Source organism: Nostocoides jenkinsii Ben 74 (genome assembly GCF_001046875.1).
Taxonomy (GTDB): domain Bacteria; phylum Actinomycetota; class Actinomycetes; order Actinomycetales; family Dermatophilaceae; genus Nostocoides_A; species Nostocoides_A jenkinsii.
The window spans coordinates 346893-397310 of the sequence record NZ_HF571038.1 but is presented as its reverse complement, the minus strand read 5'-3'; the positions used below and the strand labels follow the sequence as shown (position 1 = coordinate 397310).

Below are 50418 nucleotides of genomic sequence, written 5' to 3'. Positions count from 1 at the left end.
GTAGCGACGGGCGGCGGCGCGGGTGTCGGAGAAGCCGAACCCGTCGGCGCCGAGCGAGTGGAAATCGCCGGGGACCCACTGAGCGATCTGGTCCTGCACCGCCCGCATGTAGTCGGACACCGCGATGACCGGGCCAGGGGTGTCGGCGAGGCGCCGCGTCACATACGGGTCCTCAACCTCGACCTCAGGGTGCAGGAAGCGCTTCTTGTCGACCTCCAGCGCCTCCCGGCGCAGCTCGTTCCACGACGTCACCGACCACACGTCGGCGTTGACGCCCCAGTCGTCGCGCAGCAACTGCTGCGCCTCGAGGACCCACGGCACCCCGACACCCGAACCGAGAAGCTGCACCGACGGGTTGCCCTCGCGCCCGCCTCGGTCCGCCTCGGACAGGCGGTACATGCCCCGCACGATCCCGTCGGCGTCGACGCTCGCCGGCTCGGTCGGCTGCACCATCGGCTCGTTGTAGAGGGTGATGTAGTAGATGACGTTCTTGGCGTCGCCGTCGCCGGCCTCGCCATACATCTCCTCCAAGCCGCGCTGCATGATGTGCGCGATCTCGTAGCCGAACGCCGGGTCATAGGAGCGGATCGCCGGGTTCGTGGCCGCCAGCAAGTGCGAGTGCCCGTCGGCGTGCTGCAGGCCCTCACCAGTTAGCGTCGTGCGACCCGCCGTCGCCCCCAACAGGAAGCCCCTGCTCATCTGGTCCGCTGCCGCCCAGATCGAGTCGGCCGTCCGCTGGAAGCCGAACATCGAATAGAAGATGTACATCGGGACCATGACCTGGCCGTGCGTCGCATACGACGTCCCAGCCGCGGTGAACGCGCTCATCGAGCCCGCCTCGTTGATGCCCGTATGAATGATCTGGCCCGCCTCGGACTCCTTGTAGGCGAGCATCAGGTCGGCATCGACCGAGGTGTAGTGCTGCCCGTGCGGGTTGTAGATCTTGATCGTCGGGAAGAAGCTGTCCATCCCGAAGGTCCGCGCCTCGTCCGGAATGATCGGCACCACGCGCTTGCCGAACTCCTTGTCGCGCATCAGATCCTTGAGCAGCCGCACCCACGCCATCGTGGTCGCCACTTGCTGCTTGCCGGAGCCCTTCTTCACCGCCGCATAGGCCTCCGGCTTCGGCAACGGCAAGGGCTCGTATGCCGTGCGCCGCGCCGGGAGCCCGCCGCCGAGCTTGCCGCGCCGCTCCAGGGCGTACTTCACGGCCTCGTCCTGCGGCCCCGGGTTGTAGTAGGGCGGCTCGTAGGGGTTGGCCTCGAGCACCTCATCGGAGATCGGGATGCGCAGGCTGTCGCGCAAGCCCTTGAGGTCATCGAGGGTGAGCTTCTTCATCTGGTGGGTTGCATTGCGGCCCGCGAAGTGGCTGCCCAGCCCATAACCCTTGATGGTCTTGGCGAGGATGACCGTCGGCTGACCGGTGTGCTCGACGGCAGACTTGTACGCGGCATACACCTTGTGGAAGTCGTGGCCACCGCGCTTGAGCTTCCACCAGATGTCGTCATCGGACCAGCCTTCGACGAGCTTGGCCGTGCGCGGGTCACGCTCGAAGAAGAACTCGCGGACGTATTTGCCGTCATTGGCCCGGAAGGTTTGGTAGTCGCCGTCCGGTGTCTTGTTCATCAGGTTGACCAGCGCGCTGTCGCGGTCGGCCGCGAGCAGCGGATCCCAGCCGCGGCCCCACACGATCTTGATGACATTCCAGCCGGCGCCGCGGAAGAACGCCTCCAACTCCTGGATGATCTTGCCGTTGCCGCGCACCGGGCCGTCGAGACGCTGCAGGTTGCAGTTGATGACGAAGGTCAGGTTGTCGAGCTCATCATTGGCCGCCGTCTGGAGCAGACCACGCGACTCCACCTCGTCCATCTCGCCGTCACCGAGGAACGCCCACACCCGCTGCTGGCTGGTGTCCTTGATGCCGCGGTTGTGGAGGTACTTGTTGAACTGCGCCTGATAGATCGCGTTCATCGGGCCCAGGCCCATCGACACCGTCGGGAACTGCCAGAAATTCGGCATCAACCGCGGGTGTGGATAGGACGGCAAGGCCTCGACCTTGCCGTCGACGACATGGCTGTGTTCCTGGCGGAAGCCGTCGAGTTCGGTCTCGGTGAGGCGGCCCTCGAGGAAGGCCCGTGCATACATGCCAGGGGAGGCGTGGCCCTGGAAGAAGATCTGGTCGCCGCCGCCGGGATGATCCGGGCCGCGCCAGAAGTGGTTGAAGCCCACCTCATACAGGGTCGCGGCCGAGGCATAGGTCGAGATGTGGCCGCCGACGCCGACGCCCGGCCGCTGCGCGCGGTGCACCAACACGGCCGCATTCCAACGCAAATACGCGCGGAACCGGCGCTCGATGTCTTCATCGCCGGGGAACCAGGGTTCCTTCTCGGCCGGGATGGTGTTGATGTAGTCGGTCGTCGTCAAAGACGGGACGCCGATGTTCATCGCCCGCGCGCTCTCCAGCAGCCGCAACATCACATAGCGAGCCCGGTCGCGCCCGGCGGCATCGACGAGTCCGGCGAGAGACTCAACCCATTCCTGGGTCTCCTCGGGGTCGATGTCCGGCAACTGCGTGGGGATGCCGTTGAGGATCGGTCCGGCCTTCTCGCTTCCGAGCACGAGGTGGCTCCTCTCTCTTGCTGTGGATCTGTCGGTGTCGGGGCGCGGCCCTCACTGTGGTGAGGGTCACGAGGGAACAAGTCCAACCTACTCTGCCGCGTGCCTTGGACGAGGGCGACGGCAGACTATGGACATGACCGTGGCCCTTTATGACGCCGGGGACCTGCCGTGGCGGCCCGTCTCGACGCGCCTCGTCCGGGTCCGGCGCCTGACCGCCGTCGCCATCGCGACCCCCTTGCTCATCGCCTTCGCCGCCGCGACCCTGGCCACCTCGTGGTTCTGGATCGGCGCGGCCGTCGTCGCCGTGACCCTGATCTGGGCGTGGTGGTTCATCGGTCGCCAGGTCGCTGCGATTTCGTATGCCGAACTGCCCGAGGAACTCGTCATCCGGCGCGGCCGGATCTTTCGGTCCCTGGTGAGCATTCCGTATGGCCGCCTCCAGTACGCCGACATGGCTTCCGGACCGCTGTCGCGCCGCTACGGCATCGCATCGGTCACCATCCATACGGCCTCCCCGTCATCCAGTGGCTCGCTGCCCGGACTCGAGTTGCCCGAGGCGGAAGCCCTGCGAGAACGCCTCACTGCCCTCGGCGAAGCCCAGCGGGCGGGGTTGTGACGGCGCCGACGTGAGCGATTTTCACGAGGGAGTGTGGACGAAGTTCCACCCCCTGACCCCGATCCTGCGTGGCGGCGTGATGGCCGTGGCCGCGGTGGGTTATGTAGTCAGCCAGCAGGTGGACCGGATCTTCGGCTCGGACGGGGCTGACCCGACGGGCGGCCATTGGCTGCTTGCTGCCGCGGGCCTGGCGGTTGTCCTCGTCCTCGGCGTGGTCGCGGCCTGGATCAGTTGGCAGGCCGCGAGCTTCCGGCTCAGCCCCACCAATGTCGAGCTCCGCTCCGGGGTCGTCCGCAAACAACACCGGCAGGTCCGGTATGACCGCATCCAGGCCGTCGACATCACCCGGCCGCTGCTCGCCCGGATTTTCGGGTTGTCCGCGGTGAAGATCGAGGCCGCCGGCGGTTCCGATTCCAGCGTGACCCTGAGCTTCCTGGCGGATGGCCTCGCACAGCACGTTCGCGAAACCATCATCGGGCGCACTCATGACAGCCGCTCCTCCCATCCCGCCTCCGCTCCTGCCGTCTCCGCTCGTTCCACCTCCCCTGACGGGGCACTGGTGTCGAGCCCGGTGGAGTCCGAGGAGTTCCACGTCGAGGCGGCGCCCGCCCGCCCCATCCCGGAGGCGCTCATCGCCCGGATTCCGGCCGCCCGGGTGTGGGCCGCGACCGCGATGTCGGCCAATGCCGTCTTCGTGATCCTCGCCGTACCGGCCGTCATCGTGGCGTTCATCACCGGCAACTTGGCGTGGCTGACCTTCCTCGGCCCTCTCTTCCTCGGTGCCGGCGGAAGCCTTCTGGGGCGCCTGACCGGCTGGATGAACTTCGAGGTCCACGGCTCGCCGGACGTCATCCGGGTGCGGCACGGGCTGACCGAGGTGCGCGCGCGGACCGTGCCCATCCAGCGAATCCAGGCGGTGGAGGTGAGTCAGCCACTCCTTTGGCGGCCCCTCGCCTGGTGGCGCATCCGGGTGAACGTGGCCGGCGTCGAGCAGGAGGAGAACACCAATACGGACGCCTTGATCCCGGTCGGGTCGCAGGAGGAGGTGGTCCGCATTCTCACGGTGCTCGGCCCGACGTGGCCGTTGCCGGACGTGCTCGCCGCGATGACGGCCGAGGAGACCGGGCCAGGGATGGTCGGGCTCCCGCGCTCAGCCCGCTGGCTCGACCCCCTCAGCTGGCGACGACGGGGGTATGCCGTGACGGACACCGCCGTCGTCATCCGCACCGGACGCTTCACGCGCGCGGCCGTGGTCGTCCCCCACGCGCGCATCCAGTCCAGCCAGGTGCAGCAGGGCCCGATCGAGCGCCGGCTGGACCTGGCCTCGGTGGCCTTTCACTCCACCCTCGGACCGGTCCTCCCGAGCGTGGATCATCTGAGCACGGAGCAGGCGCGCACCCTCCTGAACGAGCAGATCCAGCGCAGTTCGCGCGCTCGGGCGCACGAATTCGGCATACCTGCGCCGTCCCTGCCTCGGGCCGGCGTCGGTGCACTAAGGTCCCAGGAAGATGGGTCGAGCGACGAGTTCGCCCCGGGTAGGTGATGGAGTCGCAGTGAACGCACCGGCAGCACGCTCCGGTCCGGGAAGCCCGATCGGGCGCCTCGGCTTCATCGCGGGTCAGGTCGTCCAAGAACTTGGTTACGATGACGACATCGATCACGAGTGGCGCGCCGACCTCGTCGACGTGGTGGGGGCCGAGCTTGAGTACGACGACTTCACCGGTGTCGCCGATGTGGTGCTCCTGTGGTGGCGTGACGGGGACGGCGATCTCACCGACGCGCTCGTGGACGCCTTGGTCAATCTGGCCGATGACGCCGCGATCGTCCTGCTCACCCCCAAGCGGGGTCGCGAGGGCGAGGTGGATCCGGCCGACATCGAGGAAGCCGCAGTCACCGCCGGCCTCCATCCCACGGGAACCGTCAACGCCGGCACCGACTGGTGCGCCCAGCGCTTAGTCCCGCCGAAGGCCGCGCGCCGGTGACGAGCGCCCCCTCCTGCGGGGCTGGCAAACTTGGCCGTATGACGCGCACCCCCCTCCCCGTCGGCGCGACCGCGCCCGACTTCACCCTGACCGACCAGTTCGGCGGTCCGGTGCGGCTGCGGGACTTCGCCGGCGCGAAGAGCGTGCTCGTCGTTTTTTACCCGTTCGCGTTCTCGGGCATCTGCACGGGCGAACTCGGCACAATCCGCGACGACCTCGGCGCCTTCGAATCCAAGGAGGTGCAGGTCCTGACGGTCTCCTGCGACCCGATGTTCAGCCATCGGGCCTGGGCGGATCAGGAGGGCTACTTCTTCCCGCTCCTCTCGGACTTCTGGCCGCACGGGGAGGTCGCGCGAGCCTTCGGCGTCTTCGACGAGGAGCGGGGTATGGCGAACCGCGGCAGTTTCCTGATCGACCCCGACGGCCGGATCGTGTGGACCGAGGTCACCAACCCTGGCACGGCACGTGACTTCGCCGGCTACCGGCAGGCGCTGGAGCGGGCCGTCTCGGCGTGAGCGCGACGCGCCGCGGCAGCGGGTAATCTGGTCCTTCTTGACAACTGTCAACCCTGCCCCTGCCGAAAGTTGTGTGCCAGCCTTGCCGAGCCGTCGCCCGCGGGACGTTGTGGTCCGCCCCCGTCCTGATGGCCACTGCGGCAGCCCCGGCGCTCGCCGGCAGTAGCGTCTGCCCCGATGCCTCGCCGGTCCTGGTCTATCCCCTCTTGACTGGCCCTCAGGAGAGTCCGACCTTCTTCGTGTTCATCCAGGGTCTGGTGACCGGCGATGTCGTGCAGGCGACCGACCTCGCACGGGGAGAAAGCGGGACCGGACCGTTCACGTCGGCCTCCGATATCGTGCTCCCGCAGGGCGGCGTCTACACCGCGGACGGGTCCTACTCCCAGGGCGCAGGATCCGTCCGTCCCGGTCACCGGCGCGAACAGTGCCCAGTTCTTCTACCAAGTGACCGTCCTCGTGGCAGGGCCGGCGTATCCCAGCGGCGGGTGCACCTATGTCACCGTCGCCGGGCCGCAGGATTCGTGACGCAACCAGAGCGGATCCACTGACACAATGTGATCAGCGGACCGGGGTCGCCGTCGGCGAGTCCGGATTCCGGGGCCTGTAGCTCAGTTGGTAGAGCGCCACGTTTACACCGTGGATGTCGTCGGTTCGAGCCCGGCCGGGCCCACATGACCACGTCTCTTGCTGACGTCATCGCGGTGCTGGAGGCGCTCTATCCGCCGGACACGGCGCAGAGTTGGGACCGCGTCGGGCTGGTGACGGGTGACCCGGAGCAGCCGGTCACGCGCATCTTGCTCGCGGTCGATCCGACCTTGGCGGTCATCGACGAAGCACGTGTGCTCGGAGCCGAACTGCTGTTGACCCACCACCCGCTGCTGATGCGGGGCGTCCACTCGGTCGCGGTGACCCGAGCCAAGGGCGCGTCGATCACCAACCTCATCCTGGGCGATATCGCGCTGTATGTCGCGCACACCAACGCCGATGTGGCCGAGCGCGGGGTGTCGGCGGCGCTCGCAGCAGCCTGCGGCATCCTCGATCCGCAACCGTTGCAGATCGCCGAAGGGCAACCGCTGGGGCGGATCGGTGACCTCGCCGAAGCGACCACCCTGGGTGCCTTCGCGCAGCGGGTGGCGCAGGCCCTGCCCGCCGCGCCCGTCGGCATCCGCGTCTCCGGCCCACCGGAGGCGCCGGTGCAGCGCATCGCCGTCCTCGGGGGAGCGGGCGATGACTTGTTCGACGCGGTTCGCGCCGGCGGGGCCGATGTCTACGTCACCGCGGACCTGCGGCATCACCCCGCGCTCGAGGCGAGGGAAGAAGCGCGGGGGGGATCGCCATACCTCATCGATGCGGGTCACTGGGCCTCCGAAAGCCTGTGGCTGGCCGAGGTCGCTGCGGACCTGGCGACGGCCCTGGGCGATGGCGTCGAGATCGTGACGAGCGCGATCTGCACGGACCCGTGGAGCTTCGTGATCACCCCGGGATAGGTTGAGCGAACCCGATCAGAAGGATGAAACGTGAAGGCAGAGCCGTCCCGGCAGCTTCGGTTGCTCGACCTCCAAGCCGTCGACAGCGAGCTTGCGCGCTTGGCGCACCAGCGCGCGACCCTGCCGGCCGCCGCGCGCGCGACCGAATTGGCTGCCGAGGTTGCCTCGGCCCGTGACGGGGTCGTGCGCGCCGAGACGACGGCGAGCGATGTGGCGACGGAGTTGGCCCGCGCCGAGGGGGATGTCCAACTCGTCCGCGACCGGGCGGCGCGCGATCAGGCCCGACTCGACTCCGGCACGTGCAGCCCCAAGGACCTGCAGGCGTTGCAACACGAACTCATGAGCCTCGCCCGCCGGCAGAGCGAACTCGAGGAGATCGAGTTGGAGGTCATGGAGCGCGCCGAGGCCGTCGACGCGGTGGTGGCACACCGCCGGGAGGGCCTGGCGGCGCTGGAGGCCGACCTCGCCGCGGTGCTCGCCGAGCGCGACCACGCCTACGCCGATCTCGACCAGGCTGCGGTCCATGCGCAAGCCCCGCGCGCAGGCATCGCTGAAGAGGTCGGCGACGATCTCGTCGGTCTCTATGAGAGGTTGCGCGGCACGCGATCGGGCGTGGGTGCCGCCGCCCTGCGTCAGCGCCGGTGCCTCGGCTGTCAGTTGGAGGTCAACGCCGCCGACCTCGACGCCATTCGCGGCGCCGCCGCCGATGAGGTCCTGCGGTGCGAGGAGTGCGGGCGCATCCTCGTGCGCACCCCCGAGTCCGGCCTCTAAGAGGTGGCGGCCACGCACAGACGGCTGCGCATTGAGGCCGACGGCGGCTCCCGCGGCAATCCAGGCATCGCCGGGTATGGCGCACTGGTGCGCGACGAAGGCGGCCGCGTCATCGCCGAACGCGCCGCGCCGCTGGGCAAAGCGTCCAACAATGTCGCGGAGTACTCCGGGCTGATCGCCGGCTTGCAAGCAGCGGAGGTGATCGACCCGGGCGCGCGCATCACTGTTGCCATGGACTCCAAACTCGTCGTCGAGCAAATGTCGGGGCGGTGGAAGATCAAGCATGCCGACATGCGCACGCTCGCGCTGGAGGCCAAGGAGATCATCGAGCGCATCGTCGCGGCCGGAGGATCGGTCGACTTCACCTGGATTCCCCGCGAACGCAATAAGGCCGCCGATGCCCTCTCCAACGACGGGATGGACGGCCGCACGATTCGCCGCGACGCCGGACTCTCCGAGGAGTTGGCGGCCGATCGGTTGGCGGAGGAGGAACACCCGGGGGAGCCGGCGATCGCGGCCCAGCCGAGGCCGGTGCCTCCGCTCGGGGAGCCCACCCGGATCATCCTGGTGCGCCACGGCGTGACGGCGTTCACCGAGCAGGGTCGCCTCGACGGGCGCGGGGGAGCGGACCCTGACCTGAGCGACCTGGGCCGCGAGCAGGCCGCCCACGCGGCGCGTCTGGTCGCCGACCTCGTCGCCGGGGGCTCGGCGACCTTGACCACCTCCACGCTGGCCCGCGCCCGGCAGACCGGCGTCCCTATCGCCGCGGCCCTCGGAGTCACTGCGGGCGAGGATCCCGACTGGGACGAGCAGAACTTCGGCGACTGGGATGGCGTAGCGATGCGCGATCTCATGTCGCAAGCGCCCGCCGATGTCGAGCGGTTGCGGTCGGACCCGGCATACGCTCGCCCCGGCGGCGAGACGCATCGGGACCTCACCGAGCGCGTTCTTCGGGCGTATGCCGCGCGCGTCGCCGCGGGCGGCACCCAAGTGATCGTCGCGCACCGCAAACCCATCATGGTCGTGCTTGCTGACATTCTCGGGATGGGGATGGACGCGTCCTGGCGATTGGCGCACGGGCCGGGGGCGTTGACCGCCATCGAGACCTGGCCGCAGGCAGGCGCGACGGTGGTCTTTACTAACCGTCGGTAACCACCCGATAACGACCGCGAGATTTCGTCGGGAGTAAAGTAGATACTTCAACTTCCTCGGATATTGTTCGCGCGCGACACGTCGGCCGAATTTCGGATCGGCGGGGATGGACGAGGTGGTCATGTCGCGATCGCGGGGTGCGCATGCAGCGCCGTCCGGGGGTCGGAATCGGGCAATTGCCTGGTTGGCGGCGCTGGCATTGGGTGGCGACGGCCGACGCGCGGGGGTGTCCCACGCCGTTGACCTTCTGGACCGGGACCGAGCGCGACCCCTTTGCCGCCGACCTCGACTCCGCCTTCGTCAAGTCTTTGGGCAAGACGTGCCCGGCGGCGACGGGCGACAAGGTGTGGGCGACAGACCCGGCGTCGGCCGCGATCACGCTCACGGTGCCGGACGCCCCGGTCACGAGTCCGTGCCCTCTACGCCGGTTGTGCTCGCGTTGCCCAAGGAGATGGCCACCGAACCCGGTTGGCCCCAGCCGCTGATGCCGGAGGTTGTCCAGGATCTGTTCAACGGCGATAAGACGTGGAAGGGCATGGGTCACCCCGAATGGGGTGCCTTCCGGATCGCGTCGCCGGACCCGCAGAAGACTCTCGTCGGCGCCGTCGGCTTCGGGACGTTGACGGCCCTGGCCAATGGTGGGAAGCCGTTGACCAAGTCACCGGACTACTACGCGCCCTCTAAGGCCGACTTCGCGGTGATCCACTCGGAGCAGAAGATCACCACCTTGACCGACACCGTCGCAGAGGCAAACGACCTTTTGGACGCGGTGAGCACGGATGACTTTGCGCGGACCGTGTCGGCGGTGCTGACCACTGAGCGCGATGTGATCGTCCACAACGCCGGCAATCCGCAAGTCGAGTTCGTCAGCATCCCGCTGGCCGCCGGCGCGGCCACGGTTCCACTCGTCGTGGCGGCGAGCGACGCTGGCGGAGAGAACGCTAAGGCGTTCGCCGACTACGCGCGGACTCCGGGTGGTCAGATCACGCTGCAGGCTGCTGGGTGGCGCAGTCCGAAGGGTGCCCCACCCACCATCGGCACAGACTCCGTGGGCGTGACGGCCCTGGAGCCGGCAGTGTTCGACGAGGCCACCATTGGTGCTGTCCGCGGGGCGTGGACGGCCATGCATACGCACGGGTCGACCATGGCGCTGATCGACCTGTCCGGGTCGATGAACCTGCCGTTCCCGGGATCGAAGCTGAGTCGATTGGACTTGGTGCGGACGCTGGCCAACAAGGCCTACGACTTGGCGTCGCCCAAGGCCGCCTCGACGGTGTGGTTCTTCCACACCTCAGGGGGCCGCGACATCATCGACGACGGCCTGACGCTCGAAATCAATGACACCCCGGTCGATGGCGGCCAGATTCACTCCGACGAGATCCGTCGCGCCCTGCGAGATGCGCGCGCCGGTGGTGGAACGCCGCTCTACCTCGCGGTGCGCAAGGCGTATCAGCATGCGCCGAAGAACTACCGGGAGGGCTACCTCAACCAGTTGATCGTCCTCAGTGACGGCAACAACGAGGCCGCGGCCAACTCGATGACGCTGAAGCAACTCTCGGACTACCTCAAGAAGACCTACAACCCCAAGGAGCCGGTGTCGATCAGCTACCTTATTGTCGACCCGGAGGGCCGGATTGGGCCCCTGAAGGAGGTCGCTGACCTCACGAAGGGTGTCACCGTTCGCGTACTCTCGATGAAGGATGTCCCTGGGGCATTCGCCCAAGCGCTCTTCGCGACGCCCTGATCTGGTCCTAACCCTGGCGGCGTAGCCGCTGACACAACGAGGGGCCGGGGCCGATAAGGCCCCGGCCCCTCGTTGTGTCCGCTACTTCTGGAGGAAGACCGCCACGGTCCGCCCGGGGACGCCGGCCGTGCCCGTCGAGGCGGTCCAGGTGGCGGTCTTTACCACCGGGTCGGCGCCGCCCGCCTGAACTGGCGAGAGGCTCAGGCTCACACCGCTGAGCCCGGGGACCTTCTGGGAGATGGTGGTCGGGCTGGCGTTGAAGACGATCAACGCTCCCGCCAGCGACGGATCGAGGTCGGCGCCCACGGTGTCGTCGATGCGCATCACGATCACGCCGGGCTGTGCGTCGGCCGTGCCACTCACCGGGAAGCTCACCTTGGCGTTGATCGCCGCGGCCGAACCGAGCCGGAAGAGGCGGCTGGAGTAGCGCACCCGCAGCAGGTCCTGAGCCATCGCGCTTGCCTGGGCGACGTCGCCGGCCGACGGCTTGAGCGACGTATTGGCCAGGAGAGGCCGCATGTAGCTCCACTTTGCGCCGTTGTCGCCTTGCAACGGCAGGCCGTGGCCGAAGCCGTTGTCCGCGCCCGTCCAGTCGAGGCGGTTGAACCAGTCGCCGCTGTCGTAGCTGTTGCGATCCAGGGACTTGCTGCGCAACAGGTCCGTCCCGGCATGCCAGAAGCTCGGCGTCTGGGCGAGCACCGTCGTCGCTAGGGACAGGGTGTTCATCCGGACCCGATCCGCCATCGAAGTTGCTACGGGCAGCTTGAAGGTCAAACTGTCGAACAGGGTCTCGTTGTCGTGCGCGTCCACATAGGTGATGACTTCGTCCGGATTGGTCGCGTAGCCCGCGGGTGACCCGTTGTAGTCGACCTGATCGCCGCGCGCCACCTCACCGGTGGAGTTGAGCCGGAAGGTGAACGACTTGAGATTGGCCGCGAGACCGAGTTGGACGAGGTCGGTGTCGTGCTTGAGCGTGGTTGCCGCCGCGTCGTTGATCGGCGCTCCGTTGGGGTCAGTGAATTCACCACTGCCGAAGCCCTGCTTGCGCGGGTCCTCATCGAACGGCCCGCCGCCGCGCACCGCATCGCGCAACCGGTCGGAGAAGGTGCCGATGTGCGTGCCACCGAGCTGGCCCTGCGTCGCCTGATAGAAGAGCGCGTTGCCGGCCACCTCGCCGAAGTTCCAGCCCTCGCCATACAGATAGACCTTCTTGCCGTTGACGCCGCTATTGGTGACGGTGAGCTTGTTCAGCGCCGCCCGGACCGCAAGCAGGTTGGCTCGCGAGTGGTGGCCCATCAGGTCGAACCGGAAGCCGTCGATCTTGTAGTCGCGCGCCCACATGACGACGGCGTCGACCATGGCCTTTTGGGCCATCAGGTGCTCCGTCGCGATGTTCTGGCAGCACGTGGAGGTCTCCACGGCGCCAGTGGCGTTCAGACGCTGGTAGTAGTCGGGAACCACCTTGTCGAGCACGCTGGTGTCGGCCAGCCCCGAGGTGGGGGTGTGGTTGAACACCTGGTCGAGGACCACCCGCAGCCCGGCCCGGTGGAGGCCGCCGACCATCGTGCGGAACTCGGCGACGCGCTTGCCGCCGTCAGCCGCCGTGGGGGTGGAGGCATAGGAGCCTTCCGGCGCCATCCAGTGCCACGGGTCATAGCCCCAGTTGAAGGCGTCGTTGCCGCGGATCGCGTCGATGCAGGCCTGCTGCTGCTCACTGTCCGGCGCCATGCTGGAAAGGTCGCACTGCGGAGTCGACTGCTTCGCCGGGTCCTCCTGGATCGAGGCGATGTCGAAGGTCGGCAGCAGGTGGATGGTGTTGAGCCCCGCGCCGCGCAGTGCCTTGAGGTGCTGCATGCCCTTGCCGTTGCCGGCGAAGGCGAGATAGGAGCCGCGCTGTTCGGCCGGCACCGAGGTGTCGGAGATGGAGAAGTCGCGCACGTGCAACTCGTAGATCGACGTGTCGGCGAAGCGCGCCAAGCCGGGCTGCTTGGTCGTCGTCCACAGCGTCGGGCGGAAGGTGGGGTCCTTGAGATTGACCGCCACTGAGCGCGTCGAGTTGAGGGTGAGCGCGACGGAGTAGGGATCGGTCACGCGCACCGTCTCGATCTTGCCGGTGCTGCGGGCATAGACCACGACCTCGTAGAGGTAGCGGGCGTTCTTCGCGCCAGCCTTGACCGACCACGAGCCGTCGGTTGCGCGAATCATGGCCGTGCGCTTGGCCGTGCTGATGGGCGCGTCACCGGGTGCGGAGGCGGACCACGTCAACAGCGTGACCTTTTTGGCGGTGGGAGCCCACACGCGATAGGTGGGGCCGCCGGTGCCGGCGAAGGTCGCGCCGTATGACCGGGTGGTGGCGCTCGCGGCATACAGACTGTCGAGCACGTGCGCCGTCTGGACTCCGGTCGCGTCGAGGAGGGCGCCTACGTTGTCGTAGAGCGCCACCGCCACCTGGCCACGCAGGATCGTCGGTGCCTGCTGCGCGGCGACGCTGTTGAGGCGAAGAGCCAGGTAACCGCGCAGCTCGGGGTAGGACGAGGTCACCGAGGCAGGCAGGCCGGCCGAGTCGTAGCGCAACGGCAGGCTCTTGCTCCCGGGCAGGTCCTCGGCGTCGATGCTCATGCCCGCATTGGGCGCATAGTGCAGGCGCCACTTCAGTAGTGCGGGGTTGGCGCCGTCGGGAATGGCGTCCGCGGGCCACGCCAGCAGTGTCGGGGTCACCCAGAACGCCTTGGCGGCCTTCAAGTCGGGGGCGGGCCCCGAGCTCGAGGTGGTCACGGTGATCTGGTGGGTAGCCAAGACATAGGTGATGGTTACCACCACGCCGGCCTTGGACACCGAGAACGGCACATTTGCGCCTCCCGGCGCGCCGCCGACGCCATAGTTTTCGTCCCAGTTCAGTCCGTGCGCGACCTTGAACTCATAGTTGCCGACGGGAAGCTGGTCCGAGCGCCAGGTGTAGGTGCCATCGCCGTCCGGATCCTGCAGCCAGGGGTTCATGCAGTCCGGCTGCCAGTCGCCCGGGCAGCCCAACTCGCTCTGCATGCTCCCCGGGGCCGTGATGATGGGCCCGTTGGCGTCGCTGGTGATCCAGTGCGTCGAGTGGTCGTAAAAGAACGTGACCGGATTGCCGTCCGTGGTGACCTTGACGTTGGCGCCACCGAGGGCGCCGCCAAGGCCGTAGTTCTCCGTCCAGGACTTGTTGAGCGCGGCCTTGTACTCGTACTCGCCCGCAGGGATGGTGACGGTGAGCTTCCAGATCTGATCCGAGGGGTCGAGGGTCATCTGGGCCTGGTCGCAGTAGGGCTGCCAGTCGCCATCGTTCTCGCCGGTGCAGCCCAACTCCGAGTCAAGCGAGCCAGCCACGGCGACGGCGTCGGGCTGGGTCACCGGACCGACGGCGTTCACACTGGCGATGGCCGACGGGCCCCGCCGATCGCTGCGGGTGCTGGTGCCGGGCTTCGCCATCTTGGCACCGGGGGCGCCCACGACGGCATAGCTGGACTTGGCGCTGAAGTTGCCGCTGCTGTCCTTGAGGACGACGCGGTACTCCAGCATGGTCCCCGGCGCCATCGCCGAGACGTCGTGATAGACGGAATAGGGCTGGGCGTCGTCCGTGCCGATCGTCTGCCACGCTGTGGTGCCCACCGGGCGGACGCGGAAGGTGGCCTGAGCGAAGGCGGATTGCGTGACCGCCGCCGAGATTTGCGCGCGTCCGCTGACGACCCCGCCGGGAGCAGGGCTGGTGAGGTAGACCGCAGGAGCGGAAGTGCGGGCCGGGAGCTTGGCCTTGGCCTTGAAGACGCGAACCGACAACGCCGGGACCGTGACCGTCACCCGGGCACTGGCGTTCGCTCGAACCTCGGTCCCGCCGAGCAGCGGGGTGAAGCCCGCGTTGCGGGCGGTGACATTGAAGCTCGCGGTCTTGGCCGTGGTCGCGTTGTTGGCGACCACGAGGTATTCGAGGTTCTGGCCCTGCCGGATGCGCGAGAAGGCGTAGATGCCGGGGTCGTTACTGGCGTAGCGGTGGATCTGTGCGCCATCGGCCAGTGCCGGGTTGGCCTGCCTCAGCGCCGCCAGCTTTCGCAACTGCACATACAGCGGTGCGGTCGTGGAGTAGCGGTTCCGGGAACCAGAGGGGCCGGTGAGGTTCGCCTCCTCGGCATACTGCGCGACCTTCGTGGCAAACAGGTCCTCACGCGCGTCCTTGTCTCCGCCCGAACCGATCAACCCCTGCTCGTCGCCGTAGTAGACGATCGGCTGGCCGCGGGTGAGGTACATCAGCGAGTTGGCCAGCTTCACCCGGTTGAGCAGCTCGGTGCCAGCGAAGCCCTTGCTCTGGATCATCCAGGCGGCACGTCCGCGGTCGTGGTTGCCGAGGAAAGTCGGGCTCTCATAGATATTGGAGTCGCCGTCGGTGAAGTAGTCGTCGCCCGCGAACATGTCGCGCAGTCGGGTCGTCGCCGAACCGCCCGCGAAGTCGATCGCCGCCTCCTGGAAGGAGAAGTCGAGAGCGGCCGGCAGCTTGCCCGTGGTGGTGTACTGGCTGACGAACTTCGGGTTGGAGTCGAAGATCTCGCCGAACATGAAGAAGTCGGGATTGCCGATCGCGGCCGCGTGCCCGAGGATCGCCGGCGCGAACTGCTCCCAGAACTTCAGGTTGACGTGCTTGACCGTGTCGATCCGGAAGCCGTCAATCCCCAGGTCCACCCACGTCTTGTAAATCTCGCCCATCCCCTTGACGACCTCAGGCCGCTCGGTGAAGAGGTCGTCGAGACCGACGAAATCGCCATACTCGCTCGATTCACCGGCAAAGGTGGAGTCCCCGCGGTTGTGGTAGAGCGTGCGATCGTTCAGCCACGCCGGAACCTTGACCGACGCGTCCGCAGGCGTCCGGAAGACGGGCTGGTACGGGAAGGACGTTGCGGGGTCCAGCGTAGGGAAGGTGGTGCCGCCGGCGTAGTCCCGGTCGTCGAACGCAGTGCCGGAGGCATCCCGATAGGGCGAGCTCGCCTTGGAAACATAGTGGTAGTCGCCGCCATTGGCGTAGTCGATGACGTCGGCCGTGTGGTTGGTGATGATGTCGAAGAACACCTTCATCCCCTTGGCGTGCGCCTTGGTGATGAGCTCCTTCATCTCGGCGTTGGTGCCCAAGTGCGGGTCGATCTGCGTGAAGTCGGTGATCCAGTAGCCGTGGTATCCCGCGCTCGCGTTGGCGCCACTGCCTTGCACCGGCCGGTTCTTGAAGCTCGGCGTGAGCCAGATGGCGGTGGTGCCTAGACCCTTGATGTAGTCGAGTTTCCCGATCACGCCGCGCAGGTCGCCGCCGTGATAAAAGCCCGTGTCGGTTTTGTCGAGGCCGGTCGCGAGCCGGTCGCCGGTCAGGCCGCCGGTGTCGTTGGCGGCGCTGCCGTTGGCGAACCGGTCGGCCATCAGGAAGTAGAACCGCTCCTTGGTCAGTCCGGCGCGCAGGGAGTCGAGGGGACCCTTCTTGTCGGCGGCGCTCACCCCGCCGGCGATCACGGGGGTTAGGCCGACCTTGTGCGTCTCGTCGTCATACGCAACCGTGAGCTGGGCCGGGCCCTCTAACACCAGGGGTATGTTGCCCCCGCCGGCCGCGCCGTAGCCCTCGTCCCAGGAGTGGTTGATGGCCACCTTCAGCTCCCACGAGCCGGCCGGAACGGTGAAGGTCTTCTCGTAGGTCGAGGAGGTGCCGACCTGGGTCAGGTCGGTCGCGGTGCACTCGGGGTTCCAGTCCCTGTCGCAACCAAGCTCCGACTGCAGCGACCCGACCAAGGTGGCGGTTCGGGCGGCCGCCTGGGCCGTCGCCACGCTGGGCAGATAGCCCACGACAGCGAGGAAGAACGCGGCGATGACGGCTGTTGACCTGCGAAAATGCATCGAGACTCCTTCGGCTCCAATGACCCGAGACCAACCTAGGGGTAGCCACCGACAACGGCAACCCCAGCGCAACCAAACATTTCCGGAGTACCAGCGGTAACCGCCCACAGTCCACGTGGCGGATATCCGCTCGGGGCGCCCAGGGCACCAGAACTACGCTGGCGCAATGGCTGATCTGACTTCTCGACCCCTGCGCCGCGACACGCTTGCCGTGCGGGGCGGGTTGATGCGCAGCCAGTTCGAGGAGACTTCCGAGGCGCTATTCCTCACCTCCGGCTACGTCTATTCCAGCGCAGCCGAGGCAGAGGCGACCTTCAAGGAGGAGGTCGAGCGCTACTCATACAGCCGGTATCACAACCCCACCGTGACGATGTTTGAGCAGCGTCTCGCCGCGCTGGAGGGTGCTGAGGCGTGTTATGCCACGCCGACCGGCATGTCCGCCGTCTTCGCTGTCCTGGCCGGACTGTGTGCCGCGGGAGATCGGATCGTGGCCAGCAAGGCGCTTTTCGGCACCTGCTACACCATTTGCGCCGACGTCCTGCCGCGGTGGGGTGTCGAGGCCGTCTTCGTCGACGGGACGGACCTCGCGGCCTGGCGCGAGGCGCTGTCGGTGCCCACGACGGCGGTGTTCTTCGAAACGCCGAGCAATCCGACCATGACCCTGGTCGACATCGCTGCCGTGTCGGAGCTCGCGCACGCGGCCGGCGCAACGGTGGTCGTCGACAACGTTTTCGGCACCCCGCTCTTCTCGACCCCACTCGCCCTCGGCGCCGACATCGTCGTGTACTCCTCGACCAAGCACATCGACGGCCAAGGCCGCATCCTCGGTGGAGCCGTCCTGGGTCGTGAGCAGCAGTTGCGCGAGGTCGTCCGGCCCATGATCCGCAACCTCGGCCTCACGCTGTCGGCGTTCAACGCGTGGGTGTTGGTCAAGTCCCTCGAGACGATGGACCTGCGTCTGCGCGCCCAGTCCAACAACGCCCAGCAGGTCGCCGAGTGGTTCGAAGCGCGTCCCGAGGTCGTGAACGTCTGCTATCCCGGCTTGGCGTCCCACCCCCAGGCGGAGTTGGCCCGGCGCCAGATGAGCGGCTACGGCACAGTCGTGACGTTCACTGTCGATGCCGACAAGGCCGCCACCTTCCGGGTCCTTGATGCGCTCGAGATCGTCGACATCTCCAACAATCTCGGTGACACGAAGTCGCTGATCACCCACCCGGCGACCACGACCCACTCCCGCTTCTCGGCCGAAGAGCTCGCCGACATGGGCATCACCGCGGGAACGATGCGGCTGTCCGTTGGACTGGAAGACCCACTCGATCTGATCGAGGACTTGGAGCGCGCCTTCGCGGCGATCGCGCAGGCCTGACCCGCTCCTTAGCCGAGGATTCCCCGGAACCAGCGCTGCCAGGTGGCAGTCTCAGACCAAGCCCCGCCCACGACATACGCCTTGACCTGGCCGTTGTCCTTGGCCCACGGCCCGATATTGGCCTGGCTGGCCGGGACGTTCAGGGTGGGCCCGGCCGCGTTCGGCACGAGGAAATAGCTTCCCTCCGGGCCGGCGAAGAACTGATCCCAGCGCACTCTGGACCCGTCCGAGCCGGTGAACTCGACCCGGAGCACCACGTGATCGTGGAAATCGCCGCGACCGACATTGCTGCCGTTCTCGATCCATTCGCCCTTTCGGGTTCCGGCGACATAGGCACCCGCCGCGGTGGCGTCGTGCTGGTCGGAGAACAACAGGGTCCCGGCACGGTCATACGCACAAACCGAGAGCCGGCTCGGCTCGCCGGCGCCGGTCCACGAGGTGGTCGGTCCCGTCTTCGGCAGCTGCACGGGGCAGTCGTTGGCGTCGGTGGTGACGGCCTGCGCCGTCCCGAGGACTTGCGCGATGAGCGCCGCATTCTTGCTGTATGCCGTGACGGTCGTCCCACCGACCGCTCGCGTCTCGCGGATGACGCCGTCGGGGAAGGTCTCGGTGCCGGGAGTCATCCCGGCCGCCCCCAACAGGACGGCGTCCACGGTCGGGTGCCCAGGCGGCCCGCCGCCACAGACGTCGGTCATCATCACCGGCCGTCCGACATACGACCCCTCCTGGTGCTCGCCGTAGGTCGAACTGCCCGGCTTCGTGTACGCCCACCACCCGGCGCAGTCCGTGACACTATCGCCATTCCAATCGAACTGCGCCGGCGCCCCGCCCCACCCCCAGGTCGGGGGCACGCGGACTTGCGCACCGCCATACGACTCGACTCGCCATTCGTCCGGGACCGTCGCGGTGGACGCGGAGTTGCTCGGGGACACGGTCGCGGACGGGGACCCGGCGGCAACTCCCGTCTCGCCCGAACCGCCCACGTCAAGCACATTGCGCGCAACCAGTCCCGCCGGGACGGCGAGCGCGGCCATCGCGGCCACGGCCGGAAGCACCCAGCGACGCCGACGGGAAATCCCGCCTGTGTCGCCCGCGGCAGCGGACAGGGTTCCCGCCACCGGAGCATCGAGACGCTCGGGGGCATCGCCGGCATGGTGGCGCAGTGCGTCGCGCAGGACGCGCTCAAGATCGGAATCGTCATACGTGGGCTTGGTCATCGGTTCGTCCCCTGGGCGGTCAAGGTGGTGTGCAGGCGGCGCAGCGCCCGGTGGATGTGCGAGCGCGCGGTGGTTTCGGAGCACCCCAGGACGCCCGCGATCTCCGGATAGTCCAGGTCCTCGTAGAACCTCAGGACGACCGCGGCCCGCTGTTGGGGCGGGAGCGTGGCGCACATGCGCCAGACCGCGTCGTGCTCGGCGATGCGCTCGCTCGCATCGCCGCCGGCGCCGCCCCTCGGTTCGGCCACGACCACTTGGCGGCGCCCGAACCGCCGCCAGTTGCTGATGTGGGCGTTGGCGATCATGCGCCGGACGTAGGTCTCGGGGTCTTCCAGGCGGCCCACGTGCTCCCAGCGCGCAAATGCCTCGGTCACCGCCGTCTGCACGGCGTCCTGGGCCCCTTCGGCCGACCCGGTGACGAGGTAGCCGAAGCGCAGCAGGCTCGCTTGGCGCGAGGTCACCCACGCATCGAAGCTCGTCGCGTTCATCGTCGTCACCATGCCCTACTCACGCGCTTGACCGGCCGGGCGTTGCAGCGCTGTCGAGGATTTTTCTAGTCCCGCGCGGTCGCCTGCAAGATCCACGGGCGGCCGGTGCGCTCCGGAGGGTGCAAGGCGACCTCGAACCGCGACGCCAACACGGTCAACAGACCCGCCGGGCGCCGTGGATCGGCGCCGTCCTCGCACAGAGCCCGCGCCACCAGGCCGCGCGTGTGTTTTGCCATGTGACTCGCGCCCGGGACGTTGACGGCAACCCAACGATCGGCGAGGCCGCCGCGAGGCGTCCACGTCGCGGCGTAGGTCGCCGATCGACAGTCGACGATGAGTCCGTTGCCTGCGGCGGGAGCCAGGACCGCATCAAGGCATCCCTTCCACCGGGTGGCCAGGCGCCCCACCCCGGGCAGGTCCGCGCCCATAGAGGTGCGGTATGGCGCGATCCGGTCACCCGGGCGGACAGCGCCGTACACCGCGGACGAGATCACGAGCCGTCGGGCCGCGCGCCGCTTGCCGGCGGGAGACAAGGTGGGGGCGGCCAAAGCGTCATACAGCACGCCGGTGTAGATCTCCAAGGCCGGCCGTGCGGGCCGCGTGGTGAGGCTGAGATTGGCGTCCACCTCGTCCTGGAGCGTGGTCGGAACGTCGAGGAGGTGGAGCGCGTCCGCTCGGGCCGAGGCGGTGACCAGGGCGTCGATGATCTCGGCACGAAGGGCGGTCAACTCCGGGAACGAGACGGACTCCAACCGCATGGGCGCGCCGCGGCGGGGGCGGAACTTGGTCTCCGATGGGGGCAGGAGGATGAGCACGGCGACACTGTAGGCCGCCGCCCACCGGTGCCGTGGACGCTGATCGCCCCGTTGTCGGAGGGGGCCATTAGGTTGTCGGACATGGCCAACGACCACCATTTGCGCACGCGATTTCGCCCCGATGTCACCGAGGTTCTCGGTGACGAGCAGTTGCTGGCGCGATTCGCCGCGATCCGGTCGCAGTTCAAGGTGCCGACGGCTTTCCCGCCAGCGGTGTTGGCCGAGGCCGAAGCCGTCGTCGGCGCCCCGCTCGACCTGCCCGAGCGCGACGAGACGTCGGTGTCGTTCTTCACCATCGACCCGCCGGGGTCGATGGACCTTGACCAGGCGATGCATATCGAGCGAGTCGCCGAGGGGTTCCGGGTCCGCTACGCGATCGCCTACCTCACGGCTTTCGTCGCCCCGGGCGGGGCCATTGACGCCGAAGCGCACGCCCGTGGGCAGACGATCTACGCACCGGACGAGCGCACCCCCTTGCATCCGCCGGCGGTGAGCGAGGGAGCGGCCAGCCTGTTGCCGGGGGAGACGCGCGCGGCATACGTCTGGGATATGAAGGTTGGGGACGACGGCGAGGGCACCTCAGTCGAGGTCTATCGGGCGCTGGTCAAGAGCGTCGACCGGCTCGACTACGCCCAGGTGCAACGGATGATCGATGACGGCAGCGCCGACGAGCGGGTCGCGCTGCTGAAGGAGGTGGGGGAGCGACGCATCGCGTTCGAGAAACGTCGCGGCGGTGCCAGCCTGCCGATGCCGGAGCAGGAGGTCACCAAGGACGATGCGGGTCACTACGTCCTCACCTTCCGGCCACCCGTGCCGGCCGAGGAGTGGAACGCCCAGATCTCCCTCATGACCGGCATGGCCGCGGCCGAGTTGATGGTGGCGGCCAAGGTGGGGATTCTGCGCATCCTCCCCACACCGCCCACGGAGGCCATCGAGCGGTTCCTTCGGGAGGCCAAGGCCCTCGGGGTCGAGTGGACCGAGGGACAGCCGTATGGCGAGTTCCTCCGCTCCCTGGATCGCCGCGATCCACGTCATCTCGCCTTGATCTACGACGCGACCGGGCTCTTCCGCGGGTCCGCTTATGCGGCCTTCGACGGTGAGGTGCCCGCCAACCCCGAGCATGGGGCGCTCGCCTCGACCTATGCCCACGTCACCGCGCCCTTGCGCCGGCTCGTCGACCGGTTCGGCCTGGCGGTCGCCGAAGCTCTCTCGCAGGGACAGCCCATCCCCGAATGGGCGCGCTCCGGACTGGCCGCCTTGCCCGAGATCATGGCCGCGTCGTCGCGGGTGGCTTCCGGTGTGGAGCGAGCGTGCACCGACGCCGTCGAGGCGGCTGTCCTGGGCACGCAGGTCGGCGAGGTCTTCGATGGCGTCATCGTCGATAACGGCCAACACGGCATGTGGCTGCTGCAACTCACCGACGCGGCCGTCGTCGCGCAAACCTCCACCCGTGTGCGGATCGATCTCGGCGATCAGGTTCGGGCCCGACTGGTGGAGGCGTCCATCGACACCGGCGAGGTCCGATTCGAGGTGGTCGAGCGGGTCGGGAGCCAGGGACAATAGACTTCAGGCGGGAAGAGTCGACCAGACGGTCGCGTTCGGTCGCCAACGGTGACCGGCCGAGGAACGTCCGGACTCCGAAGGGCACGGTGGTGGCTAACGGCCACCCGGGGCGACCCGCGGGAAAGTGCCACAGAGAGAAGACCGCCGACCGCGGCATTACGTCGTGGTCGGTCAGGGTGAAAGGGTGGTGTAAGAGACCACCAGCGGCCTGGGTGACCAGGTCGGCTAGGTAAACCCCACCGGGAGCAAGTCCGAATATGCGTGCGTTCGACGGCGGCCCGCCGGAGCACGCGGGTAGGGCGCTTGAGCCAGTCGGCAACGGCTGGCCTAGATGGATGACCGTCGCCCACGCACGGGCAACTGTGTGCGGGAACAGAATCCGGCGTATCGGTCGACTCTTCCCGTCCAACCCAGAGTTGTCTTCCCGCGTAACCCAGAGTTGGCGGTTTCGCACCCATCGCAGGCCGATCCCCGCACCGACCTGCTCAGTTGCTACCGTCCGAAGCTATGCGCATCACTCATCTCGGTCACGCCTGCCTGCTCATCGAGGCGGCGGGCCAGCGCATACTGATCGATCCCGGCGCCTTCGTCCCCGATTTCGCCGAGGCCACCGACCTTGATGCGATCGTGGTGACCCATCAGCACGCCGACCATCTCGACCAGAAGCGGGTCCTCGACATCCGGCGGCGCAACCGGTCGGCCTTCGTCTTGGCGGACCCGCAGTCAACGGCGATTCTCGTCGGTCTCGGCATTGACACCACGGCCCAGAACGGGACCGACCACCACGTGGGCCCGATCACGATCCGGCCGGTCGGCAAGAAGCACGCCCTGATCCACAAGGACTGGCCCATCATCGACAACGTCGGCGTCGTATTGACCGCGCCGGACGAGCCGAGCATCTATCACCCGGGCGACACGCTGGCCGAGGACCCCGGCGAGGTGGACATTGCCTGCTTCCCACTGAACGCGCCCTGGCAGCGCAGCCGGGAGATGACCCGCTTCCTACGTCGGCTGGAGGTGGCGCGCGCCATCCCCATCCACGACGGGCTCCTCAACGAGACCGGCCGGAAGCTCTATCTGTCGCAGGCGCGGACCCTCGGCTGCGCGACTACGGAGATCGTCGATCTCGCTGGCGGGGGGCCTGTCGACCTGACGTGACCCCGCTGCCGGCGCGAGCCGGCCTCAGTCCTCGCCTTCCTCCCAGCGCCGGTCCGCCTCGTCCCAGGCCTTCGTCTTCTCGGCTGCCGTTTGCAGCGCGCGCGAGGCTTCTTCTTCGGTGTCGTACGGGCCCATCACGTCGGAGTCCATCCCGCGGGTGTCGTCGTTCTCCACCTGGCCGGTCGCCACGTTGAACCAAAAAGCCATGTCAGCAACTCCCTCGTCGCTCGGGGCGTCCGGTCCGGATGCCTAGACTCAACCGTATGCCGCTCACCCGCGCCCATGTGTCTCCGGGCTCGATCTCTGCTCGCCGGCCGGTCCCGGCCGGGATCGCGCGTCCCGAGTATGTCGATCGTCCGGCCCCGAAGCCGTTCACGGGTTCGGAGGTCAAGGACGCCGAGACCATCGCCAAGATGCGGGTGGCCGGCACCATCGCGGCCCAGGCGATGGCCACCGCTGCAGCGGCCATCGCGCCGGGCGTCACCACCGACGAACTCGACGCCATCGCTCACGAGTTCCTGCTCGACCACGGTGCCTACCCCTCGACCTTGGGCTACCGCGGGTTCCCCAAGTCGATCTGCACCTCCGTCAACGAGGTCGTCTGCCACGGCATCCCGGATGATCGACGCCTTGAGGACGGCGACATCGTCAATATCGACATCACGGCGTTCATCGGGGGCGTGCACGGCGACACCGATGCGACTTATCTCGTCGGCGACGTCGACGAGGAGTCCCGGCTGTTGGTCGAGCGCACTCACGAGGCGATGATGCGCGGGATCAAGGCGGCGGCGCCCGGTCGGCCGATCAATGTCATCGGCCGCGTGATCGAGAGCTATGCCCGGCGCTTTGGCTATGGCGTCGTCCGCGACTTCACCGGGCACGGCATCGGCACGGCCTTTCACTCGGGCCTGATCGTGCCGCACTACGACGCGGCGCCGCATTACGGGACGATCATCGAGGCTGGTATGACGTTCACCGTCGAGCCGATGCTCAACCTCGGCACCCACGAATGGTCGATGTGGCCCGACAAGTGGACCGTGGTCACCAAGGACAAGCGGCGCTCGGCTCAGTTCGAGCACACGATCCTGGTGACCGATAACGGCAACGAGATCCTGACGCTGCCGTAGGCCACGTCACTCCGGAGCGAGAGTCACTCCAGGAACGAGTGCTCCTGCGCGGGGAAGGTCCCGGCGGCGACGTCCGCGGCATACTCCTTGGCGGCGTTGCCGAGGGCAGTGCGCAGATCGGCATACTTCTTGACGAAGCGGGGGGCGCGGCCCCCGCGCAGGCCGGCGAGGTCCTGCCAGACCAGCACCTGTGCGTCGCAGTCCGGACCGGCGCCGATGCCGATGGTCGGAATCCGCAGGGCCTCGGTCACCCGAGCGGCCGCGGGGGCAGGGACCATCTCCATCACGATTGCAAAGCAGCCGGCCGCTTCGAGCGCGAGCGCATCTTCCAGCAGCTTCTCCGCCCCGGCGCCGCGACCCTGGACCTTGTAGCCCCCGAGCACGTGCTCGCTCTGCGGCGTGAAGCCGATGTGGCCCATGACCGGGATGCCCGCGCGGACGAGTAACTCGACCTCCGGCACCATCGCCTTCCCGCCCTCCAGTTTCACCGCGTGCGCGAGTCCCTCCTTCATGAAGCGCGTCGCCGTGGCCAGCGCCTGCTGCGGGCTCGCCTGGTAGGAGCCAAACGGCAGGTCCGCCACAACCATCGCGTGCTTGGCCGCCGACGTGACCGCCCGACAGAGCGGCACCAGGTGATCGACGGTGACCGGGACGGTGGTCTCGAACCCATAGACGTTGTTCCCGGCCGAGTCGCCGACCAGCAGCACGGGGATGCCGGCCTCGTCGAAGATCTCCGCGGCATACATGTCGTATGCCGTGAGCATCGCCCACTTCTCGCCGCGCTCCTTCATCGCGATCAAGTGGGGGACGCGCACTCGTCGTTGTGGTGCCGCCTGGGCGCCGGTGCCATAGGGATTGGTCGACTCGGGGGCGGGCTGACTCGTCATTTGGGCATCCTAAGGAGTCCGCTCGCGGGCGCTCGGGCAAGATTCTTCGCCGAATCCCGCCTCTGGCGGGATTTCGTCACGCGATAAGTCTGGTCAGACGGGCCGATCCGTGTTTGCCTTGCCCCTGGGTGCCCATCCGTGGGTCCCAGAACCGATTGGGAGGAAGTTGACAGTGAAGAAACGACACGTGGGTGCCGTGTCGGGCGTGGCCGTAGCGGCCCTCGCCCTCGCGATGGCCCCGTCGACTGCGCAGGCGGGATCCTCGCCTACGCCGGCCCCTGCTTCGGATGGGCCGCAAGCGATTCGCAAGGGCGGGGACTCCCTGCCCAACCCGTTGGCAGACGCGCAGAACGCCCTGCGCGCCGACGCGCTCAACAAGCTGTTCACCGGCAAGGCAACCCTGGAGGGCTCTGGCGCCAACCGCGTCATCAAGCTGTCCGGCAACCCCAACGCCCGCGCCGGCGACCCGACGGCACGGTCTCGGTGGGTCTGGTACCCCACCAAGCGCGAAGAGTCCATCTTCACGATCCTTGTCGATTTCGGCAACAAGACCATGCCGGCCACCGGCGGCACCCCGGGTCCGCTCAACAACCAGATCCCCGCGCCGGACCGCAAGTGGGACGGCAACTCGACCGACAACAATTCGACCTATTGGACGAAGAACTTCAACGTCGCGCACTACAAGAACATGATGTTCGGGACCGGGACGTCCTTCAAGGACTTCTACCTCAAGCAGTCGCAAGGCCGTTTCCTGGCCAAGGGTGACGTCTCCGACTGGGTGCGTGTGCCCTACAACGAGGCGCGCTACGGCTCTAACAAGCTGCCCGACAACGAGGTCTACTGGCCGTTCATCGAGGACAGTGTCGACGCCTGGTATGCCAAGCAGATCAAGATGGGCAAGACCAAGGCGCAGATCCGGGCCTACCTGAGCCAGTTCGACAAGGTTGACCGCTACGACGCCGACGGCGACGGCAACTTCAACGAGCCGGACGGCTACATCGACCACTTCCAGGACATCCACGCCGGTGAAGGCGAGGAAGCCGGCGGCGGCGCGCAGGGCGAGGACGCGATCTGGAGCCACCGTTGGTACGTCAACTCCACTGACATCGGTGTGACCGGTCCGGGCAACAACAAGCTCGGCGGCGCGCAGATCGGTGACTCCGGAATCTGGGTCGGTGACTACACCACTGAGCCCGAGAACGGCGGCCTCGGTGTGTTCGCGCACGAGTTTGGCCATGACCTCGGCCTGCCGGACTACTACGACACCCAAGGTGGCGACAACAGCACGGCCTTCTGGACCCTCATGTCCTCGGGCTCCTGGCTGAACCGCGGCGGCGCCGCAATCGGCACGGTCCCCGGCTACATGGGCCCGTTGGAGAAGGCCCAGCTCGGCTGGCTCGACTACCAGGTCGTGCCGTTCGGCAAGACCTCGACGCCGATCCTCGGCCCGGCCAACAAGGACGGCCAGGGTATGCCGCAGGCCGTCGTGGTCCCGCTGCCCAACCGCCAGCTCGTGATCAAGTACAACACCCCCTACGCGGGCTCCATGGAGTGGTGGGGCGGCGCTGCCGATGACCTCCAGAACACCATGAGCCGCCAGCTCGACCTCACCGGTGCCACGACCGCCAAGGTCGACGCCATGCTGTGGGCCGACATCGAGGAGGACTACGACTTCCTGTATGCCGAGGCCTCCACCGATGGTGGCAAGACCTGGGCACAGGTCGGCGACCCGATCACCGGGCAGAACCCCCAGTGGGTGGCACAGTCGTGGAACCTCTCCGCGTGGGCGGGCAAGAAGATTGACTTCCGCTTCCGCTACGCCACTGACGGCGGCCTCCACTACGGCGGTCCGTTCCTCGACAACATCAAGATCACCAAGGGCAGCACGGTCCTGGTCGACGATGGTGCCGAGAATGGCGACAACGGCTGGACCACCGATGGCTTCAGCCGGACCACGGGCACCACGAGCGAGTCGAAGCCCAACTACTACATGGTGGAGAACCGGGTCTACTCCGGCTACGACAACACCCTGAAGACGGGCCCCTACAACTTCGGTTGGGCCACCACCAAGCCTGACTGGGTGGAGCGCTTCCCGTACCAGAACGGCCTCGTGGTCTGGTACGTCGACTACCGCTATGGCGACAACAACACCAGCCAGCACCCGGGTGCTGGGCTGTCGCTCCCGGTCGACGCTCGTCCGGCGGCGATCATGAACGCGCAGGGCACGATCACCAACCGTCGTGGCGCCTTCGACGCGACGTTCGGTCTTGAGCGCACCGACCGCGTGGTTTTCCACAAGAACGGCGTGCCGATCGTGATGCCGTCTCGTCCGGCCATGTCGACCTTCGACGACTCCAACCCGACGCGCTACTGGAGCGCTGACAACCCGGGCGGCTCCGTCCAGGTCGCCGGCACGGGCACCGTCATCAAGGTGACGTCGCAGGACCCGACGCGTGGTTGGCCGATGAAGCTCAACATCTCCTTCAAGTGAGCCTGCGCTCGCTCTGACTGAGGATCATCTGCGGCGTGAGCCGATGGACGACCGAGGGCCCCGGGAGTTCCTCCCGGGGCCCTCGCCGTTGCCCGCTTCAGGTTAACGATGCGGGTTAACGCCCCCGTAACACGCATGCGATTGGATGCCGACATGGATCGTCAGCAGGAGTTTGTCCTGCGGACCATCGAAGAACGAGACATCCGGTTCGTGCGCCTGTGGTTCACGGACGTCCTCGGCACGCTGAAGTCCGTGGCCATCGCCCCGGCTGAGCTCGAAGGGGCGTTCGCGGAGGGCATCGGATTCGACGGCTCGGTCATCGAAGGGTTCGCCCGCGTCTTCGAATCCGACATGCTCGCCAAACCCGACCCGGCGACCTTCCAGGTCCTGCCGTGGCGCGGGGAAGCGCCCGGCACAGCCCGGATGTTCTGCGACATCATGCTTCCGGACGGCACCCCCAGCATCGCCGACCCGCGCAACGTCTTGAAGCGGGCCCTCGCCAAGTGCGCGGACATGGGTTACACCTTCTACATCCACCCCGAGATCGAGTTCTTCCTGCTCAAGCAGGGATGGAAGCCAGGAGAGCGGCCGGAGCCGATCGATCAGGCGGGCTACTTCGATCACGTGCCCAAGGGCATGGCCCACGACTTCCGTCGCGCCGCCATCCAGATGCTGGAGGCCATCGGCATTTCGGTGGAATTCAGTCACCACGAGGGCGCGCCCGGGCAGAACGAAATCGATCTTCGGTATGCCGATGCCCTCACCACCAGCGACAACATCATGACCTTCCGCACCGTGGTGAAGGAGGTTGCGCTGGAGCGCGACATCTATGCAACCTTCATGCCGAAGGTGTTCGCGGAGCACCCGGGCTCGGGCATGCATACCCACATGTCGTTGTTCCAGGGTGACGCCAACGCCTTCTTCGAGGCGGGCGCGCCATACCAACTCTCGACCGTGGCGCGGCAGTTCATCGCCGGCATTCTGCGGCACGGAGCCGAGATCACCGCCGTCACCAACCAGTGGGTGAACTCCTATAAGCGCATCTGGGGTGGGGGGGAGGCGCCCGCCCACATCACGTGGGGACACAACAACACCTCCGCCATGGTTCGCGTCCCGATGTACAAGCCGCTGAAGGGGCAGAGCAGCCGCGTCGAAGTCCGCACCATCGACGCCGCCTGCAACCCCTATTTGGCGTATGCCGTGACTCTCGCCGCCGGCCTCAAGGGGATCGAGGAGGGCTACGAGTTGCCCCCCGAGACCGAGGATGACGTCTGGAGCCTCACCCGCAACGAGCGTCGCGCCCTCGGCATCGAGCCACTGCCGTCCTCGCTGTCGGAGGCGATCACGGCGATGGAGCGCAGCGAACTCGTGGCCGAGACGCTGGGCGAACACGTCTTCGACTTCTTCCTGCGCAACAAGCGGCGGGAGTGGGAGGACTACCGCCACCAGGTGACCGCCTTCGAGCTGGAGCGCCTCCTTCCGCGCCTCTGACGCGGCATACAACTGGCGCGGCAGGCCCCTTCGCGGACGCAATAACGTGCGGCAGGCCCCTTCGCGGACGCAATAACCTGCGGCGGACGCAAAGGCTTTTGCGTCCGCCGCAGGTTATTGCGTCCGCTGGCTGAGCCCCGGCTGGCTGACCCGGCCGACCGCGCTGGCTGACCCGTGGCCTCGATCCGACCCCTCGATCTCGGGCTGACCCGGCCGCGGGATCTGGGCGGGGCGTTTAGGCTGAGCGGGTGGCCACGACCCGCGCCGGCAGCCCCGAGGCCATGCTCGCCCGTCTGGGGTTCGCGGAGCCTGATCGGGCGGCTCGACTGCTCAGCGATCCCGCCCTCGCCGGTCTGATCGATCCACTGGACGACTCCTTCGCCGACGGACCTATCCAGGCGCTGGCCGAGGTGGCCGATCCCGACCTGGCGCTGCTCAGCCTCGTGCGCCTGATGGAGGCTTTGCGCGCCGCCGCCAACCGGGAACCCGAGACGTCCCCGTTGCACAGGGATGTGGCGGCGCTCATCGCGGAGTTGCGTCGTCCCGGCGTCGGTCGGCAACGACTGCTCGCCGTCCTCGGGGCCTCCATCGCCCTTGGCGATCATCTGGTCTGCCACCCCGAGCACTGGCGCAGCGTCGCCGACGCGAAACCCCGCTCGGTCGAGCAACGGATCGCTCGCATCGTCGGCAAGGTCAAGAATCCGCCCGACGGGCTTAGCCCAGAGGACGCCCTCCGGGTGTTTTACCGGCGAGGACTTCTGGGCATCACTGCCCTCGATCTCACCGCTCCCGACCCGCTGGAAGAACTCCCGAGGACCGCCGCCGCGCTCGCCGACCTGGCCCAGGCGGCGTTGGAAGCGGCATACGAGATCGCCCGGATGGAGGCGGGGGCCGCCGCGGACACGGTTCGCCTCGCCGTCATCGCGATGGGCAAGACCGGTGGACGCGAACTCAACTACATCTCCGATGTGGACGTCATCTTCGTCGCCGAGCCCGCGCCCGGCTTGCCCGAGGAAGAGGCCATGCGCGTCGGGACCACGATGGCGGCGCGCATCATGACCGCCTGTGGCAAGTCCACGCCCGCCGGCACGCTTTGGCCGGTGGACGCCGCGCTGCGGCCGGAGGGGAAGGCGGGCCCACTCGTGCGGACGGTGGCCAGCCACCGCCACTACTACGAGCGGTGGGCCAAGACCTGGGAGTTCCAGGCGCTGCTGAAGGCGCGTGCGGTCGCGGGCGATCGGGAAGTCGGCGAGGCCTACCTGGCCGCCGTCGGGCCGATGGTCTGGGAGGCCGCGTCCCGGGAAAACTTCGTCGACGACGTGCAAGCGATGCGCCGGCGCGTGGAAGCACACATCCCCAACGGCGAGGCCGGCCGACAGCTCAAGCTCGGGCCTGGGGGCCTGCGGGACATCGAGTTCAGCGTGCAATTGCTGCAGCTGGTCCACGGGCGCACCGACGCCACCCTCCACTCGGGAACGACGCTCGACGCGTTGGCTGCGCTCGCCGCCGGTGGCTATGTCGGCCGGGACGATGCGGCGGTGCTGGGCGCGGCATACCGGCTCTTGCGCACGCTGGAGCACCGGATCCAGCTGCAGCGACTGCGGCGCACCCACCTCATTCCGACATCGAGGGCGGAACTACGGCGCCTTGGCCGGGCACTCGGCTATCGCCAGGACCCGGCCGCAGGTGTCGAGCAGGCGTGGCGCGCCGAAGCGCGTCAGGTGCGCCGGTTGCACGAACGCCTCTTCTATCGCCCCTTGCTCAACGCGGTCGCGCGACTCGGCACCGATGACGTCCGGTTGACGCCCGATGCCGCCCGGGATCGGTTGTTGGCGTTGGGTTTCCGGGACCCGGCCGGCGCGCTGCGCCATCTCGAAGCACTCACCGAAGGGGTGTCTCGGCGTGCCGCCATTCAGCGGCATCTCCTCCCGGTCATGCTGGGTTGGTTCGCCGAGGAGATCGACCCGGACGGCGGGCTACTCGCGTTCCGACAAGTGAGCGAGACCCTCGGCACCACCGGCTGGTACCTCCGGCTGCTGCGGGATGAGCCCCAAGCCGCGGAGTACCTCGCGCGCACCCTGGCCCGCAGTCGCTTCGCCGCCGAGGTGCTGCGCGCCGCTCCAGACGCCGTCCAAATCCTCGGAGAACCCGGTGGCCTGGCCCCCCGTTCACGCAGCGACATCGAGCATCGCATGCGGGTTGCGGCGGCGGGTCGAAAGAGCGTGGACGAGGCCGTCGCGGCCGCGCGTCAGATTCGCAAGATCGAACTCTTCCGCATCATCGTGGCGGACCTCAACGATGGCTTGAGCGCCGTCCGCGTCGGCCAGGCCCTCGCCGACCTCACCGACGCGACCATCGCGGTCGCCCTCGATGCGGTCGTCCGGTCCGAGGAGGCGCGGCGCGGCGAACCGATCGGGACCGACCTGCTCGTCGTGGGGATGGGCCGGCTCGGTGGTCGGGAGTGTGGCTATTCCTCCGACGCGGATGTGATGTTCGTGCACGCACCCCACCTCGGGGTGAGCGAGACGACCGCCCAGGCCCAGGCGCTCGAGGTCATCAAGGAACTTCGCCGGGTCCTGGAGCAACCCGGACCGGACCCGGCGATCAGGCTCGATGCCGACCTGCGACCGGAAGGCAAGAACGGCCCGCTGGTTCGCAGCCTCGACTCCTACCGCGCCTATTACGACCGCTGGTCGTCGACCTGGGAGGCGCAGGCCCTGATCCGTGCCCGCCCGGTGGCCGGCAATGACGATCTCGCCGCCAACTTCATCGATCTCATCGACCCGATCCGCTGGCCCGCCTCCGGGCTCGACACCACGCAAGTCCGCGAGATCCGACGTCTCAAGGCACGGATGGAAGCCGAGCGACTCCCGCGCGGCGGTGACCGGCGGACGCATTTCAAACTCGGCACCGGGGGTCTGTCCGACGTCGAGTGGACCGTGCAACTGCTCCAACTCGAGCACGCCCACAACTACCCGACGCTGCGCACGACCTCGACCTTGCCCGCGTTGCACGCCCTGGGGCAGGCCCGCCTCATCTCCAGCGCCGATCAGGCGATACTCGCCGAGGCGTGGATGCGCGCCGACCGAACCCGGGATGCCGCAATGCTGTTCCGTGGTCGTCCCGTCGACTCGATCCCGGCCGACGCCCGCGAGGCCGACGGAACCGCCCGCATTCTCGGTATGCCGCCCGGGTCCGGCCAGGAACTCGTCGAGAACTACCGCCGGCAAGGCCGCCACGCACGCAGCGTCGTCGACCGGCTTTTCTATGGCGAGGCCGACGTCTCGGACGCATGAGACCCGGCTCGCGGGTCCCGCCTAGAATCGACGGCATGTTGCAGCGTCTGGATCTGCGGGGCCGGACCCTGTCCCTGCGTGAGCTTCGCGACGGGCTGCCCCGGGCGCAATTCGACGTCGACGCCGCCCTGTCGGACGTCGAGCCCATCTGCGACGAGGTCCGCCGCGGTGGCGCAGAAGCACTGCGCGAGCTTGCCGAGCGGTTCGACGGCGTGCGGCCCGAGCACCTGCGGGTGCCGGCCGACGTCCTCGCCGCGGCCCTGGCCGGGCTTGATCCCAACGTGCGCCGCGCCCTGGAAGTTTGCATCGAGCGCGTCCGGACGGTGCACGCCGACCAAGCCCGCGACGACGTCACCACCACCGTGACCGACGGCGCCACGGTCACCGAGCGGTGGATTCCCGTCGATCGAGTGGGCCTCTATGTCCCCGGTGGCCGGGCCGTTTATCCCAGCTCCGTGGTCATGAACGTCGTGCCGGCCCAGATCGCGGGCGTCGGCTCCCTCGCGGTCGCGAGCCCGCCGCAACGCGAAAACGTCGGCCACCTCGCGGGCTACCCGCACCCCACCATCCTCGCCGCGTGTGCCCTCGTGGGCGTCGAGGAGGTGTATGCGATGGGCGGCGCCCAAGCTATCGCGGGCTTCGCCTACGGCTTCACCGACGGCGACGACACCTGCGAGCCCGTCAGCCTCGTGACCGGCCCCGGCAATATCTATGTCGCCGCGGCAAAACGCCTGCTCAAGGGCGTGATCGGCATCGACGCCGAGGCCGGACCCACCGAGATCGCGATCCTGGCCGACGCCTCGGCCGATGCCGAGTTCGTGGCGGCCGATCTGATCAGCCAGGCCGAGCACGACCCGCTCGCCGCCTCGGTGCTGGTCACCGACGACGCCGCCCTCGCGGACCGCGTCGTCGACGCAGTCGCCCGCCGCGCCGCCGTCACCAAGCACAGTGAGCGCGTCATCGAAGCCCTCACCGGCACCCAGTCGGCGATCGTCCTCGTCGACGATCTCGACACCGGCCTCGCCGTCGTCAATGCGTATGCCGCGGAGCACCTCGAGATCATGACCGCGGACCCGCAGCGGGTCGCCGCCCGCGTGCGCAACGCCGGCGCCATCTTCGTCGGCGCCTACGCGCCCGTCTCGCTCGGTGACTACGCCGCCGGATCCAATCACGTGCTGCCCACCGGGGGCTGCGCCTGTCACAGCAGCGGCCTGTCGGTGCAGTCCTTCCTTCGCGGGGTGCACGTCGTGGACTACTCCCGGGCGGCACTGGCCGACGTGGCGGACCACATCGTCACCTTGGCTCAAGCCGAGGATCTACCGGCCCACGGCGAGGCCGTCACTGCGCGATTCGCGTCGGCTGGGGAGTTCTGATTTGATGACCGACCCACGCCCAGCGACCGGGCTTCGCGCCCTGCTGCGCTCCGATCTGCAGGACGAAAAGCCTTATGGCGCAACGCAATTGACCGTGCGCGCCGCCCTCAACACCAACGAGAACTCCTACCCCGTCCCTCCCGAGGTGGTCAGCGACATGCTCGCCGAGCTGACGACGGTGCTGCCCACTCTCAATCGCTACCCCGATCGCGAGTTCACCGACCTGCGGGGGGCGCTGGCGGCATACCTCAGCCGGAGCGGGACCGAGATCGGGCCGGACCAGGTGTGGGCCGGCAACGGCTCCAATGAGGTGCTGCTGCACCTGTTGCAGTCCTTCGGCGGCCCCGGCCGGCGCGCGATCGGCTTCACCCCGTCCTATTCGATGCACGCGATCATCGCGACGACGACGGGGACGCAGTGGACGCATGGCCGGCGTAGCCAGGACCCGGCCCGACTGTTCACCTTGGACCCGGAATCGGTGGGCGCGCAGGTCGCCGACATCGACCCCCACCTCGTCTTCATCTGCTCGCCCAACAACCCGACCGGCACGGCGGTCGGCCTCGACGTGATCGAGGCTGCCTACTTCGCCGCCCCGCACGCGGTGGTCGTCGTCGACGAGGCGTATGCCGAGTTCGCCCGCCGCGGCACCCCGACAGCCCTGTCCCTGCTCGCCGGCCGCGAACGCCTTGTCGTGACCCGCACGCTGAGCAAGGCCTTCGCGCTGGCCGGGGGGCGGCTGGGCTACCTCGCCGCCGATCCCGAACTGATCGACCTGCTGCGTTTGGTGCGGATGCCCTACCACCTCTCCGCACCGAGCCAGGCCGTCGCCCGGGCCGCTCTCCGGCACGCCGACACCATGCTGTCCACCGTGGATGTCGTCAAAGACCAGCGCGACCGCATCGTCGTCGAACTCACCGAGATGGGCTACCGCCCCGTGCCGAGCGACGCCAACTTCGTGCTCTTCGGTGGGCTGGCCGACTCGGCGCGCACCTGGCAGGCGCTGCTCGACCAGGACGTCTTGGTGCGCGACGTCGGCATCCCGCACTATCTTCGGGTGACTGCCGGGACTCCGCAGGAGACCTCGGCCTTCCTCGACGCCCTCGCTGCCCTCGGCGACGACCACCGGCTCTCGGACAGAAAGGCACGCTGACATGGCCCGCACCGCCACCCGCACGCGCCGCACCAGCGAGTCCGAGGTTCGCGTGGTCGTCAACCTCGACGGCACCGGCCAGTCCCGGATCGCCACCGGCGTCGGGTTCTACGACCACATGCTCACGGCCCTGGCGCGCCACTCCCTGATCGACCTCGAGATCGAGGCGAGCGGCGACCTCCACATCGACGCCCACCACACCGTCGAGGATGTCGCGATCGTCCTCGGCGAGGCCCTCGGCGAAGCCCTGGGCGATAAGCGCGGCATTGCCCGCTTCGGCGACGCCACGGTCCCGCTCGACGAGGCGCTTGTGCAGGCCGTCGTCGACGTGGCCGGTCGGCCCTATTGCGTCCACGAGGGCGAACCCGACGGCCAGATCTACGTCCTCATCGGCTCCCAGTACCTCGGTTCGCTCACCCGGCACGTCTTCGAGACCATTGCCTTCCGTGCCCAGATCGCCCTGCACATCCGGGTCCTGGCCGGTCGCGACCCGCACCACCTCGTCGAGGCCCAGTTCAAGGCGTTCGCCCGGGCCCTGCGCGCGGCGACCGCGCCGGACCCCGCGGGTGAGCGGCATACCGAGCACGAAGGGTGCGCTTTAGTTCGTATGCCGCCGTCCCCCACCCCCACGACCCGTCGTCCCGTCGGCGGGCTCTTGCTGACCCACGCCCGCCCCGACCGGGTGACGCCGTGGGCTCGCCGCGGGCTCGTCTCGGTGCACATCACCCCGCTCGGGCAGTGGTGCGCGGTGACGCCGGCGAACGATCGCGCTCGGGCCGCCGCCCCCTACGACGACGCCCGGATGGCGCTCGCGGCGCGCCCGCTGCACACGTCCCTACGGCCGTCGATCGGGTTCTTCGTCACCGGCCGCCGCGGAGTAGTGGTCGTCCAGCCGCGTGGGTGGCGCACTGTGCCCCGGTGGGTCGTCTGGCTGCCCGATGGAGGCCCCGTCCGGGCGCCCGGGCTGCGGCCGGCTGAAGCCGAAGACCTGGTCGAGTTCACCGGTGCCGGACGGGCGGCGCTGTCCCAGGTAGTCGAGGCGCTGGCCGCGACCCCGGTCGATGCCCTCACCTGGTTGGCGGGCGTGCACGAGGCCCTGCGCCTGCCGGGGCGGGATCTGCTCGTGGAGGCCGACGCGGCATACGGCAGCTTGGTCGAGCCGGACGGCGAGTCCGTGGCGCGCTTCGATGCGCTGATGCGCGACGAGGCTGCGCACCTGGCCGAAGTCGCTCATCCAAGCCGGCGGCGAGGAGGTTCGTGATGCCGGAGGTCGTCGTCCTCGATTACGGCAGCGGCAACGTCCGCTCGGCCGTCCGTGCCCTCGAACATGTGGGGGCCAGCGTGCACCTCACCGCGGATCCGGCGATGGTGGCGTCCTGCGATGGGCTGTTCGTCCCCGGCGTCGGCAACTTCCACGCCTGCCTCGCCGGCCTGCGCGCCGTCGACGCCCCCCGCCTGATCGACATCCGGCTGTCCGGTGGCCGCCCCGTCCTCGGCATCTGCGTCGGGATGCAGGCCCTGTTCGACGGCTCGACCGAGCCCAGCGATACCACGCAAGACGGACTGGGGGAGTGGCCCGGCCTGGTCGACCGACTCCCGGCAGCGGTCGTGCCGCACATGGGCTGGAACACGGTGACTCCGCCCTCCGGATCGCGGCTGTTCGCCGGCGTCGAGGACGAACGGTTCTACTTCGTGCACTCGTATGCCGCGCTCTCCTGGAATCTCCCCGTCGCCGACGGTTTCATGGCCAGCCGGGCACCCCTGGTCACCACCTGCGACTACGGGACGACATTCGTGGCCGCGGTCGAGAACGGCCCGCTCAGCGCGACGCAGTTCCATCCCGAGAAGTCCGGTGACGCGGGTTTGCAGCTGCTCCGCAATTGGGTGGGCACGCTGTGACCACCCGCCGACCCGAAGCGTCCACTCAGGATTCCCGATCAAGCTCAGGATTCCCCGCCAACTCAGCAGGAGCCATGACCGACGCCCCCCGTCTCGAACTACTGCCCGCCGTCGATGTGTCGGATGGGCGGGCGGTGCAACTGCAACAGGGCATCGCCGGCTCCGGCTGGGAGTTCGGCGACCCGGTCGATGCCGCCCTCGCCTGGCAGGAGCAAGGCGCCGAGTGGATTCACCTCGTGGACCTCGACGCCGCCTTTGGTCGCGGCTCCAATGCCGACCTGCTCGCCACGATCGTGGGCAAACTCGACATCGCCGTCGAGCTCAGCGGTGGCATCCGCGACGAAGAATCGCTTCGGCGGGCACTCGCGACGGGCTGCCGACGCGTCAACGTCGGCACCGCGGCCCTGGAGAACCCGGAGTGGACCGCGCGGGCGATCGCCGCCTACGGCGACCGCGTCGCCATCGGCCTAGACGTGCGCGGGGAACGACTGGCCGCCCGCGGTTGGACCCGAGAGGGCGGTGATCTCTGGGAGGTGCTGGCGCGCCTCGATTCCGAGGGCTGCGCCCGCTACGTGGTGACAGATGTCAACAAGGACGGCATGCTCGCCGGGCCCAATCTCGACCTGCTGGCCGCGGTCGCCGCGCGCACGAACGCCCCGCTGGTCGCCTCCGGTGGTGTCTCGACGCTGGCCGATATCGCGGCGATTCGCGACCTCGTCGGCATCGGCGTCGAGGGTGCGATCATCGGGTCCGCGCTCTACAAGAACGCCTTCACCCTGCCTGACGCGTTGGACGTCGCCGGCCGTCCTTGAGGCTCGCCGTGCGAGATCGCGTCGAGCAGTTGCGTCGACGCTCGCCGCTGGTCGATCACCTCTGGTGCGCCACGCGCCACTACCTCGACGCCCAGGGGTCGCTGCTCGCGGCGGCTGTCACCTACTACGCCTTCTTGTCGCTGTTCCCGCTGTGCGCGCTGGCCTTCGCCGCAGTCGGCACCTTTGCGCGCGTCTTCCCCGAGGCCCGCAACGACCTGGCTCGCACCCTGGAGTCGATGCTGCCGGGGGTGATCGGACCAGGCGCCCATCAATTGTCGCTCGCCACCCTGGAATCCACGGCGGCGACCGCGGCGGGGTTCGGTCTCGTCGCGGTGCTCTATGCCGGTGTCAGTTGGATGTCTGACCTTCGCTCGGGGCTCACGACGGTGTTCGGCGCCGACGGCACCAAGCAGCCGAATGTCGTCATCGCCTACCTCCAGAACCTCGTCTCACTCCTGGCCATCGGTGCCGTACTCCTTGTCGGCCTGATTGCGAGCGGGCTTCTCGCCGCTGTGACCCGGCACGCCCCGGACACCAACGCTTTCGTGCGGCTGGTCCTCGACGGTGCCTCGGTCGCGAGCGGCACGGCCATGGGCACGCTGTTCTTCTTCGTCCTCTTCCGCCGGTTCGCGCCGCCGAACCTCGCGCACCGCGCCTTGGTCTCGGGCGCTCTCCTCGGGGCTGTCCTCTTCGAGATCCTGAAGCAACTCTCCGGCCGGCTGCTCGCCTCCACCACCACGCAGCCCGCTTTCCAATCCTTCGGGATCTCCCTCATCCTGCTCGTCTGGATCTACTACTTCTCCCGCATCTGCATGTATGCCGCGGCCTGGGCTGCGACCGCGAGCTCACCCGCCACCGCACCCGCCACGACTGGGGCCCCGACATGACCAATCGCCGAGACCACGCCCGGCATCCCGATCGCGTTGCCGGACCGGACGCGACCGACTCGGCAGGCACGCCGTGGGGGGCCCGCCGAGACCTCAGCCCGAGCGGGTTCGAGACCGACGCGGGTGCCAGCGACCCGGCCGTCGTCGCCGCGCTCGCCGAGGGGGACGACTCCGCGGTGATGCGGCTCCTGCCCACCACGCGCTTCCTCGTCGCGGTGGTCGCCCACGCCGACGAGATCGTCACCGGGGCGGCTGGCCTCGTGCACGACGCGAGCGTCGACATGGCCCTGGTGACCCTCGTCGCGCCCGACGGTCGCAAGGCGCTGCCTGCATTCACCGGACTGGCCGAACTCGCGGCCTGGGATGCGGCGGCCCGGCCCGTCCCGGTCACGGCCGACCGCCTCGCGCAGGCGGCCATCGCAGAGGGCTGCGATGTCATCGTCCTCAATCTCGGTTCCACCGGTGCTCGCGAACTGCGGCCCAGCCAGGTCTGGGCCTTGGCGATGGCGCGCCCGTGGCAGCCGGCCGACCGGGACCCCTTCGTCGCCGACAGCGTCGCCGCGGCCATCGCCGGGGAGGTGCGGATCACGGCCCATACGTTGTATGCCGCGGACCCACCCGGCACGCTCGGCCTGGCCTTGACGCTGGTCCCCGGCCTGGACCGGGACGCGGTAGCGGCCCTCGTCACCGCCCTCGGGGAGCGCCTCGCCACCGACGGCGAGTTCCGTGCCCGGGTCGACGGGCTCACCTTCCGACTGACGTGAGCGGCATACACTGCGAGGCGCCCGACTGACCGCGCGTGGATAGGTGCATCGATGAAGTTCCGGCACGTTCTGACGTATGCCGCGCCGCTCGACGAGGTCTACGCCATGTTGGCCGACCCTGAGTTCCGGGAGTTCGTGGCGCAGGACCAGTTGGTCGACGCTCATTCCGTTTCGGTGTCGCAGACCGGCCGGGGGATGGATGTCGCCATCGACCTCACCCGCTCGACCGACGGCCTGGCGTCGTTCGCCAAGTCATTCGTCGGCGAGTCGATCAAAACCGAGCAGCGCGAGTCCTGGACCGGCACCGATCGAGCGAGCATGACCCTGTCCGTTCCGGGCAAGCCCGGCTCCATGACGGGCACCATCACCCTTACCGAGGCGGCCGGTGTCACCACCGAGACCATCGACGGCGACATCAAGGTGTCGATTCCGCTTGTCGGCGGCAAGCTGGAGGGAGTCATCGCCGACCTCTTCACGACTGCCCTCCAGGTCGAGCAAGAGGTCGGGACGGCCTGGCTGGCCGGCGAGTTCGATGCCGAGGACTAGTCCCTCGGCGGTCACGAGGCACGCCCAGCTGCTGGTATGCTGAGTGGGAACTGATCCGTCATGCCCTCGGGCCGGCGGATGCTCAAGAGAAGTGGACGGCAGTCGACTTCCACCCGCGATCGTCTCGCACGGCCGGGTCCCACGGTCTCACCTTGGTGAGGCGCAGTGCACGCTCTCGGGCGTGCGCCGCGGCATACCGTCGACGACTGCACCAGACCTCTCGCGAGCCTCGCGGGAGGTCTTCGTCGTTTCGGCGTCGAGGATCGAGCGCGAGCGCACCGACAGCACGTTAAGGAGCAACACAATCAGCGAGCCCCGCATCAACGACCGCATCCGCGTCCCCGAGGTGCGTCTGGTCGGACCCAACGGTGAGCAGGTCGGCATCGTGCGGGTCGAAGACGCGCTCCGCTTGGCCGCCGAGGCCGATCTCGACTTGGTCGAGGTTGCCCCGATGGCCAAGCCTCCCGTCGCCAAGCTCATGGACTACGGCAAGTACAAGTACGAAGCCGCCATGAAGGCCCGGGAAGCCCGCAAGAACCAGGTCAACACGGTCATCAAGGAGATCAAACTCCGACCGAAGATCGACATCCACGACTACGGCACCAAGAAGGGCCACGTCGAGCGGTTCTTGAAGGCCGGTGACAAGGTCAAGGTCACGATCATGTTCCGCGGCCGTGAGCAGTCGCGCCCCGAGTTGGGCTTCCGCCTCTTGCAGAAGCTTGCCGAGGAGGTCGCCGAGCTCGGCTTTGTCGAGTCGTCGCCGAAGCTGGACGGACGCAACATGGTCATGGTGATCGGCCCGACCAAGAGGAAGTCCGAGGCACGCGCCGAGCAGCGCCGCCGTCAGGCCGACGCCGGCCCCGCCGCTGGCCAGGAGCCGGTGACGCTCGACGACGCCGCCGAGCCGGCCTAGCTCCACCACGACCCACCGGCCGCCCAGACCGGGCACGCCATACCAAGCAGAAGGAGATCGGCGAACCATGCCGAAGAACAAGACCCACAGCGGTGCCAAGAAGCGCTTCCGCGTCACCGGCAGCGGCAAGATCATGCGCCAGCGCGCCAACCACGTCCACAAGTTCCACGAGAAGACCCCGCAGCACGCGCGTCGTCTCGCCAACGACGTCGAGGTGGCTCCCGCCGACATCAAGGTCGTCAAGCGACTCCTGGGCAAGTGAGCCCCCGCCGCGCGCTCGGCTGAGCGTCGGCCCCCCTCGTAGAACGTTCGAATCAGCAAGGAGAATCACGTGGCACGCGTGAAGCGGGCGGTCAACGCCCAGAAGAAGCGCCGGGTCGTCCTCGAGCGGGCGAGCGGTTACCGCGGTCAGCGCGGCCGGCTCTACCGCAAGTCCAAGGAGCAGCTCAACCACTCCCTGACCTACAGCTACCGCGACCGTCGCGCCAAGAAGGGCGACTTCCGTCGCCTGTGGATCCAGCGGATCAACGCCGGCGCCCGCGCCAACGGCATGACCTACAATCGCTTCATCCAGGGCCTGCGCGCCGCCGAGGTTGACGTCGACCGCCGTATGCTCGCCGAGCTCGCGGTCAACGACGAGGCCGCCTTCGCGGCGCTGGTGGAGATCGCCAAGGCCAATGTGCCCGCGAGCGACGCCAAGGCTGACGCCTGATCCAGCCGAATCCTTCGCCGCGCCGGGCCGGCGCACTGACCAACCCCCGATCGGATCGGGTGCGGGCGGTCAGCGCACTGGCCCGGCGCGCGGTGCGTTCGGAGCGGGGCCGCTTCCTCGTCGAGGGCCCGCAGTCGGTGCGCGAACTCATTCGGTATGCCGCGCCGACCGTCGTCGATCTCTATCTCACCGAGGAGGCGGGGGAGCGCCATGGCGAGATCCTCGACGCCGCTCGGGACGCGGGCGTTTATCTGCATTCGGTGAGCGCTGACGTGCTCGCGGCGATGGCCGATGCCACGACGCCGCAGGGAATGATCGCCGTCGCCCAGCAACCCCAGGACACCCTCGACTCGGTCCTGGCGCACGACCCGCACCTGTTGGTCCTGCTGCACGAAGTGCGCGATCCCGGCAATCTCGGCACCGTCATCCGCGGCGCGGATGCCGCCGGTGCCGACGCCGTCCTGATCAGTGATGCGTCGGTGGACGCCTACGCGCCCAAGGTGGTTCGCTCCACCGCCGGCTCGCTCTTCCACCTGCCCGTCGTCACGGGGCTGGACGCGTTGGCGACGATTCACGAGCTGGCGCGGCGCGGCATACGCACCCTCGCCACCGAAGGCGAGGCGACCACGTCACTGATCGAGCTGGATCTGCGCGACCCGCATTGCTGGGTGATGGGAACCGAAGCCCGCGGCCTGCCCGAAAGCCTTGCGGCGAAATGCGATCGGCGGGTCGCCATCCCGATCTATGGCGCGGCCGAGTCCCTGAATATGGCGATGGCGGCGACGATCTGCCTCTACACCTCCGCCACCGCGCGGGTCAGGCCGGTCGGACCGGTGCCGGATGGAGCGCCGTGATCCGCAGGAATTCTCCCTGCAGGATCGGGGCTTCGGCATTGGGGTTCTCCTCGACCTGAACCTCGATGATGTCGCCGTCGCGGGGCGTGATGGTGATCGCCTCGCTCGTGTAGATCCCCATCTTCACGCGCACGACATGGCGGCCGGGCTCGACCTCCACGTCGGTGATGGGCTCGGTCAGGTGGCCGACATGCTTCTCGCCGATGACGATGCTGCGCTCCGGCGAGGCTGGGCCTCGGTGGATTCTCAAGATCGCGCTCATGGTGGACGCTCCCTTCCGCTGCATCCACCGTAGCCGCATCATGCAATAATTGCCTAGTGCAAAGACTTGCCGATGACCTCGTGGATGCCCTGCTCGCCGCCTCGCGCGCTCTTGTCGGTGTCTCGTCGGCGTCGCTGGCCGAGGTGGCCGACTCCTTGACTTTGACTCAGTTCCGCACCTTGGTGCTGCTGGCCGAAGACCCCGACTGCACGCTCGGTCATCTGGCCAAGCGGCTCGGTGTCAACGCCTCGACGGCGCAACGGCAGGTCGATCGGCTCGTCTCACTGCGCTTGGTCCATCGGCGAGAAGCGGCCGACGATCGCCGCCAGGTCAGCCTCCGCCTGACCGCCCCCGCGGAGCGCCTTGTCGAGCGCGTCTTGACCTCTCGGCGCACGGCGATCGCGACAATCGTGGGACGTATGCCGACTGCGCACCAGCAGCTCTTGATCGAGGCCCTCAGCGACTTTGCGACCGCCGCGGGGGAGCATCGGCAGGTGGCTGCGGCCGCGCCGGGCTGGTGACGATGGGCTGGTAACGATGGACTGGTGACCGGTGGCCTCAGCTTCGCTCCGCGGCGGCGGCGATATCGGCAAGGTCACCGCGCATGACCCGGGCCGTCGCCTTGGCCCCGATTGGGCCGAGGATCTTCCACGCCAGCCGGGCGACCAATCCCGGGCTCGCCTGCTCCGCGTCGAAGCGCATCGTGATCCGCGAGCCCTCCCCGGTCGGCACCACCTCGAACACCGTCACATAGGCGACCCCCTTGTCCTCGGCGCGAACCACGGTCCGCGACGGGGGCTGGGACTCGGCCACCCACATCTCTTGGGTCTCTTCCTTGCCGAACATCGTGCGGGTTTCGCGCCAGTGGGTGCCCGCGGCATACGGTCCGTCTGTCAGCAGTTCGACTCGGCTCACGCCCCGAAGGGTGTCGGCCGCCCCCGAGATGTTTGTCAGTACTGCCCACACCGCCTCCGCAGACGCGGTCGTTGTCTGCGTGAGGTGTATGCCGTGACCGGCCATGCGGAAGCTCCGTCGTCTCGAAATGCGCGTCTGCGTATTCTCCCTGAGGACACGGTGGCATAGGTTGCCAGGGGAGCACAGGTAGCCGGGGGTGGATGTGACCACGAACGTCGCGGGGCAGGAACTGGTGGGCTGGGAGCGGCATCGCGCCGCGGTCACGGAGTTGCGCGCGCAACTAGCCCGTATGCCGAGCGGCAGCCCCGTGCGCCTGGCCAAGCGCACGTCGAATCTCTTCCGTCCTCGGGCGACGACCGGCGCTCCTGGGCTGGACGTGTCGCGACTCGACGGCGTCATCGCGATCGACGCGGTCGCCCGGACCGCGCAGGTCCAGGGAATGTGCACCTACGAGACCCTGGTCGACGCCACGCTCGCGCACGGCCTCATGCCCGCCGTCGTACCGCAGCTGAAGACCATCACCCTCGGGGGAGCGGTGACGGGGTTGGGCATCGAATCGTCCTCATTCCGGGCGGGGCTGCCGCACGAGAGCGTCCGCTCGCTCGACATCCTCACCGGTGCCGGCGAGATTCTGACGGTCGAGCCCGAGGGTGCGCACGCGGACCTGTTCCGAGCGTTCCCCAACTCCTACGGCTCGCTGGGCTACGCCGTGCGGCTCGAGATCGAGTTGCAGCCGGTTCGGTCGTTCGTGCGGCTGCGCCATGTCCGCTTCCACTCGCTGCCCGATCTGCTGGCACAACTCGAAAACCTCTTGGCGACATGGGAGTTCGAGGGCCGTGCGGTCGATTTCGTGGATGGGGTGGTCTTCACCGACGTCGAGAGCTATCTGGTCCTCGCGACCTTCACCGATGACACGCCGTACGTCTCCGACTACACCCATCGCCATATCTACTACCGCTCGATCCAGGACCGCGACGAGGACTACCTGAGCGTCCGGGACTACCTGTGGCGCTGGGACACCGACTGGTTCTGGTGTTCTCGCGGGTTGCTCGTGCAGAAGCCATGGGTCCGAGCGGTGGTCCCGAAACGATTCCTGCGCAGCGAGGTTTATGGCACGGTCATCCGATTCGAAAACCGCCATGGCTGGTATGCCGCGCTGCAACAGCGCCGCGGTGCCCTCCCCAAGGAGCGGGTCGTCCAGGATGTCGAGATCCCCCTCGAGAACACCCTCGCCTTCCTAGGGTGGTTCCTCGAGACGGTGCCGATCGAGCCGATCTGGCTCTGCCCCATACGACTTCGTCACCAGGGGGAGGGCGCTCGGCCCTGGCCGCTCTATCCGATGGATGCCGACCGGGACTACGTCAATGTTGGTTTCTGGTCCGCCGTCGACATCCTCCCCGGGCGGCGGGACGGGGATGTCAACCGCGCCATTGAAGCCGAGGTGACCGCGCTCGGCGGCCACAAGTCGCTCTATTCCGATGCCTATTACGACGAGGAGACCTTCTGGTCTCTCTACGGCGGTGAGGAGTATGCCCGCGTGAAGAAGGTTTATGACCCCGACGGCCGCCTGCCGGATCTGTTCAGCAAGGCGGTGGGCCGGCGATGACGCTGTCGATCGGCGAATTGGCCGACGAGATCTTCGGCACGGACGTCCCGTTCCAGGTCCACGCCTACGACGGGTCCACCGGCGGCAACCGGGACGCCGGCATCTCCTTTGAGCTTAAGTCCGAGCGCGGCCTGCGCTACCTGGTGACTGCTCCGGGGGAATTGGGGCTGGCCCGCGCCTACGTCCAAGGCGACCTCGAGGTGGTGGGCGTCGATCCGGGCGACCCCTATGAGTTGCTGGTGCGCGTCAAGGATCGGATGGGCGCCCGGATTCCCGATCCACGCCGGATCCCCGACCTCGTGCGCTCGCTGGGGGCGCGAATGTTCGTGCCGCCGGAGTTGCCGGCGTTGGAGCACCCCCCGGGCTGGCGACGGCTGGCCGAGGGGATCCGACACTCCAAGGAGCGGGACGCCAAGGCGATCTCACACCACTACGACGTGAGCAACGCCTTCTACGAGCATGTGCTTGGGCCGTCGATGGCCTACACCTGCGCGGTCTATCCCCGGGTGGACGCGACGCTGGAGGAGGCGCAGGAGGAGAAGTTCGATCTCGTCGCGCGCAAACTCGATCTGCGTCCGGGCATGCGCCTGCTCGACGTCGGCTGCGGCTGGGGCGGGATGGTGCGGCACGCAGTGAAGCACTACGGCGTTCGCGCGATCGGGGTGACCCTGTCGCGAGAGCAGGCCGCCTTCGGCCAGCAGTGGTTAGCCGCCGAGGGCTTGAACCGCCTGGGTGAGGTTCGTCACGGCGACTACCGCGATATCACCGAGTCCGACTTCGATGCCGTCTCCTCGATCGGGCTGACCGAGCACATCGGCATCAAGAACTACCCGGGCTACTTCGCCTTCCTGAGCGAGCGACTGGTCGACGGAGGTCGGCTGCTGAACCACTGCATCACCCGGCCGAACCGGCACTTCACCCGCCTCGAGCGGGGCGGCTTCATCAACCGCTATGTCTTCCCCGACGGAGAGTTAGCTCCGGTTGGCGTGATCATCAACGCGATGGCCGACCAGGGGTTCGAGGTCCGACACGCGGAAGATTTTCGCGAGCACTACGCGCGCACGTGCCGCGCGTGGGCCAAGAACCTCTCGGCCAACTGGGACGCGGCGGTCGCGGAGTCTGACGCGGCGACCGCTCGCGTATGGGGGCTCTACCTGGCCGGGTCGTCAATCGGCTTCGAGCGCAATGAGATTCAGTTGCACCAGGTGCTCGGCCAGAAGGTCGCCGCCGGTGGTCAGGCGCTCTATCCGCTGCGCCCAGACTTCGGCTCCTAACGAAACGGCTTCGCGCGATCCGGCGGCGGCCTCGTAGACTCGGGCCGCCCATGCGACGAGCGAAGTGAAGGCCATGTCCGGACCCAATACCAACTACGACCCCGTTGAGGTCGCTGCGCTCGACCCGGTCACGGTCGAGGCGGCCCGCGTCGCGGCCCTGGAGGCCGCCGCGTCGGCAACGACCCTCGACGAACTGAAGGCGGCTCGCACGACGCACCAAGGCGACCGCTCGGCCCTGGCCCAGGCGAATCGCGAGATCGGGGCCCTGCCGCCGAGCGCCAAGGCCGCGGCAGGGAAGCTCGTCGGAGGTGCCCGCGGGGCCGTGGCCGCGGCATACGCCCGTCGTCAGCGTGAGCTGGAGGACGAGCGGGACGCGCGCATCCTGGCCGAGGAATCGCTGGATCTCACGATGCCGAGCGGGCGGCCAGGGCTGGGTGCCCGCCACCCCCTCAGCCTGGTCAGCGAGCGCATCGAGGACATCTTCATCGCGATGGGCTGGGAGATCGCCGACGGCCCCGAGGTGGAGAGCGAGTGGCTCACCTTCGACGCGCTTAACCTCGGTCCGGACCACCCGGCGCGGCAGATGCAGGACACCTTCTTCGTCGCTCCGGCGGAGTCCTCGGGTCTGGTGCTGCGCACCCATACGTCCCCGGTGCAGATCCGCAGCATGTTGTCGCGCACGCCGCCGATCGCCATTCTCTGCCCGGGCAAGGTGTTTCGCACGGACGACCTCGATGCCACGCACTCGCCGGTCTTCCACCAGTTCGAGGGCCTCGTCGTCGATCGCGGCATCTCGATGGCGCACTTGAAGGGCAGCCTCGACGCCTTCGTCCAGCGCCTGTTCGGTGGGCATATCGCAACCCGGTTGCGGCCGAGCTACTTCCCGTTCACGGAGCCGAGCGCTGAGATCGATTGCCAGTGCTGGGTTTGTTATGGCCAGGACATCTCATGTCGCGTCTGCGGCGGCTTCGGCTGGATCGAGTTGGGCGGCTGCGGGATGGTCAATCGACGGGTGCTCACCGCCGCCGGTATCGACGCCGAGGTCTACACCGGCTTTGCTTTCGGCCTCGGCATCGAGCGGGCGCTCATGCTGCGGCACAACGTCAACGACATGCGCGATATCACCGAGGGTGATGTGCGCTTCAGCCGGCAGTTCGGGATGGAGATCTGATGCGTGTTCCCGTCGAGTGGTTGCGGGAGCTGGTCGAGATCGCGCCGGGCGTTCGCGGGCGGGACATCGCCGCGGACCTCGTGCGCGTCGGCCTGGAGGAGGAAGGCATCCACGGAGGGCAACTCCGGGGCCCGCTGGTGGTCGGCCGGGTCCTCTCCCAGGTGCCCGAGCCGCAAAAGAATGGCAAGACCATCCACTGGTGTCATGTCGACGTCGGCGCCAACGGTCAACAGCTGACCCACGGCATTCCACAGGAAATCGTTTGCGGCGCAAACAACTTCGACGCCGGTGACTGGGTCGTCTGCATCCTGCCCGGTGGCGTGCTGCCCGGCAATTTCGAGATCTCCGCGCGCAAGACCTATGGCCACATGTCCAACGGGATGATCTGCTCCGAGCGCGAGCTCGGCCTTGGTGACGATCACGACGGCATCATCGTGCTGACCCGCTACTTCGCGGATCGGCCCGACATCCTGGAGTCGCTGGAGCCGGGGATGGACGCCATCGCGCTGCTCGGCCTCGGCCGGGAGGTCGTCGAGGTCAACGTCACCCCCGATCGTGGCTACTGCTTCTCGATGCGCGGAATCGCGCGGGAGTACGCGCTCGCGACCAATGTGGACTTCCGCGACCCCGCCGACATCGAAGTGCCGGTCGCCACGGGGCCAGGGTTCCCGGTGCGCCTTGTCGACGAACGGCCCATCGACGGCCGGGTCGGTTGTGATCGGTATGTCGCGCGGACCGTTCGCGATGTCGACGCCAGTCGGCCGTCGCCGCCGTGGATGCAGCGCTATCTCACCGAGGTCGGGATGCGGCCGATTTCGCTGGCCGTGGACGTCACGAATTACGTGATGATGCTGCTCGGCCAGCCGCTGCACGCCTTCGATCTCGATTTGTTGCCCGGTGACATCGAGGTTCGCCGAGCCGCGCCGGGGGAGAAGCTCACGACCCTTGACGACGTCGAGCGCACCTTGGCCGCCGATGACCTGCTGATCACCGGCGGTGGCGAGATTCTGGCCATCGCGGGGGTGATGGGCGGCGCGTCCTCCGAAGTCGGCCCCGCCACCCGCAATGTGCTCATCGAGGCGGCGCACTTCGACCCGATCACGGTCGCGCGGTCTTCACGCCGGCACCGGTTGGCGACCGAGGCATCCAAGCGGTTCGAGCGCGGCGTCGACCCGCAGATCGCGCCCGTCGCGGCCGAACTGGCCGCGCGGCTGCTGGCTGAGTTCGGCGGCGGGACGATCGACTCGACCGCGACGGATGTTGGCGAGCCGCAGGCCCGGTCGGCGTTCGACTTCGACGTGACCCACCCGACGCGGCTGATCGGACTGGAGTATCCGCGCGAGGAGGTTGTCGGGACGCTGCGACGGCTCGGTTGTGAGGTGACCGAGTCCGCGGGCAGTCCCATCGTCTCGGTGTTGGCGCCCACCTGGCGGCCCGACCTGACCGATGGTCCCGAGTTGGTCGAGGAAGTTGCGCGGGTGCGCGGCTACGACCAGATTCCGTCCGTCGTCCCGCGCGCGGAGGGACGCGGGTTGACGCACGCTCAGCGGGTCCGGCGCGTCGTGGCCACGATGCTCGCCAACCAGGGCTTGGTCGAGGTCGAGTCCTATCCCTTCATCGGCAATGGGCTCTTCGACGTGCTCGGGTATGCCGCGGACGACGCTCGCCGTGACACTGTGACCCTCGCCAATCCCCTGCAGGACGAGGCGCCACTGATGCGGACCTCGTTGCTGGACACGCTGCTGGAGACCTTGCGCCGCAACGTCTCTCGCGGGATGCGGGATGTCGCGGTCTACGAGCTCGGGTTGGTGACGCGCGGCTCGGTGCCCAAGGGTGGCGCGCCGATTCTGCCGGTGTCGAGTCGCCCGGACCCGGAGTCCGAGGCGAGGTTGTATGCCGCGGTCCCGCCCCAGCCTCGTCACGTCGCCTTCGCGGCGGCGGGCCTGGCACAGGGGTCCGGCCCGTGGGGCTCGTCCCGCGGCTTCGACGCCAGTGACGCGGTCACCTGGGCCAGGGAAGTCGGCGAGATCCTCGGCATACAACTGCAGGTCGCTGCGGCGACCATGGCGCCGTGGCACCCCGGTCGCTGCGCCGCGATCTCGCTGCCCGACGGCCGCGTGGTCGGCTGGGCCGGTGAACTGCACCCGAAGGTGCTGGGCGCGTTGAAGCTGCCCGCCCGCACGGTGGCCGGCGAGTTGGACCTCGACCTGCTCACCGAGGCGAGCCTGGCGCCCATCTCGGCCGTGAAGTTGTCGACCTTCCCACTGGCGACGACTGATGTGGCCCTGACGGTGGACGAGACCGTCCCGGTCGGCGAGGTCGAGGCGGCCCTGCGCCGGGGCGCCGGACCCCTGCTGGAGTCGCTCAGCCTGTTCGACCTGTTCCGCGGGGAGCAGGTGGGCGCCGGCAAGAAGTCCCTGGCTTTCCACCTCGCCGTCCGCGCGCCCGACCGGACGCTGACCACCGAGAGGTCAGCGCGATCCGCGACCAGGCCGTCGCCGCCGCCGCCCGCGACTGTGGCGCCACCCAGCGCTGAGGCCACCCCTGACGAACTTCTGCTAGCACAAGTTAGTCAACTGTGGACACCTTGCAAGGTG

41 protein-coding genes, 1 tRNA gene, 1 other RNA gene and 1 pseudogene are annotated in these 50418 nt (G+C 68.2%); 35 read left to right on the top strand and 9 right to left on the bottom strand.

Features of this window, described 5'->3' with window-relative positions:
* Window positions 1-2619, bottom strand: a 2619-nt coding sequence (aceE, locus tag BN13_RS01770) for a pyruvate dehydrogenase (acetyl-transferring), homodimeric type (RefSeq protein ID WP_048543931.1), incomplete at its 3' end; no start/stop codon positions are given.
* A gap of 133 nt (window positions 2620-2752) precedes the next feature.
* Here aceE and BN13_RS01765 point away from each other — a divergent pair.
* From BN13_RS01765 to BN13_RS01725, 9 genes are all read left to right on the top strand, one after another.
* A complete protein-coding gene (locus tag BN13_RS01765; protein ID WP_235433901.1) occupies window positions 2753-3235 on the top strand; it encodes a PH domain-containing protein in 483 nt (160 codons plus the stop codon).
* Between the two features lie 10 nt (window positions 3236-3245).
* A complete protein-coding gene (locus tag BN13_RS01760; RefSeq protein WP_157038379.1) occupies window positions 3246-4778 on the top strand; it encodes a PH domain-containing protein in 1533 nt (510 codons plus the stop codon).
* Window positions 4779-4788: 10 nt separating this feature from the next.
* Window positions 4789-5217: a DUF3052 domain-containing protein gene (locus tag BN13_RS01755; protein ID WP_048543925.1), complete on the top strand. Its 429-nt coding sequence runs from the start codon at window positions 4789-4791 to the stop codon at window positions 5215-5217.
* Window positions 5218-5255: 38 nt separating this feature from the next.
* Window positions 5256-5732, top strand: coding sequence for a peroxiredoxin (locus BN13_RS01750; RefSeq protein ID WP_048543923.1), 477 nt, complete (start codon window positions 5256-5258; stop codon window positions 5730-5732).
* A 597-nt stretch (window positions 5733-6329) separates the two neighbouring features.
* Window positions 6330-6402 (top strand) — tRNA-Val (locus BN13_RS01745).
* Between the two features lies 1 nt (window position 6403).
* Window positions 6404-7219, top strand: coding sequence for a Nif3-like dinuclear metal center hexameric protein (locus BN13_RS01740; protein WP_048548756.1), 816 nt, complete (start codon window positions 6404-6406; stop codon window positions 7217-7219).
* Between the two features lie 30 nt (window positions 7220-7249).
* Entirely contained in the window at window positions 7250-7990 is a 741-nt protein-coding gene (locus tag BN13_RS01735; RefSeq protein ID WP_048543921.1) for a zinc ribbon domain-containing protein, read from the top strand.
* Window positions 7991-7993: 3 nt separating this feature from the next.
* Window positions 7994-9142 carry a bifunctional RNase H/acid phosphatase gene (locus tag BN13_RS01730; RefSeq protein WP_084733503.1) on the top strand — a complete coding sequence of 383 codons (1149 nt, stop codon included), beginning with the start codon at window positions 7994-7996 and terminating at the stop codon, window positions 9140-9142.
* Between the two features lie 106 nt (window positions 9143-9248).
* Window positions 9249-10886 (top strand): substrate-binding domain-containing protein, encoded by a 1638-nt coding sequence (locus BN13_RS01725; protein ID WP_084733502.1) that lies wholly within the window; start codon window positions 9249-9251, stop codon window positions 10884-10886.
* Between the two features lie 81 nt (window positions 10887-10967).
* Here the strand turns inward: BN13_RS01725 and pulA are convergent, their stop codons facing one another.
* Window positions 10968-16784: a pullulanase-type alpha-1,6-glucosidase gene (gene pulA / locus BN13_RS01720; RefSeq protein WP_048543917.1), complete on the bottom strand. Its 5817-nt coding sequence runs from the start codon at window positions 16782-16784 to the stop codon at window positions 10968-10970.
* A gap of 166 nt (window positions 16785-16950) precedes the next feature.
* Between pulA and metZ the strand changes: the two genes are divergently transcribed.
* On the top strand, window positions 16951-18150 hold the full coding sequence (gene metZ, locus BN13_RS01715) for an O-succinylhomoserine sulfhydrylase (protein ID WP_048543915.1): 1200 nt from the start codon (window positions 16951-16953) through the stop codon (window positions 18148-18150).
* Window positions 18151-18158: 8 nt separating this feature from the next.
* Here the strand turns inward: metZ and BN13_RS01710 are convergent, their stop codons facing one another.
* The 3 genes from BN13_RS01710 to BN13_RS01700 form a co-directional block, all read right to left on the bottom strand.
* A complete protein-coding gene (locus tag BN13_RS01710; RefSeq protein ID WP_048543913.1) occupies window positions 18159-19367 on the bottom strand; it encodes a hypothetical protein in 1209 nt (402 codons plus the stop codon).
* Window positions 19364-19855, bottom strand: coding sequence for a SigE family RNA polymerase sigma factor (locus BN13_RS01705; RefSeq protein ID WP_201329036.1), 492 nt, complete (start codon window positions 19853-19855; stop codon window positions 19364-19366). Before BN13_RS01705 ends, BN13_RS01710 begins: the two co-directional genes overlap by 4 nt.
* 65 nt (window positions 19856-19920) lie before the next feature.
* Window positions 19921-20670: a YaaA family protein gene (locus BN13_RS01700; RefSeq protein ID WP_048543906.1), complete on the bottom strand. Its 750-nt coding sequence runs from the start codon at window positions 20668-20670 to the stop codon at window positions 19921-19923.
* Window positions 20671-20751: 81 nt separating this feature from the next.
* Here BN13_RS01700 and BN13_RS01695 point away from each other — a divergent pair, with 81 nt between their 5' ends.
* From BN13_RS01695 to BN13_RS01690, 3 genes are all read left to right on the top strand, one after another.
* Window positions 20752-22233 (top strand): RNB domain-containing ribonuclease, encoded by a 1482-nt coding sequence (locus BN13_RS01695; protein WP_048543903.1) that lies wholly within the window; start codon window positions 20752-20754, stop codon window positions 22231-22233.
* A gap of 13 nt (window positions 22234-22246) precedes the next feature.
* Window positions 22247-22636, top strand: an RNA gene (rnpB, locus tag BN13_RS18410) — RNase P RNA component class A.
* A 104-nt stretch (window positions 22637-22740) separates the two neighbouring features.
* Window positions 22741-23391, top strand: coding sequence for an MBL fold metallo-hydrolase (locus BN13_RS01690; protein WP_048543901.1), 651 nt, complete (start codon window positions 22741-22743; stop codon window positions 23389-23391).
* Window positions 23392-23415: 24 nt separating this feature from the next.
* Here the strand turns inward: BN13_RS01690 and BN13_RS01685 are convergent, their stop codons facing one another.
* On the bottom strand, window positions 23416-23598 hold the full coding sequence (locus tag BN13_RS01685) for a hypothetical protein (RefSeq protein WP_048543899.1): 183 nt from the start codon (window positions 23596-23598) through the stop codon (window positions 23416-23418).
* A gap of 56 nt (window positions 23599-23654) precedes the next feature.
* Between BN13_RS01685 and map the strand changes: the two genes are divergently transcribed.
* Window positions 23655-24518 (top strand): type I methionyl aminopeptidase, encoded by an 864-nt coding sequence (gene map / locus BN13_RS01680; protein ID WP_048543898.1) that lies wholly within the window; start codon window positions 23655-23657, stop codon window positions 24516-24518.
* Window positions 24519-24541: 23 nt separating this feature from the next.
* Here map and panB read toward each other — a convergent pair whose 3' ends face one another.
* Window positions 24542-25405: a 3-methyl-2-oxobutanoate hydroxymethyltransferase gene (gene panB / locus BN13_RS01675; protein WP_048543897.1), complete on the bottom strand. Its 864-nt coding sequence runs from the start codon at window positions 25403-25405 to the stop codon at window positions 24542-24544.
* Window positions 25406-25577: 172 nt separating this feature from the next.
* On the opposite strand from panB, the gene BN13_RS01670 reads away from it, so the two are divergent.
* From BN13_RS01670 to BN13_RS01595, 16 genes and pseudogenes are all read left to right on the top strand, one after another.
* Window positions 25578-27896, top strand: coding sequence for an immune inhibitor A domain-containing protein (locus tag BN13_RS01670; protein ID WP_048543895.1), 2319 nt, complete (start codon window positions 25578-25580; stop codon window positions 27894-27896).
* 153 nt (window positions 27897-28049) lie between these two features.
* The gene (gene glnA / locus BN13_RS01665; RefSeq protein ID WP_048548752.1) at window positions 28050-29387 is read left to right on the top strand and encodes a type I glutamate--ammonia ligase; all 1338 of its coding nucleotides are present in this window, start codon (window positions 28050-28052) and stop codon (window positions 29385-29387) included.
* A 281-nt stretch (window positions 29388-29668) separates the two neighbouring features.
* Complete coding sequence (locus tag BN13_RS01660; RefSeq protein ID WP_048548750.1) at window positions 29669-32683, top strand: bifunctional [glutamine synthetase] adenylyltransferase/[glutamine synthetase]-adenylyl-L-tyrosine phosphorylase; 3015 nt, start codon at window positions 29669-29671, stop codon at window positions 32681-32683.
* A gap of 35 nt (window positions 32684-32718) precedes the next feature.
* Window positions 32719-34056 carry a histidinol dehydrogenase gene (gene hisD, locus BN13_RS01655; protein WP_048543891.1) on the top strand — a complete coding sequence of 446 codons (1338 nt, stop codon included), beginning with the start codon at window positions 32719-32721 and terminating at the stop codon, window positions 34054-34056.
* A 4-nt stretch (window positions 34057-34060) separates the two neighbouring features.
* Window positions 34061-35206, top strand: coding sequence for a histidinol-phosphate transaminase (locus BN13_RS01650; RefSeq protein WP_048543889.1), 1146 nt, complete (start codon window positions 34061-34063; stop codon window positions 35204-35206).
* 1 nt (window position 35207) lies between these two features.
* Window positions 35208-35808, top strand: a pseudogene (gene hisB, locus BN13_RS01645) (imidazoleglycerol-phosphate dehydratase HisB).
* A gap of 5 nt (window positions 35809-35813) precedes the next feature.
* Entirely contained in the window at window positions 35814-36467 is a 654-nt protein-coding gene (locus tag BN13_RS01640) for a hypothetical protein (RefSeq protein WP_048543888.1), read from the top strand.
* Window positions 36467-37105 (top strand): imidazole glycerol phosphate synthase subunit HisH, encoded by a 639-nt coding sequence (hisH, locus tag BN13_RS01635; protein ID WP_048543886.1) that lies wholly within the window; start codon window positions 36467-36469, stop codon window positions 37103-37105. Before BN13_RS01640 ends, hisH begins: the two co-directional genes overlap by 1 nt.
* A 74-nt stretch (window positions 37106-37179) precedes the next feature.
* Entirely contained in the window at window positions 37180-37917 is a 738-nt protein-coding gene (gene priA / locus BN13_RS01630) for a bifunctional 1-(5-phosphoribosyl)-5-((5-phosphoribosylamino)methylideneamino)imidazole-4-carboxamide isomerase/phosphoribosylanthranilate isomerase PriA (RefSeq protein ID WP_048543885.1), read from the top strand.
* An 8-nt stretch (window positions 37918-37925) separates the two neighbouring features.
* Window positions 37926-38804, top strand: a complete 879-nt coding sequence (locus BN13_RS01625) for a YihY/virulence factor BrkB family protein (RefSeq protein ID WP_048543883.1) — start codon at window positions 37926-37928, stop codon at window positions 38802-38804.
* On the top strand, window positions 38801-39568 hold the full coding sequence (locus tag BN13_RS01620) for an SseB family protein (RefSeq protein WP_048543880.1): 768 nt from the start codon (window positions 38801-38803) through the stop codon (window positions 39566-39568). The genes BN13_RS01625 and BN13_RS01620 overlap by 4 nt, the downstream gene beginning before the upstream one ends.
* A 51-nt stretch (window positions 39569-39619) precedes the next feature.
* A complete protein-coding gene (locus BN13_RS01615; RefSeq protein ID WP_048543878.1) occupies window positions 39620-40114 on the top strand; it encodes a DUF2505 domain-containing protein in 495 nt (164 codons plus the stop codon).
* 304 nt (window positions 40115-40418) lie between these two features.
* Window positions 40419-41027: a translation initiation factor IF-3 gene (gene infC, locus BN13_RS01610; protein ID WP_084733881.1), complete on the top strand. Its 609-nt coding sequence runs from the start codon at window positions 40419-40421 to the stop codon at window positions 41025-41027.
* A gap of 67 nt (window positions 41028-41094) precedes the next feature.
* Window positions 41095-41289 carry a 50S ribosomal protein L35 gene (gene rpmI, locus BN13_RS01605; protein WP_048543876.1) on the top strand — a complete coding sequence of 65 codons (195 nt, stop codon included), beginning with the start codon at window positions 41095-41097 and terminating at the stop codon, window positions 41287-41289.
* Window positions 41290-41358: 69 nt separating this feature from the next.
* Window positions 41359-41739: a 50S ribosomal protein L20 gene (gene rplT, locus BN13_RS01600; protein WP_048543874.1), complete on the top strand. Its 381-nt coding sequence runs from the start codon at window positions 41359-41361 to the stop codon at window positions 41737-41739.
* A gap of 59 nt (window positions 41740-41798) precedes the next feature.
* Complete coding sequence (locus BN13_RS01595) at window positions 41799-42593, top strand: TrmH family RNA methyltransferase (RefSeq protein ID WP_084733500.1); 795 nt, start codon at window positions 41799-41801, stop codon at window positions 42591-42593.
* On the opposite strand, the gene BN13_RS01590 is transcribed toward BN13_RS01595, so the two are convergent.
* Window positions 42556-42855: a PEGA domain-containing protein gene (locus tag BN13_RS01590; protein WP_162199895.1), complete on the bottom strand. Its 300-nt coding sequence runs from the start codon at window positions 42853-42855 to the stop codon at window positions 42556-42558. The two genes, BN13_RS01595 and BN13_RS01590, sit on opposite strands and share 38 nt — an antisense overlap.
* Before the next feature lie 56 nt (window positions 42856-42911).
* Here BN13_RS01590 and BN13_RS01585 point away from each other — a divergent pair, with 56 nt between their 5' ends.
* Window positions 42912-43376 (top strand): MarR family winged helix-turn-helix transcriptional regulator, encoded by a 465-nt coding sequence (locus BN13_RS01585; RefSeq protein ID WP_048543868.1) that lies wholly within the window; start codon window positions 42912-42914, stop codon window positions 43374-43376.
* Between the two features lie 37 nt (window positions 43377-43413).
* Here BN13_RS01585 and BN13_RS01580 read toward each other — a convergent pair whose 3' ends face one another.
* Window positions 43414-43875 (bottom strand): SRPBCC family protein, encoded by a 462-nt coding sequence (locus tag BN13_RS01580; protein WP_048543866.1) that lies wholly within the window; start codon window positions 43873-43875, stop codon window positions 43414-43416.
* A gap of 97 nt (window positions 43876-43972) precedes the next feature.
* On the opposite strand from BN13_RS01580, the gene BN13_RS01575 reads away from it, so the two are divergent.
* The 4 genes from BN13_RS01575 to pheT all read left to right on the top strand — a co-directional run.
* On the top strand, window positions 43973-45376 hold the full coding sequence (locus BN13_RS01575) for an FAD-binding oxidoreductase (RefSeq protein WP_235433899.1): 1404 nt from the start codon (window positions 43973-43975) through the stop codon (window positions 45374-45376).
* Window positions 45373-46650 carry an SAM-dependent methyltransferase gene (locus BN13_RS01570; RefSeq protein WP_048543865.1) on the top strand — a complete coding sequence of 426 codons (1278 nt, stop codon included), beginning with the start codon at window positions 45373-45375 and terminating at the stop codon, window positions 46648-46650. Before BN13_RS01575 ends, BN13_RS01570 begins: the two co-directional genes overlap by 4 nt.
* A 73-nt stretch (window positions 46651-46723) precedes the next feature.
* Complete coding sequence (gene pheS / locus BN13_RS01565; protein ID WP_048548743.1) at window positions 46724-47821, top strand: phenylalanine--tRNA ligase subunit alpha; 1098 nt, start codon at window positions 46724-46726, stop codon at window positions 47819-47821.
* Window positions 47821-50418: phenylalanine--tRNA ligase subunit beta (gene pheT / locus BN13_RS01560; protein ID WP_321162887.1), on the top strand; the 2598-nt coding region annotated here is incomplete at its 3' end. The genes pheS and pheT, both read left to right, overlap by 1 nt.

Bases quoted from the DNA above. Each gene is read 5' to 3' on its own strand.
- BN13_RS01765 (WP_235433901.1), top strand. From the start codon at position 2,753: ATGACCGTGGCCCTTTATGACGCCGGGGACCTGCCGTGGCGGCCCGTC.
- BN13_RS01750 (WP_048543923.1), top strand. From the start codon at position 5,256: ATGACGCGCACCCCCCTCCCCGTCGGCGCGACCGCGCCCGACTTCACC.
- BN13_RS01740 (WP_048548756.1), top strand. From the start codon at position 6,404: ATGACCACGTCTCTTGCTGACGTCATCGCGGTGCTGGAGGCGCTCTAT.
- BN13_RS01725 (WP_084733502.1), top strand. From the start codon at position 9,249: ATGGACGAGGTGGTCATGTCGCGATCGCGGGGTGCGCATGCAGCGCCG.
- pulA (WP_048543917.1), bottom strand. From the start codon at position 16,784: ATGCATTTTCGCAGGTCAACAGCCGTCATCGCCGCGTTCTTCCTCGCT.
- metZ (WP_048543915.1), top strand. From the start codon at position 16,951: ATGGCTGATCTGACTTCTCGACCCCTGCGCCGCGACACGCTTGCCGTG.
- BN13_RS01710 (WP_048543913.1), bottom strand. From the start codon at position 19,367: ATGACCAAGCCCACGTATGACGATTCCGATCTTGAGCGCGTCCTGCGC.
- BN13_RS01705 (WP_201329036.1), bottom strand. From the start codon at position 19,855: ATGAACGCGACGAGCTTCGATGCGTGGGTGACCTCGCGCCAAGCGAGC.
- BN13_RS01695 (WP_048543903.1), top strand. From the start codon at position 20,752: ATGGCCAACGACCACCATTTGCGCACGCGATTTCGCCCCGATGTCACC.
- BN13_RS01690 (WP_048543901.1), top strand. From the start codon at position 22,741: ATGCGCATCACTCATCTCGGTCACGCCTGCCTGCTCATCGAGGCGGCG.
- BN13_RS01685 (WP_048543899.1), bottom strand. From the start codon at position 23,598: ATGGCTTTTTGGTTCAACGTGGCGACCGGCCAGGTGGAGAACGACGAC.
- map (WP_048543898.1), top strand. From the start codon at position 23,655: ATGCCGCTCACCCGCGCCCATGTGTCTCCGGGCTCGATCTCTGCTCGC.
- panB (WP_048543897.1), bottom strand. From the start codon at position 25,405: ATGACGAGTCAGCCCGCCCCCGAGTCGACCAATCCCTATGGCACCGGC.
- glnA (WP_048548752.1), top strand. From the start codon at position 28,050: ATGGATCGTCAGCAGGAGTTTGTCCTGCGGACCATCGAAGAACGAGAC.
- BN13_RS01660 (WP_048548750.1), top strand. From the start codon at position 29,669: ATGCTCGCCCGTCTGGGGTTCGCGGAGCCTGATCGGGCGGCTCGACTG.
- hisD (WP_048543891.1), top strand. From the start codon at position 32,719: ATGTTGCAGCGTCTGGATCTGCGGGGCCGGACCCTGTCCCTGCGTGAG.
- BN13_RS01650 (WP_048543889.1), top strand. From the start codon at position 34,061: ATGACCGACCCACGCCCAGCGACCGGGCTTCGCGCCCTGCTGCGCTCC.
- BN13_RS01640 (WP_048543888.1), top strand. From the start codon at position 35,814: ATGCCGCCGTCCCCCACCCCCACGACCCGTCGTCCCGTCGGCGGGCTC.
- hisH (WP_048543886.1), top strand. From the start codon at position 36,467: ATGCCGGAGGTCGTCGTCCTCGATTACGGCAGCGGCAACGTCCGCTCG.
- priA (WP_048543885.1), top strand. From the start codon at position 37,180: ATGACCGACGCCCCCCGTCTCGAACTACTGCCCGCCGTCGATGTGTCG.
- BN13_RS01620 (WP_048543880.1), top strand. From the start codon at position 38,801: ATGACCAATCGCCGAGACCACGCCCGGCATCCCGATCGCGTTGCCGGA.
- BN13_RS01615 (WP_048543878.1), top strand. From the start codon at position 39,620: ATGAAGTTCCGGCACGTTCTGACGTATGCCGCGCCGCTCGACGAGGTC.
- rpmI (WP_048543876.1), top strand. From the start codon at position 41,095: ATGCCGAAGAACAAGACCCACAGCGGTGCCAAGAAGCGCTTCCGCGTC.
- BN13_RS01590 (WP_162199895.1), bottom strand. From the start codon at position 42,855: ATGAGCGCGATCTTGAGAATCCACCGAGGCCCAGCCTCGCCGGAGCGC.
- BN13_RS01580 (WP_048543866.1), bottom strand. From the start codon at position 43,875: ATGGCCGGTCACGGCATACACCTCACGCAGACAACGACCGCGTCTGCG.
- BN13_RS01570 (WP_048543865.1), top strand. From the start codon at position 45,373: ATGACGCTGTCGATCGGCGAATTGGCCGACGAGATCTTCGGCACGGAC.
- pheS (WP_048548743.1), top strand. From the start codon at position 46,724: ATGTCCGGACCCAATACCAACTACGACCCCGTTGAGGTCGCTGCGCTC.